The organism is Hoeflea sp. AS60 (assembly GCF_038900115.1).
Lineage (GTDB): Bacteria > Pseudomonadota > Alphaproteobacteria > Rhizobiales > Rhizobiaceae > Hoeflea.
Genome location: NZ_JBBMQP010000007.1, coordinates 57298 through 112947, shown reverse-complemented (window position 1 = coordinate 112947; position 55650 = coordinate 57298). Strand labels below are relative to the sequence as shown.

Below are 55650 nucleotides of genomic sequence, written 5' to 3'. Positions count from 1 at the left end.
AATTTGTTCGTCGTCTTGCTTGTCATAGACCCTACTTCTCACAAGTTGGGGTCTCCGGCAAACCCGGGGCGGTTCAGACATAATTCCTCTAGCTTGCGCTCTTTCAGGTTGAATGCAGTTCGCCCTTCGTTGACGTGCTGATCGAGGTATGGTCCCGACACACATCCATGAAATGCAAGATCGTCATCACCGTTTCGGCTAACTCTAAGTACGCCGAGGAGTTTGTCGATTTTTCTGGGCTCAACTGTTCTGTCATGCGCCAGCAAATGCAGTTGATGTGTGCCATCTAAACCTGTGCTAGCCTCCGCCTTGCAGGTATATCCAATGATTTTCAGGACACCGAATTCTTTATGTTCTTCCGTCGATCCGTTGAACGCATCACCAACCACCAATTCAGACACAGCCTTGGGATATTGTGTTAAGTCGCCATCCAAATCGACCAACACTTCAGGCCCGTTCCCAACTAGGAAATCCGAAATAAAGTGCGCACTGAAGTAACGCAGGAATGTGTCTCTTCGCTTAGGAAATTGCCGTCGGTAGCTATCGTCGCGCAATCCCTTAAACATGACAACCGTTCCCAGACCATTGGGAGAGACACTTACTTCCGAGGGAGTGATTTTTTGAACCTGCTCACTATTTTTGAGTTCAAAATTGAAGGCCCTTGTCTTTAGCTCAGACCCATCCTTGTAGCGACTAACGACGACAGCGGACGAAAAGGCGTCAAGCCAATATAGGCGCCCAACGCCCTTACCACCCTTCTCGCTCTTGAAGTCCGTGTCGACCTCACAGAATGCTTCAAAGCGACTTTCATCAAGGCCAATACCGTTGTCTTTGACCGTGATCTGAACGTTGTCCACGTCAGACAAGCCATTCACCGTTACTTCGACTTTCCCGCGAATTTGCCCTTCGACTTCAGCTCTATCGTCGATTGCAAAAAGGGCATTGCTTACCGCCTCAAATAGGGGGAGTAATCCTTGAGCGGCCGTCGACGGCTTAGGTAGTTTGCGAACGCGGTTCTCAATATTGGGGGATAGTGTTGCCAAAATGAACTCCAGTATTTCTCTTAATTTTGTTTGGCCAGCGAGACCTAGCTCAACACCTCGCGTAAACATAACTGCTTGTGCTTGAACTCCAAGAAATGCACTCAGATATTTGGTTAATTCAGCCAGAATCTGGGATCAATGACAATTCATTTCGCCCCAGGCCATCGCATTTAAGCTCACGCACTTGTCACCCAAAATGCCCCCCGGCGCTCCACGCACCAACATGCTCACTGAGCATAGACCTAACCATCTGCAATTATTATGTTTTTATGCATTTTGGAGGCACCATTTTTTGTTCTGCAACACCTACCAACGCGTCTCGGATAGCCTCCGAAGAAATTGCAATTAAGCACGCACTCGCCATCAGTCTTTATTGCCGCATCCGCTGATAGATAGCTTTATCAATAAGCCCTCGAACTAGCTTGTCTACGTTCTTAATATCAACGCGTCGGCCAAATTCCAGCGGGCCCAGCTCAACAAATAGCTTTCCAAACACTTCATCAGCATAGCTACTCGAAACGAGCATGACGCCATCAAGATCAACGATGACTTTCCCAGCGTCAGCGAAATTCAAAATATTGAGCAGCTTTCTCCTTACGGGATCACCGGCAGCTCGCGAACCGAAACCCTCTGACTCTTCAGCAAGATCGAATATTATCGAACCATCTTCCTCCATTTGAAAGTGTGTGTCGATGTAATCTACTGGCGTATGTTTTTTTCCTGAAAAAACAAGCGCTTCTTCTAAGTCAACATCGTTCGCATATCCAATTCGACATGCAATCAAAGTACCCACGAAAGGGATATCTCGTCGTTTTATTTGAAGCCCATCTCGTTCAGTTGACTCAAGCGCAGCATACCCGGAAAGCAGTCGAAAAGAGCCAAGGCTTTTCTTTGATATTTGCCACGTTCCATAAAGACCGTTGCCTTGGCCGATAGCTTTGTCGCGCGTCACCCCCTCGCGAATGGCTGCATCCAGGGCTTCTTGATCGGATCTTATTTCAGGGCGGCTGGGGCGAAGCGAACCCGGCACCCCAATGCCTGCGTCGCCCACTACGAACTCAATTTCGGATCGTTGGCGATGATTGGTCACCTGCACCAATCCACCGACCGTAGATTGGGAGTGATTTATCACATTATCTGTAATCTCATTTATGGCCCACTCCATCACCCTGAGACCTTCTCTTCGAAAATGGCGCAATGCTGCAAGTAGGATTTCAAGTATCTTGTTTACTGCCTCATATTGTTCCTTGCCCGTGGCAAATCGTAAAGTCGGAGCGTGGGTGTATCCACGAAAGCGGCTTGGTTCAAATTGCCTGATATCGATAAGATGTGCCCAATTGGCATTCTGAAATAGACGGGACATTTTCGGATCCGTTGGGAGTTTTAAGCTCACGTCCACTCCGTCTTTCCAATACTTTTGGCACCTCACACACACAGCCACCATCTCAGCGGAAAATGCTTTGGTGCAGGCCGAAAAATCAAGCTCCAAATCTCGATAGCCCTTTGCGGTAACTTCATTATGCATCGCGGCCAAAACACGAGCACAGTCTGCCGCCACGAGATCCCCCTGGATCGATATTTTATTTCCTTCACTAGATACAGCCATCTCAATTTCCCCAAATATCAACCTTCCAGCAGAATAATCCTCAAAGCGAAACACGGCGAGCCCGGACCAAACCGCACCCCTTTTCATCATCCAATGAACGAAAAGGAGGCCGACACCAAAATCAACTCATGTGCTGACACCTGCAACCCCAGCTAGCAAGGACAATTTGCTTTATGACTCTTTGTATCATCGGCTGGATTTGTGTTTGTGCACATCAATCGTTTGACTGTGGACATTTTAGCGTCGTGTTGATCCGCGTGTGAAACACATTCGCAGCTCAAATCGGCCTCGTTAACTGACGTCTACTAGGCCTAATAATCAAGCCTTATAGGAAAGCCTAACCAAGAAGGGATAACCACAGCGATCCACCCCACGCCATCGCATTCAAGCGCACGCGTTTGTCACCCAGAATGACACCCAGGGCGCTCCACGCGCCAGTCGGCCCGCGATGTGCGAGACCTAACCACCTGTAATATCTGGAAAATTTTGGTAGCGGGAGAGGGACTCGAACCCCCGACACGCGGATTATGATTCCGCTGCTCTAACCAGCTGAGCTACCCCGCCGCCAGCCGCCGAATTTCTTCGGGCCGGACGGGCGGCATATAAGGTGCGGGCTGCTTCGGTGTCAAGCATGGTTTGGGCTTTTATTGCCGGTTGCTGCAATTGCTGTTTGCCGCTCGCCGGACAGGAGTTCACTCGCTGCGGCCTGCCGCCTGAAAAGATTGAACGAGCAGCCAAGACGCCATGCCGCACCCCTGCCAGGCGACCAGCCGCGTCGCTTGCCTTGCCTTGGCCTGCCATCGGGTCTAATCCCGTCATTCAAAGATCAGGACAATAAGAACACAGGACAAGCACCTGCCATGGAAAGTGCCCTCCCCCCCAGGATCGCCCCCAGAATCGTTGTCGTCGGATGTGGCTACTGGGGATCAAACCACGCCCGCACCTTTGCCGAGCTCGGCGCCCTTTATGCCGTATCCGACCGCAATCCGGAACGGGCCGTAGCGCTTGCGCAGATACACGGCGTGAAGGCCATGGCATTCGAAGAGGCACTGGCAGATCCTGCGGTCGATGGTGTGGTTCTGGCCCTACCGCCGCAATATCACGCCGATCAGGCGATCTCAGCGCTTGAGGCCGGCAAGCATGTGCTGGTCGAAAAACCGATCGCCCTGTCAGTGGCCGATGCGCGGCGCGTCGTGGACGCTGCGGAAAAATCCGGCCTTGTCGCCATGACCGGACATGTGCTGCGCTTCCATCCGGCCTTCGAGGCGCTTGAAGCCCTGATCGCAGCAGGTGATCTTGGCGCGGTCCGCTACATCCATTCCCACCGCGTTGGGCTGGGCAAGTTCCACGCCGAGAACGATGCCCTGTGGGATATCGCGCCGCATGACCTGTCGCTGATTCTGGCGCTCACCGGCGAAAAGCCGATCAGTGTGCGCGGCGTCGGCTCTGCCATGCTCAATCGCCTGTCGGATTTCGCCCATCTCCACCTGCAGTTTGCAAGCGGTGTGCGCAGCCATGTGTTTGCGTCGCGGCTCAATCCCTACCGCGAGCGCCGGCTCACCGTGATCGGCTCGAAGACCATGGCGGTGTTTGACGATGTCGCGCCCTGGAACCAGAAGCTCGCCGTCTTTCATCACAAGGTGTGGGAGGATGAAAATGGCTGGCAGTCCGAGATGGTCGATCCCGACTATGTCGCACTCCCCGATGGCATGCCATTGACGCGCGAATGCGCCCACTTTCTCGAGTGCATCCGCACCGGCACGCGGACCCGCACGCCGGTGTCCGATGGTCTTGCAGTGATCGAGATCCTGTCCGAAGGCACCGTCCGGCACGACTGACGCGCCGGACATTCTTCACACAGGTAGCATCAAACCCTGCAAGCGCGCCTCGCTGAGGGCCTGCTGCGGGCCTCAGGCGGCCGGCTGCAGCAGGTTGGACAGCATCGCCTCGGCAGCGGGCGAGCGCTCGGACCTGTCGATGAAGCCGCCACCGAATACGCGTGCTTCGTCACCCGGTGCTGAATAGAGCACACAGGCCTGCCCCGGCGCCACGCCGGCTTCGCCCTCGACAAGCTCTACCGAGATTTCGCCATCATCATCGACGCGCAGGATCGCCGGCCGCGGCGGCCGTGTCGAACGCACCTTGGCGAAACACGCGAGCCCTTCGGCACCAATGTCATTGAGCGGCAGGTCGCCCAGCCAGTTCATGTCGCGCAGAATCAGACGCCGCGTGTCGAGCGCCTCGCGCGGGCCGACGACCACGCGCCGCGAGCGCGCGTCCAGATGCACCACGTAAAGCGGATCACCCGTCGCCACACCAAGGCCCTTACGCTGACCGATGGTGTAATGAACGATCCCGGGATGTTCGCCCAGCACGGTGCCATCAATATGAACAATGTCTCCCGCCAGCGCCGCATTGGGCTTCAGCTTGGTGATCACATTGGCGTATTTGCCCTGCGGCACGAAACAGATGTCCTGGCTGTCAGCCTTGTCGGCGACGCTCAGTCCCATTTCCTCGGCCAGCTCGCGGGTCCTTATCTTTGGCAGTTCGCCAAGCGGAAAACGCACATAGTCAAGCTGGTCCTGCGTCGTGGCAAACAGGAAGTAACTCTGGTCGCGGTCTGAATCGATCGGCCGGTAGAGCGCCCGTCGCCCCGGATTGTCAGGCGTTGGGTTGGCACGCGAGCGGATATAGTGCCCCGTCGCCAGCGCATCCGCGCCCAAATCGCGCGCAGTGGCCAGCAGATCTGCAAACTTGACGGTCTGGTTGCAGGCAACGCAAGGGATCGGCGTTTCGCCGGCGACATAGCTTTCCGCGAACGGATTGATCACCGCCTCGCGAAAACGCTTCTCGTAGTCGAGAACATAATGCGGGATCCCGAGCGTTTCACAAACGCGCCTTGCATCATCAATGTCCTGCCCCGCGCAGCAGGAGCCGGCGCGGTGCACGGCGGCACCATGATCATAAAGCTGCAGCGTTACGCCCAGCACATCATAGCCCTCACGCGCGAGAAGACCCGCAACGACCGAGCTGTCAACGCCGCCGGACATGGCGACCACCACCCGCGTATCGCGCGGGTCCTTATCAAAATCGAGACTGTTCACTGGCTTCCCCGGCATTCAACAGCGTTCAAGGCGCTGATCAAGCGGTTGCAAAAATGTCCGCATGGACTGTGTCTTTATAGGATGTCCGGGGCCAGGCAACAAGATGCCCGATCCCCGCAGGCCAATTGGCCGCAAGCCGGCAAAGCACCCTGTGCCAAAACTTACCAAAACCTTGCCGGGCCCTTAGCCAATTTTTAAACCCCAGCCTGTAGTCTCTGCTCGATAGGTCTTGAGTATGTAAGAGAGTCCAATGACCGAAATGGTACGACCCCGCGTCAAATATGTCATCGGCCCCGATGGGAGTCCGTTGACAATTGCCGATCTGCCTCCTGCCAACACCCGACGTTGGGTGATAAGGCGCAAAGCTGAAGTGGTGGCCGCAGTTCGCGGCGGCCTTCTCAGCCTAGAGGAGGCTTGTGATCGCTATACACTGACAGTTGAGGAATTCCTCTCCTGGCAGTCCTCTATCAGCGACCATGGCCTTGCCGGCCTGCGCACGACGCGCATTCAGCAGTACCGGCATTGATCCTGGCCCCATGATCCCCTCACGGGGTTCATGACAAGGGCAACCCGCTTGATCAGATATAAAACAGCACCAGCGTGGCGGAAACCCCGTCGCACTGGTGCTGTGCCTATATTGACGTGAACCGGTGTTGATAACCGGTCTCGCGTTTCAGCACGATTCCGCGCTGGAATAACCATCATTGTCCCCTGCCAAACGGCGGGATCAGACGGATGTCGTCGGCCCGATGCGGCTGACAAGTCCGTGCGCGATCGCCGCCATCAGCGCCGAACCTGCATAAAACCAGAGGCCGGGCTGGGAAAATGCCTGCGCAATACCGCCTGTCTTTGCCGCGACAATCACCAGAGCCACCAGAACGACATCCATCAATGACCAGCGGCTCAGATGCGGCAGCGCCCGCATGACAAATCCGGACCCCGGCGAAAGCCCGACTGCTTCGGCTGAAATCGCCACCAGCTTGACCACCGGAAACACCACAGAAACCAGCCCAACCACCACGGCCAGCACCGGATCATCGCCGGTCCAGAGGGTACCGATCACGCCCAGAAGTGACGGCGCCTGGTCAAAAAAATACAATGTTTCAAATCGCATCAGCGGCAACACGATGCCCAATGCGAAAAACAGTGGTGCAAACACCAGCGACAAGGCAAGCATCAGACGCATCAACCCACTCCCTGGTTCAAGTTCTGGCCCCTTTGGTCCAATGTCCCACAAGCCAAAACGGTCGATATTCCCTGAAGCTTCAAATCCCGTTCCGCTTCAAACGTCCATGCGCTAGTTTCATGCGACGGCACGGATCTCCATATCTGAGTGCGGACGGGATTGGCAAACAGGAGCGACAATGCAGATCACCGAGGAAAACACTTCATCCGGCGGGCGCTACATAGCGAGCCTTGACGGAGTAGAGGCCGAAATGACTTTTTCGCGCGCTTCGCCGCAGATGATCATCATCGATCACACCGGCGTCCCCGACAGTCTTCGCGGCAAAGGCGTCGGACAGGCATTGGCGCTTCACGCAGTTGAGGCGGCTCGTGCCGGAGGATGGAAAATCATCCCGCTGTGTCCCTTTTTCAAGGCACAGGCGCAACGGCATCAGGAATGGCGCGACGTGGTTTCGTGATCGGCATTTAAACTGGAATTTCAGATCATTACAAGCCTGGGCAGGCGCCGCAGCCAGGACGGTGGCGCGCTAGAGCCAGGCAGCAGGTCACACGAAAAAACACTGAAAGCGCGGGCAACCACCCACGCCTGACCCGAAGGTCATTTTCAATGTATTCCCAGTCCGGGCGTTAGCTCAGACTGCGCGGCTTGACCGATGTCCAGCATCGCGCACTTCCAGTGCGGCTGCCTTGTCGAACTCGGCTTGCGCTTCTTCCAGTGCCAGCTCTGCCGCATCAAGCTGCACCTTCAATTCACGAATTGAAGTCTGCAGATTGTCGGATCGCTGACGCGCAGCCTTGGCGAAGGTAGGATAGGCAAAATGGGAAGGGTCGGTGTTTCCGGCCTTTTTTTCCTCGGCAGTGATCTGGTACTCCAGTTCAGCTGCCATCTTTTCCATTTCTGCCATCATCAGTTGGATCTGCCCAAGCTGACGGGTTTTCTCATTGACCTGAAATTGCTTCAGGCGAACATGGCTCTCACGCGACTTCATACGCAATACTCCCGTGATGCGAGATCCCGGTTAATGAAACTCGTTACACTGGCAAACTCGCCAGTCCCGATTCCCGAAAAATGACCACGACGTTAACTTTTTGCCCGCCGTGGTAACCATTCGTTTACGGGCATCGTTAATACTAACGCTCATGGTTTAAGGCGGGGTAAACGGAAAACATGATTTTTTTCGCCCGTCATTCCGGAGTCCTTTGAATCACTTGGCGATGTTTCTTGATGTTAAGCGTCAAGAAAATCCAAGAGTTTTTTTGGAATGAAATCAGGAGTCTGCCAGTGAAAATTAACATTCGATAATGGTTGCACAACCTGAATAGAATTTGTTAACCATTCCATGGCAGCCTCCAAATCAGGCAACGACTGGATCCGTATCGCGTAAGTGGATCACAAAAACCTTACGGCGGCGGAAAAGGGGATTAATATGCGGGTTCTACTGATCGAGGATGACAGCGCGACAGCTCAGAGCATCGAATTGATGCTGAAGTCTGAAAGCTTCAACGTGTACACCACGGATCTGGGTGAAGAGGGCGTCGATCTCGGAAAACTATACGACTATGACATCATTCTGCTCGACCTCAATCTGCCGGACATGTCCGGCTATGAAGTCCTGCGCACTCTGAGGCTTTCCAAAGTCAAGACACCAATCCTGATCTTGTCCGGCATGGCCGGCATTGAAGACAAGGTTCGCGGTCTTGGATTTGGCGCTGATGACTATATGACCAAGCCGTTCCACAAGGACGAATTGGTGGCGCGCATTCACGCTATCGTGCGGCGCTCCAAGGGCCATGCCCAATCGGTCATCACCACCGGCGACCTGGTTGTCAATCTTGATGCGAAAACCGTCGAAGTTGGATCACAGCGGGTTCACCTCACCGGCAAGGAATACCAGATGCTGGAGCTGCTTTCGCTCCGCAAGGGTACGACCTTGACCAAGGAAATGTTCCTCAACCATCTCTATGGCGGGATGGACGAGCCGGAACTGAAGATTATCGACGTCTTCATCTGCAAGCTTCGCAAGAAACTCGCAACCTCGGCAGGCGGCAAGAACTACATCGAGACAGTCTGGGGCCGCGGTTATGTTCTGCGCGAGCCGGACGAAAACGAAATCCTCGAAAGCGCCTGAGTCCCCCTTTTTCGGGCTGGAACATGAAACAAAAAAACCCGCCGATCCGGCGGGTTTTTTGCGCTGTCCAAAACACTGAGCGTGGCACTCACATGTCTGCGTCTATACGCAGCAAGCGGTGGTCGAATTGTGAAGATCAGGCCGCGACGGCGTAAGGCGCAAAGGCTTCAGTCAGGCTACGACGATCAAACGGCTTGAGCAGGAAGTCATCTGCACCGGCACGCTTGCCGGCCATCATCTGTTTGAATTCTTTTTCGATCATAAGATAGTAGATGCGAACCTCTTTGCCGCCCTCCATCTGACGCACGGAAGAAATCAGATCCAGCGCCCCTGTCATGCCCGCATCAACGCACAAAACATCAGGCAATTGCGCATCACACATGATCATCGCCTCACCGGCATTGGAAGCCTCGATGACAAGATAATCCAGTCCGGTCAGGATGCGCTTGGCAACCTTGCAGATAACGGCGGAATCATCGGCGATCATAAAGCGGCGCATGGCGCTTCTCCCTTGGCTTCTTCCTGGCGCACCCGTATGCGGATGCGCCGTCATTGGAAGCAAGACTAGCTCAAGGGAGCGAACATTTCGTAATCAGACAGGCTTAACGGAGCGTTGCCGACCAAATGAGCTGATGTCTCAGACCGCAGCCTTGGGTTCTGCTGTAAATACCACTTCATCAGCATTTGCCGTGCAGGAAAGGGTAAGCCCGGCTTCATCAGCCAGAAGCACCGTATAATAGGGCTGAATGGAGTGGGCATCGATCGCCTCTTCCACATTGCCCGAATATATCTCCAGGAATTTCGGCGGCACCCGCACCATCCGGCCCGTGCAGACCAGACGGAACCGCGGATTAGTTTCCGGTGTTTCAATCGTCACGACGATCTCGCCGCCACGCGGAATTGCGCCGTAAGCGACAAGAAACAGATTGAGCAGCAGCTTGACCTGGTTCTTGGGAATGATTGCGCGCGGTCCGGTCCATTTCACTTCGGTCTTCTTGTCAGCCGAAACAAAATCGATAACCGCCTTTTCAGCTTCACCGGTGTCGATGGATGCACCGACCGATCCCGACGCGCCAAAGGCGAGCCGTGCAAACTTGAGCCGGACGGACGCATTGAGCGCACTGGTGCGGATCAGGTCCATGGCGTCGGCATCAGCACCGCCTTCATCCAGCAGCTCAAGGCCGTTGTTTATCGCGCCAACCGGCGAAATGATGTCATGGCAGACGCGGCTGCACAAAAGTGCAGCAAGATCCGGACCCGCCAGGGTCAGGTTGTGGTTTTTCGACATCAAGAATCTCCTCTTTGTGCCCCGCACGTCGAATCGGCTGGGCAGCAAAATCGCACCGGGTGCCTTTAATCGCAAGCGCCGTCCGCCAGAAGCTGGAATATTAGCCAACTGTCGACAACCCTTGAAAGATCTCGCCCTAAAGACACCACATTTGGTAAACTGCTTATTAAGATCGTCACGCCACAATGTGATCAATCTTTCCTGCGGTATTTACCGACCCATCAACGGAGTGGACCCTATGATCGCGTCCCGCCTTTGCCTTCGCGCATTCGCCACCTTATGCCTTTCAGTGCTGTTCATTTCTGGAACAGTGCCGGGAGCAAACGCGCAGGCGGCGAATTCGTCGCAATACAACATGCAGGAGATCATCGACGCCGGGCATGGTTTTTTCGGATCCACATCCGGCGGCCTGGCCAAACTCGTCGAGAAGGTATTTCAGTCCTACGGTCTGCCAAACGGCTACATCCTGGGTCAGGAAGCTTCAGGTGCCCTGATCGGTGGCCTCACCTACGGCGAAGGCCAGCTTTATACCAAGAATGCCGGGCAGCATGATTTGTTCTGGCAGGGACCGTCGATTGGATGGGATTATGGCGGCGATGGCAACCGAACCATGATGCTGGTCTATAATCTCCCAAGCGTCGAAGGTGTCTATGGCCGGTTTGGCGGTGTTTCAGGCTCGGCCTACGTGCTTGCGGGCTTTGGTATGACTGTGCTCAAGCGCGACGGAATTCTGATGATCCCCATTCGCACCGGCGTCGGCGCACGTCTGGGCATCAATATCGGTTATCTGAAAATGACCCCGACCCCCACCTGGAATCCGTTCTAGGCTCTTTCTAGCAAATTGATTTGGATTAAAGCGGCCGTAATCGGCCGCTTTTTCGTGAAAACAACACCTCAGGTTTTTACTTTCAAACGTCACTTCTACCTCTTGTCGCTTGCCGATTTGGTCCGGTCATGCTTAATGCACTCGCAAGTTCAGCTGGGCACATCTTGAGCCCCGTACGTAACAATGTGGATACGGTGTGATCGAGTTCGTCCTGTTATTTGCGCTGGGTTTTCTGGCCGCCGCCCTCGTAGCGTTGATCGTAGCCCCGATCATTCAACGCCGCGTGGTGAGCTTGACCGAGCGCAGAATCCGCGCCAGCGTTCCCTTGTCTGCAGCCGAAATCCGCGCTGAGAAGGACATGGCAAGAGCGGCTTTTGCGGCAGAAAACGCTCGTCTCTCGGTCGACCTCAAGCACAATCGGGACCAACTCACCGAAAGTGTTGCGCGGGGAACACGACTGAGCAACGAGCTGATCGCGATCCGCGCCCAGAAGCTCAACAACGAAAAATTGCTGGAAGAGCGCGATGCCAGCATTCGCAATCTGAGCTCTCAGGTGCATGACCAAGACGCCAGGATCACCACGCTGACAGGAAACTTCAGCGACGCAGCGCGACTGGCAGAAGCCCGCAAGCACGAAATCGCCATGCGCGACGACCAGATCAACCGACTGGGCTCCGAGATCGAGGAACTTCGCATCGATCTCGTGACGCTCGATACCGAAGCTGAAAATTTCAAATCCCAGATCCGCGAACTGCGCACCGAACGCAATGCGCTGCGCGAGTCGCTGAAAGACACCGAGTCCACCAATCGCGATCTGGAAAACCGGCTGAAAAGCCACGACGACAAGCTGTCCCAGAACGAGGAAAAGCTCTCCAAGACAATAACCGCACTCACTGACCGGGAGAATGCGCTCGAACGCAGAATTGCGGAAGTCGATCGCTTCAAGAAGAAGAACCGGGAATTGTCGGACGAACTGCGCGCAGCCAAGATCGCAGTCAAGGAAGCCAACAGCCTGGCCAGGAAAGCCGCCGCCGGCAGCCGGAATGGCGCGACAAGGCCAGAGACGCCAATAACCGAGCCTGAGCAGGCCGAGAGCGACGCCGACGATACTGCAGCTGTTGCAGTCGACGAAGAGGCGATCGATCTGCAAACGATTGAAGCCGCTCCACAGCCGGTTGCTGAGGTTCGTCAGGACCAACCTGCTCCAAAGCAAGCGGTAGCTGCTCAAAACCCACCCAGGCCACAGGCTGCGCCGGCCAAGGCGCCCGTCGCCGAAGACATGTCCGAAGACGAAAAGATTGACCGCCTGCGCGCCCGTCAGGCGGCACTCATCGAGAGATTGCTGAAAGCCGACAAGAGCGGCAATGACGCTGCCCTGCGCCGCGAAATCGCGATGGTTGCCGCGTTGATGGTGGAGCTGACAGCCAGCAGGGATGGCAAATCCTCACCGATCCACAACATCCTCAAAGGCAGCGAAGACCCGACCCTACCCGGCAGCACCGATCCAAGCCTGGCAGCGCGTGCGCGCGAAATGCTCACCAGCAGCAATTGAAAGCTGTCTAAGCCCCTGCCCGTCCCATGCGGGTAGCGGCATGCCAGAGCGCGATGCCGCTCGCGGTCGCGACATTGAGACTGTCCATCCCCGGCGCCTGCTCTATCCTGAGCGTCTTTATCCGCGCGATGATAGCCTCGGGCAGCCCCTCGCCTTCGGTGCCTGCAAGCAGCGCCAGACGACGGCCTGGAACATAGGCGCTCAGTGCCTCGGCGCCGCGCGGCGACAACCCGGCCACCTCAAAGCCATGCTCTGACAGCGTCGTCACCAGATCGCCGATCGAGCCTGCCCGGCAGAACGGAACCCGGAGCGCAGCTCCAACCGAAACCCGGATCGCCTTGCGGTAGAGCGGATCACAGCAGGAGCTATCAAGCACCACGCCATCGGCGCCAAACACGCCGGCATTGCGGAAGATGCCGCCGATATTGTCATGATTGGAAATGCCGCAGGCGGCGACAAGCAGCGCCTGCTCCGGCAAGTGGGACAGAAAATCCGAAAACGACACAGCCGGCACATGCCGGCCCACGGCCAGGATGCCGCGATGCATGGCGAAGCCCACTGCAGCGTCGAGCACCTCGCGCCCGGCCACGTAGATTGGACAGCCAGGGTCGATACGTTCGAGAAGATCGGTTAGCCCGTCAATCCGGTTTTCGAGCATCAGCGCCTTCTCGATGACAAAACGCCTCGCCCCGGTATCGGTCCCAACATCTGCATCCAGAAGCGCCTGCAGCACGACCCGGCCTTCAGCGATGAACAGATCACCGCGGCCGGCGAGATCCTTGTCGCGCATCTGGGTGAACTCGGCGATGCGCGGATCGGACGGATCCTCCACCCTGATGAGCCGCGCCCGGCCTTGCCATTCCATGATCAGCGATTGATCACGACAATGTCGCTGATGATGCGGCCGACCGAAATATCATGAATGATCAGCCGTCGTGATCCGTCGGCGGCACGGCCGAAAAAGCCGATCCGCGGGCCATCGAGCGAGACATTCTCGACCACGAAACCGGCAGGAAGCGAAGCCACGCCTTCAATCGGCGCATCGGAAGGCACATTGAGCGAAGAGCCTGCGACAAGCGGGCCGTTGGCTGCAGTGTCGTCGGATCGCGTGAATTTATAGACAAGCGCGCCCAGCACGGTCATAAGACCGATGAACATGATGCCGATCGACACGGCCAGCAGCCGTACCATCTTACGCCGGACTTTTTCCATCTCGGGATCGAGCGGCTTTTCCTCGAGATCGTCCTCGTTGATTTTCGACATTCCAATTCCTTGCCGGGCGGACCCTGATAGTGAAGAACGCGACACCGTTTACCGAAGCTGAGACAGATAGGGAAGCCCAAGACGTGCCGGGCAGCCAGCAAGGCAGCCAAACGCTGGTCGCGGGCGACGATGACGAAGGCCGGCTCGATGCCTGGCTGGCGGCGGAACTGGAGCCCGACCTGTCGCGCAGCCGCATCAAGGCGCTGATCGAGGCTGGTGCGGTTACCGTCAATGGCGTGGCGGCGAAACAGGCCAAGCACAAGATCCACCCCGGCGACCGGGTTGAGCTGGAAGTGCCGGACCCCGAGGATCCCGAGCCCATCGGCGAGGATATTCCGCTCGAAATTCTCTATGAGGATGACGACCTCATCGTCATCAACAAGCAGGCAGGCTTGGTGGTGCATCCGGGTGCGGGCAACTGGACCGGAACACTGGTCAATGCGCTGATCCATCATTGCGGCGACAGCCTGTCGGGCATTGGCGGCGTACGCCGGCCCGGCATCGTGCACCGGCTTGATCGCGATACCACCGGCGTCATGGTCGTGGCCAAGAACGATCTGGCGCACCGTCACCTGGCCGAACAATTTGCCGACCACGGCCTGACCGGTCCGCTTGAACGGGCCTATCAGGCGATCGTCTGGGGCAAGCCGCAGGGCCTCAAGGGCACCATCAATGCGAGCCTCGGCCGCGCCAAGGATCGCATCCGCCGCGCCGTGCGCACCGATCATGGCGACGATGTCCGCCATGCCGTGACCCATTACCTGGTCTGCGAACGCTATGCCGAAAAACCCGATGGCACCGCCGCAGCCACGCTGGTGGAATGCCGGCTCGAGACAGGACGCACCCATCAGATCCGGGTGCACATGGCCCATATCGGCCATCCGCTGATCGGCGATCTCGATTATGGCGGCGCCTTCAGGACCAAGGCCAACCGCCTGCCCGACGATATCCGCGAAATCGTCAACGCCTTTCCGCGTCAGGCGCTGCATGCATTTTTGCTGGTGTTTGAGCACCCCGCAAGCGGCGAAACCCTGCGGTTCGAGGCAGCCATGCCGGCCGATATGGAAAATTTGCGTGCGGCCCTGGCGCGGCTCTAACACCGGTCAGTACCCGCGTTCACGCGACCGTGATATGGCTTGCATCTTGATACCGGCTTTTGCCACAATTAAATGCCACTTCAGGAAAGCTCGGATGCGATGTCCGGTCCGAGCCATCAGGCCTGCCGCAAGGAGGCCGATATTCGGGATAAGGGGGTGCTGTCATGGCCCAAGTCAAATTGCCGTCGATTTCGGCGGGCGAGAACGGTCTCAACCGCTACCTCGCTGAAATTCGCAAGTTCCCAATGCTGGAGCCGCAGGAAGAATACATGCTGGCCAAGCGTTTCCTCGAGCATGAGGACACCAAGGCCGCACACAGGCTCGTCACCAGCCATTTGCGCCTGGTCGCCAAGATTGCCATGGGCTATCGCGGCTACGGCCTGCCGATCGGCGAAGTCATATCCGAAGGCAATGTCGGCCTGATGCAGGCGGTCAAGAAATTTGACCCCGAGCGCGGCTTCCGGCTTGCCACCTACGCCATGTGGTGGATCAAGGCCTCGATCCAGGAATACATCCTGCGCTCGTGGAGCCTCGTCAAGATGGGCACCACCGCCAACCAGAAGCGGCTGTTCTTCAACCTGCGCAAGGTGAAGAGCCGGATTCAGGCTGTCGAGGATGGCGATCTGCGCCCCGATCAGGTGGCCGAAATCGCCACCAAACTCAATGTGTCCGAGGCAGAAGTGATCTCGATGAACCGTCGCCTTGCAGGCGATGCGTCGCTGAACGCGCCGATCCGCGCCAGCGAAGGCGAATCCGGCCAGTGGCAGGATTGGCTGGTCGATGATTCCGAAAACCAGGAAGACATGCTGGTCGAACAGGATCAGCTCGAAACCCGCCGCGCCATGCTCAACAGCGCGCTCGGCGTGCTCAACGAGCGCGAAAAGCGGATTTTCCAGGCCCGTCGTCTGCGCGATGACCCGATCACGCTGGAAGATCTGTCGACCGAGTTCGACATCAGCCGCGAGCGCGTGCGCCAGATCGAGGTTCGCGCCTTTGAAAAGGTACAGGACGCGGTGCAGAAAGCCGCCGCCGCCCGCGACAAGGCACTGGTAACGGTCGACGACTGACCGCTCTCACCTGACCGAGTTTGAAACACCCCGGAAGCGCCCCCGCTTTCGGGGTTTTTTGTGGTCTGGGGTTTGCGGGTGGGACGGCCTCGGCGCCCCAATTCCTTCGTCATCCTCGGTGCCCTCCCGTCATGAACCTCGGCACCTCCCTTCGTCATCCTCGGGCTTGACCCGAGGATCCAGGCACAAACCGCCTGATCTTTTGGCTTGGCTTTGGGTCCTCGGGTCAAGCCGAGGATGACGACGGGGGGATGTCGCCGTCGGTGAGATCGCGCTCGCCCCTCACTTCGGAATATGCGGCGTATCCTTCCCTTCCCTGCCCCCATCACCACGCACACCAAAAACCCGCGCGCGAAAAACTCGCCGGCGGCCTGGGGCATCTGCATGTCCGAAACGGGTCCGGACTCGTGGGGCGCGGGCGAGAGGCCCGTGGTGGAATGGAGATGTGGCTTGGCGCAGTCACCCGCGCCCCACCGGTGAGGGACACCTGCACCTTCCGGGCGCAAGTGGGCCTCCTTCGCGAAGATGGATCAACGCAGTCCCGGGCGGTTCGTTCTGTTCGGCTGAACCGCCAGCCGAACCCGCCCTTGCCTGCCCGCTCCCGGTCTCGATACCGTCCAGCGTGACAGGCCTTGTCAGGACCGGCGTCCTTAAACGACGCCGCCGGTGCTGGCGCGGACCAGCAGTCTCCGGTTCCGGCAAAAATGCCGGGGTGTTCCCATCGCCGAGCTTCTGGCCTGCGGATACGGTGCCCGCACGCCAAAACTCACCGCCTCCCGTCGGCCAAGGCTCCGTCAGCCCCGGCCATCCGTGTGTGACGGAAGGTGAGGTCAGTGTGGCACGGCGGGAAAGGGTGGGGAAAAAGTTGGCGGATTTTTGGGTGGGACGAGTGGGAACTTTGGGCGGCAAGCGGACGTTAGGTGCGATGCCCACCACGGGCGGCCCAGCGGACAACGCTGCGCTTAAGTCATGCTGCGGTGAACTCTGCTCCAGCTCCTACGTCGCGCTCTCAGTCCGACGGACCGGCTAACCACAACACCAAAACTTCGCAGTGCAGTTTTTTCTAGACAGTCCCGGCCTGAGCTACCACACTGTGTCTGCCAATCGGAATTCAATAAAGCACAATGAACGCTGCGAGGATCATCTTTGTACTGGTATGTATGGTGACGACAACTCTGTTGGCGTTTGCTTCAGGTGTACTCACGCTTGGGGATATGGTGCTGTCTTTGGCGATAAGTTTGCCTACTCTTTTGGTCGTTTACTCGTTTGTGGAGGCCCCCGCGCAATTTATGGATGCACTTTGGGGGTGGCTTCGATTTTCATGGCAAGCAATTGCTGGATTGTTCATGATATTAACCTCCATTTTCGTAACGATTGTGTCAGTGCTGTTTCGAATGGGTCTCAAGCTTCTGATTGGCATTGTTTATCTTGTTTTCCCAGTTGATTTGATTCCTGACTTTATTATTGGACTTGGGCAGTTGGACGACTTGATGGTCTTCATTATTCTCTTCATCTGGGCGCTATCTAGTGGGATTAGAGCGGAGGGAATCAGCATGATCCGCTTTAGTTTTCCAGATGTGCCGTTTCCTAGAGGCTTGACGCTGTGGCGCGACTTATTCGGTTTCTAGGCGTAGTTTTCGGTGGTGTTGTTGCATCGGTGGTTGCGGCACCGATTATTGCGAGACTCTTTGGGAACGAGATAATTGTCCAGCCGACCGTCTATGTTCCCAGCCAAGGATCATATGATTTAGTCACTGGGATCGGAGGATTTGCACTCGGTGGCTTTATTGTTGTTGGAATAGGATTTGTAATTTACGTTATAGCTAAGCTACTGGATGGCACGTTCTTCTGAAATATTGTCTTGCTTTGGCGGAGCATGTAGGGAGCGGGGGACATAAGCTCTCTCCCAAAATCTGCTTGCCAAAACCGTTCCTTTTTGGCCTCAGCCGCGCACCCGCAAAAGTTGCTGAGAATTACCGCGCCATAAACCCTTGGCGAAATCCTGTTTGATATTGACACTTTTTGACCGTGCCTCAGAGAGCGGCTACTGGTTCGATGCGCATCGTCGAGGTCGATAAAGGCTCCTTGCTGCCTTTCGCTGCGATCGACACGAACGTCTCCGTTAGGCCGACTTAGGCACCACAGCACTCTCATCACACAGGCCGGCATGCGGTTCTTTCGATAACCCAATTACTCCGTTAGAACGGGTCTTAGAGTTCAATATGGAATGCCTTTATATGAGCCGCCCCCAAAAACCTCTGTCCAAGGCGATAGATATAGCCGCTTCGTCAAAAGCTCTGGTGCGGCACGTGCAAGGAATGGAACCTTTCGATACGAAGGCTCCATTGGAAGAGTTTTGCGGATCGAGCTTGTTCAAAGCTCAAAACAGCATCTCGCCTATGCTCCTTGCATTGTCGATGGAGTTGGCTATGAAAGCATGGGTTGTCTATGATGGAACGAAGAACGATGTTCCAAGGGAACATGATCTCTCAAAATTATTCTCATATACTTCTTTGGCGACACAAGAATGTCTCAAGGCAAGATACGATAGGGAGATTGCCCCTCGTCACCCAAGTTTCATTTACCTAGACGATGGGTTGGAACGCACTCTGGAAAACGCGCGCAATGCGTTTGTTCAATGGCGTTATGTTCACGAATTGGAAAGGGCACACTTCGACGTGAGTGTCTTCATAGAAACAATCGAAATGATCTTGTCCGAATTTGAAAGTAGAATCGTTGTCGTGAAGCACGCGCCGCCGCTCTCTCGCTATTGAAGTTGGGTTTGGGTAGCGGCTGCGGGATCCGAAGGACTAGCAAAACCAATGGTTCAACGTCTGTCGGAGTAGCCATCACAGACAGGTAAGGCAGAACTTACGGAATACGGTGCCATACCGCCCTCTGTCGGCTATGCCGACATTTTTCCCGCAAGGGGGGAGATTGGCGTGCCGCGGCCGCTCGTTCATGCTTCCGCTGCTGAGAGGCGTTGCCTCAACCGCCGGCGCGGGCCCAGGCGTCGAGTGCCTGGTTGAACACTTCGGTGCCGCTGGCGCCCTTTTCCAGCGTAATCAGCGCCTGGCGGCCGTTGGCATAGACCACCGGGATGTCGATCCAGTTGCGCTCGCGCAGGAGCTTGGTGTTGGCTTCGCGCGCTTCCGCCAGATCATTGAGCGCCACCATGTAGAAGTCCTCGGTGATCTTGGCCGGCACCGCTATCAGCGGCGTGCCCTGATCAGCTTCGGTCTGCTTGAGCGCAATGCGCTGCAGCTGGTCGATCGAGCCGCCGTCAAAATCGGCAGGCAGGGCGAAGACAATCTCGACAATGTGGCTGGCAGGCAGCGAAGCATCGGTGTTGCGCTTGATGGTGAGCAGCGCGGAGAGCCCCTTCTCGGGATTATTGATTTCACCGCGAATGACCTGCTCGTCAGGCCCGTCGCCGGACGGCTCGCTGACCAGCGTCCAGACAACCGTACCCGGCTTGACCTCAAGCGACTGCTGGCCGAGGCGCTCCTCATAGAGGATCATCTTTTGCTGAACGCCAAGCGCCTGTGAGGCCGGGGCTGCGGCTTCCTCGGGCGAAACCGCTGCATCGGCAGTGGCAGCTTCGGCGACACTTTCATCCGCCGGGCCCGCATCGGTCAGTTCTGCAACCGAGCGGCCTTCGACAGTGCCTTCAACATCCGGCCCCGCAGCCGGACCGGCATCGGTTTCGGTTCCATCCTGGTTCAGGCGCTGGGTAAACTTGCCGTCGTCAGCAGGCGCCACCTCTTCGGTCATGGCTGTCTCGACCGGCGCCGGCTCATCGGGCGTGGCAGCGGCAGTTTCCGCTGCCGGCGTTTCTTCGGAAGGTGTTTCTGAGGAAGGCGTTTCTGCAGAAGGTTGGGCGCCTTCAGTTGCCATCACCGGGTCGGACGACGAGCCGCCAAACATCGCGGTGATGGTGTCCTTGTAGGTCCAGCCGGCAACAGCCACCAGAACCACAAATCCGGCAATCAGCAAAAGCGCCAGCAGGCCGCCCTTGCCACCCTTGGCAGCAGTCTTGCGCTGACGCGTCTCAAATTGGCGCTCGGGCGCATGATCAAGACCAAAGGCCTCGTCATGGGCCTGCCCGACCAGATCTTCCCGAGCGGACTCGGTATCAGCTTCAGGGTACGGCTCCTCAACTCTTTGACGAGGCGGATGTGCTGACGGAAAAGCGGAGGAAGCCTCAACCGGATCAGGGTCCGCTTCAGGATACATGTAGGGATCAGGCTCAACCGGCGTGAAGGACTGGGGCTCAAGCACTGGTGGCGGCGCGACCGGAATGGGCGCGGGCTCGGGCCTGATTTCAGCTTTGGGTTCAGGCTTCGGTTCTGGTCTTGGCTCAGGTTCTGGCCTGGGCTCGGGTTTTGGCTCTGGCCTGGGCTCAGGTTTTGGCGCAGGCTCAGGTTTGGGCTCGGCAATCACCGGGCTCTTTTCCACCATCGATTCGAGCTCGGCCATCAGCGCATCGGTCTCGTCGAGATCGGCGGGCAGAGCCTCGGCGTTTTCGCTTTCGACTTCGTCGATTGCCTGGCCGAGCTTGTCGAGCTGGCGCGCGATCACCTCATCCGAGGGTGGCGGATTGATTGCCTCCAGCTGGCGGCGGATGGCAGCCCGCGCCTTGTCATAGACCTTTGTCCGGTTCTCCGGAGTATTGTCAGGCAGGCTGTCGACCGCCTTCCGGATGACTGCTACAAAATCGGCCATGAGTTACCCTGGTTTGATCCCATAAAGCGCTTCAAATCACGCAATTGCGCTAACCTACTGCATAAGTTCCCAAATCGGAACGATTTTAGCCAAAAATTATGCAGCCGTTTTTGGAGCTAAAGAGTGCTTTGTGCGTTGGACAAACGCACCGCGCTTTAGTCTTCAAACGGGTCAGTCACAAGTATCGTGTCATCCCGCTCGGGACTTGTTGACAATAGCGCAACCGGCGCGCCGATCAGCTCTTCGATTCGTCTGACATATTTGATCGCCTGCGCCGGCAGATCGGCCCAGCTGCGCGCACCCACGGTGGTGCCCTTCCAGCCTTCGATGGTCTCGTAGATCGGGGTCACACGTGCCTGCGCCCCCTGGCTTGCAGGCAGGTGATCGATGCGGGTTCCGTCGAGATCATAGCCGACGCAGATCTTGAGCTCTTCAAGACCGTCGAGCACATCGAGCTTGGTCAGCGCTATGCCGGTAATGCCGTTGACGGCAACCGACTGGCGCACCAGTGCGGCATCAAACCAGCCACAACGCCGCTTGCGGCCGGTCACCGTGCCGAATTCATGCCCGCGCTCGCCCAGAAACTGGCCGGTCTCATCATGCAGCTCGGTCGGGAACGGCCCCTCGCCCACCCGCGTGGTATAGGCCTTGGTGATGCCGAGCACGTAGCTCAGCGATCCCGGACCCATGCCTGAACCTGCGGCCGCCTGGCCGGAAACGGTGTTGGACGAAGTGACGAACGGATAGGTGCCGTGGTCGACATCGAGCAAGGTGCCCTGCGCCCCTTCGAACAGGATGCGCGCGCCGGCACGGCGCTTCTTGTCGAGCAGCAACCACACCGTCTCGCGGAACGGCAGGATGCGCTCGGCAACGGAGGTGAGTTCTTCCAGAATTGTCTCGACCGAGAATTCCGGCTGGCCAAGTCCGCGGCGAAGCGCATTGTGGTGGGTGAGCAGGCGGTCGACCTTGGCAGGCAGGCTTTCCAGATTGGCAAGGTCCATCACCCGGATCGCCCGGCGTCCGACCTTGTCCTCGTAGGCCGGGCCGATGCCGCGGCGGGTGGTGCCGATCTTGGTGCCGGAATTCGACGCTGCGTCTTCGCGCAAAGCATCAAGCTCGCGGTGCAGCGACAGGATCAGCGTCGCATTGTCGGCTATCCTGAGGTTCTCGGCATTGACGACGACGCCTTGCGTGGCAAGCCGGTCGATTTCACTGACCAGCGCATGCGGATCGATGACGACGCCATTGCCGATGATGGCAAGCTTGCCCGGACGCACCACACCAGAGGGCAGCAGCGAAAGCTTGTAGCTGACACCATCGATGACCAGCGTATGGCCGGCATTGTGGCCGCCCTGAAAACGCACGACAACATCGGCCCGCTCGGAAAGCCAGTCGACGATCTTGCCTTTTCCCTCGTCACCCCATTGCGAACCGACGACAACTACGTTGGCCATGAAAACCCCTTGGATAAGGGCCTCTCGCTTGAGGCCCGGAAAACAAAAACCCGCGCATGCATACAGACTCAGGCCACCAAAATCGACCCTCAGTCAGACAGAACAGCCTTTTTTACGTGACAATTTCTCCTGTTCTGGACAAACAGGAAGCGCGGTATCGTCAATGAGTTGATTATACCGTGCAAATTGCCGCGGGCCAGCCGTTTGCCTGCCTCTGAAACCCCTGACACCGCCAGAAAGTTCCGTCTTGATCCTGCGCGCCTACCTGTTTCTGATCATCACATCCCTGTCGTGGGGCGCCAATGCGGTGGCCGGCAAGATGGCTGTCGGCCATATCTCGCCGATGCTTCTGACATCGATTCGCTGGGGCCTGGCACTCGCAATCCTCATGACATTTGCCTTGCCGCAGGTCCGCCGCGACATCAGGACGATCAGAGCCAACCTGCCTTTGCTGATCGCCTACGGCATGTGCGGCTTCACCTTCTTCAACATCCTGCTCTACTCGGCGCTCGAATACACCACCGCGATCAACGTCGCCATTGAGCAGGCCGGCATGCCGATGGTGATCTTTCTCGCCAACTTCATCCTGTTTCGCATCAGGGTCACGCCCGCCCAGATCATAGGCTTCGTGCTGACACTGACCGGCGTGGCCATCACCGCCTCGAGCGGCAGCCTTGCCCGCCTGATCGGACTGGAACTCAACCGCGGTGACGCCCTGATGCTTCTGGCCGTGCTGTTTTACGGCGGCTACACCGTGGCGCTGCGCTACAAGCCGGTGCTGCACTGGCAGAGCATGATAACGGTCATGGCGGCGTCAGCCTTCCTCACGTCACTGCCATTCGCAGCCTTCGAGATGGCGCGCGAGACGGTGATCTGGCCCGATACCACCGGATGGCTTGTCGGAGCTTTCACCGCGGTGTTCCCGTCGCTGGTGGCCCAGGTGATGTTCATCAAGGGCAATGAAATCATCGGCTCGAACCGCGCCGGCATCTTTATCAACCTGGTGCCTATTTTCGGCACCCTGCTGTCGGTGATGATCCTGAGCGAAACCATGCATCTTTATCACGTGGCAGCACTTGTGCTGGTCCTTGGCGGCATCTGGCTGTCGGAACGCGGAAAGCAGCAGGGCGCTCCCGTCACGAGCTCAACGGGGGACACTGTCGAATAGCCGCGAGCCCAGACACGATGTTTTCGACGACATCGAGATATTCCACACCGCCCGTCGAGTTCGAACGGCGGCGGACAACAAAGACCGAGGGTGTCTGAAAAACTCGAGGGCTTATTCATGCACTGGTTCCAGCCATTGACGCATCGGCGCTGCCGGGCGGACCCCTCGTCAGGCTGAGCCTTGTGTCTCTACATCAATGCGCTGCGCAAAATCGGCCAATGCCATCGGCTTGCCATAGAGATACCCCTGAAACTGTATGCTGCCGAACTGGGCCAGCAAATCGTGCTGCTCCATCGTTTCCACCCCTTCGGCCAGAACGTTGTGACCCAGATCGCGGCTCATACGGACAACACTCTTGACCAGTGAGGCGCTGCTTGGGCTGTTGACTGCATCCTGCACGAAACTGCGGTCGATCTTTATCTGCTGGATCGGCAACCTACGCAGATACGATAGTGAAGAGTAACCGGTACCGAAATCATCAAGGGCTATGGTGATGCCCATTTCGCGCAGCGCATTGAGTTTGGCGATCACCAGCTCAATCTCAGTGACTAGGACGCTTTCGGTCAATTCCAGGATCAAGTGCTGCGGGTTTGCGCCGGTTTCGGCCAACGTGTCGCGCACAAATGCCTCGAAGTCTTGGTGCATGATTTGGCTCGCGCTGACATTGATCGACAGAGACAAGTGCCGAAAATCGGGGTTTGTGCCCCATTCAGCCAATGTGCGACAGCCTCTTTCCAGGACCCAGCCGCCAATGGCAATCATGAGACCAAGCCTTTCCGCCTGCGCAATGAACTCGACCGGGGATACGGAGCCACGTTGCGGACTGTTCCAGCGCAGGAGCGCTTCAGCGCCAATTGTCCTTTGGGAAACGTCGACCTGCGGCTGATAGACGAGTTGAAATTCGTCGTTCCACAACGCGGCCATGAGATCGCGGCTGTACTTGTCCTTGCGGGTGAACTCGGTCTGCATCGCATGGATGCAAGCCGCAAGCAGTGCAGTGGCCATAAAGGCATTGGCCCATGTGCCGATGGTTCTGGCCACCTCAGGCATCACGACATAGGGGGATGTCAGCCGCGCGCTGCCGAGTATGACGAATGCCAGCAGGCACAAGCCGATCAATATCAACTGGGTATAAGACTTTTCCCGCTGATAATTGAGATACCCCAAAGCAGCCACGACCAGCAGGTAAACATGACTGATCCGAGGCGCTTCGGCCGTGGGAACATCGAGAAGCAACCCCATAATGATTATGATCGCCATCAATGCGGCCTGGCCTGCCAAAACCCCCAAAGTGAGGTGGCCGCGCCGGATCAACAGATAGATTGTGAGCCCTGCAACAAAAGCAGCGAGCTCCATTGCCACAACCAACCACAAACCGATCATGGCAAACAACACTGCCTGAATGAGGCCGATGCCAGCAATTGCCAGAGACCCATATCGAAAGACAACGACCATCCGCTTTGAATAGTGGTTGGCAGGTTCCGACGGGAGCTGTGGCTTTGGGATTGCCATCCATGTTCCTAACTTGGCATCATATGAGCTCTAACGCATAAATATGAATTGACCGATAAAGACCAAATACGTCCTTGCTTCTGCAACGAACGAAACCTGCTCCCGTGAGATGACCTTGAAAGTGGCGCGACACAACAGGATGGCGTGTCGCAGCCTTCACGGCTGCATTCCAGTCACCGGTGGCCCAGATCCTGTTCATCGAGGGCGGTCTCGGGAGATCTCGGTGCGATTCAGTCTTCGTGCATAAGCTGGCTCGGGCTGACATTAATGGACAGAGACAAGTGTCGAAAACGAGCGTTTGTGGCGCCGCAATACGGAGCTGGTTGCCACTCTCAGGGTGCCTGATTTCATCTTCTTAACGATGACTGAACGAATTTCTGTGGGAGGTTCATTCGCGCTGATGGACCACACGTTCTCATTTACCTAAAGAGGCCGCGCACATGTCGTGCAATACTCAAAGGAATGAAAAACAATGAAACTTTCGACACTTACCTTTATCGCGGCAATGACATTTTCCTCTGCCGCTCTTGCTGACGACGCCTGCACGGCTGAATCACTGCAATCGAAGGTAACCGAAGCAACTATGGCCATGCAGACGATCGCAGCAAAGGATCCAGCCCGTATGCAGGAACTGGCACTCGAGATGCAGGCAAAAACGACAGAAATGCAATCAGGTGGCGACTTGACGGCTGTTTGCGCTTTCTATGATAAAGTTATTGCAGAAGCAGCAAACTAAGCGACACACCGAAAGGGCAGGCAAGACCTGCCTTTTCGGAACCGCCTGTCACCGCGCTTGCACTCCCAATCAGCGCAAATGTTAGTTTCTGTGAAGATGTCGCTACAAGCGAGGGTTTGCGCCCGCTGGGCCAAACAGGGTGGAAGTTCCGGCACGGTGCAATCCGAAGACGGGGATTACTTCACGATTTTCTGCAAACAAACTTAAGGCTGAAGAGAACGTGGGCGCTCGGTCATATCGATGTGCGTAGCCTTCTGATCTTCGAAGAAGATTCCGATTTGTGATGCCTCAAACAACCCTTTTGTTGAAGGCAGCGGTTTATTTTCGCCGTTCGCAACAGGCCCAAAGTGTAAATCTTGATTGACAGTTTCTCCGCTCTAGATTTTCATAATCGAGAAACAAGCGGGCCGAATAATTGTATTATTGCGGGAAACTGGAATGACTGATGCAACTCATCGTGCTGAGTGGTTCGCGCAAAGCGTGTACGAACAGACCAATATCGGCATTCGCACTCTCAAAGCCAATCTTGCAGAGGACGAAGTTCGCTCGCTTGCCAAAGAGGTTTTAAGACGAGTTGCCCAACGAGCTCCAGAACACCCAGCCTTAGCTCAACGGACGTCGCATGCCGATATCGAGCGATTGTGTATGGCTTTGACGTCAAAAGACGATGAGGCTGCCACGCGTCTTATTATGCAAATTGGAGCAGATGGCGCCTCGCCAGACACGATTTACCTCACATTTCTAGCCGGTGCTGCTCGGCTGCTGGGCGAATGGTGGGATGATAGCCGTCTGTCCTTTTTTGATGTTACAATCGCGACAAGTCGCATTTATTCTATTATGCGAGGGATGAGCCATCTCTTTGTGCCAACTGAACCGGCCCGAATTAGAGTGGCGTCTTTTGCGTCAGTGCCAGGCGAAACTCACACTCTCGGCGTAAGCATGGCTGCGGACCTTTTTCGGAAAGAAGGTTGGGATATCGAACTCCTTGTGGGCCTAGGGCACCACGATCTGATTGCCGAGATAGCCCAGTCCAGACCACGACTGATTGGTCTATCTTGCAGCGGTCGCCATTCTTCGGTTTCCCTTGCAAAACTAATTATTGGATTAAGACTGAGCAATCCTGGTGCGTTCATAATGGTCAGCGGGCAGGTTCTTGATGAAGCTGAGGATCTTGTGTTGGCCATGGATGTGGATGGAACGGCATCTGCTTTTCGTGGTGCCAAAGCAACAATGGATTCCCTATGGGACAGATCGATCAATCAGAGTTCAAATCCGCGAAATAAATAGCTGATCCTGCAATTCTTCTGCAGCCATTTGGGTCATTTCAAAAACATCCAAGGCCGCAAATAACCGGACCAAAGGAACCTGACCGGCTGCCTATATAAGTCTGGTTCAACAAAACTGCCCCCCGAAACTCCGAGTTTCGGGGGGCAGAACATTCAGACATGCTCTTCCATCATCTCAGTCGACGTTGAACACCAGCGCTTTAGCCTGCTTGATCGCCTGGTGGGCGGTCAGCTTGTCGAGAACGTCGCGGCTGACGACGTCATCGACATAGAGAAGCGCGATTGCGTCGCCGCTTTCCTTTTCGCGGCCCAACTGGAAGTTGGCGATGTTGACGCCGGCGTCGCCCAGCGTCGAGCCCATGAAGCCGATCATGCCGGGCACGTCGGTATTGGCGATGTAGATCATGTGAGCGCCGACTTCGGCGTCCATGTTGATGCCCTTGATCTGGATGAAGCGAGGCTTGCCATCCGAGAACACGGTGCCCGCGACCGAGCGGGTCTGACGCTCTGTGGTGACGGTGAGCTTGATGTAGCCATCATAGACGCCGGTCTTGTCGCGCTTGACCTCGGACAGGACGATGCCCTTTTCCTTGATCATGATCGGCGCTGAAACCATGTTGACGTCGGCCACCTGATTGCGGATCAGGCCTGCGAGCAGTGCGCTAGTTAGCGCCTTGGTGTTCATGCCCGCGGTCACGCCGTCATACAGGATCTCGATTTCCTTGATCGGGCTTTCCGTCACCTGGCCGGCAAAGGAGCCGAGAACGTCCGCCAGCCGGATGAACGGCTTCAGGATCGGTGCTTCTTCAGCTGTGATCGACGGCATATTGATGGCGTTGGAGACCGCACCGCGGACCAGATAGTCCGACATCTGCTCGGCCACCTGAAGTGCGACATTTTCCTGCGCTTCGGTGGTCGACGCGCCAAGGTGCGGTGTGCAGACGACGTTCGGCAGGCCGAACAGCGGGCTTTCCGTTGCAGGCTCGACCTCGAACACGTCGAAGCCTGCGCCTGCGACATGGCCCGACTTGAGGGCTTCGGCCAATGCTGCCTCGTCCACCAGGCCGCCACGGGCGCAATTGATGATGCGAACGCCCTGCTTGGTCTTGGCGAGCGCTTCGGCGTTGAGAATGCCGCGAGTCTTGTCGGTCATCGGCACATGAAGGGTAATGAAGTCGGCCTTGGCCAGCAGCTCGTCTAGCTCGACCTTGGTGACGCCCATCTCCTCGGCGCGCTCCTTGGACAGGAATGGATCATAGGCCACGACATGCATTTTCAGGCCGATGGCGCGCGAGCAGACGATCGAGCCGATATTGCCGGCGCCGATGACGCCGAGCGTCTTGCCGGTGATCTCGACACCCATGAACTTGGATTTCTCCCACTTGCCGGCCTGGGTCGAGGCATCGGCGGAGGGAAGCTGGCGGGCGACGGCGAACATCAGCGCGATGGCATGCTCGGCGGTGGTGATCGAGTTGCCGAAAGGCGTGTTCATGACGATGATACCGCGACGCGACGCGGCAGGTATATCGACATTGTCGACGCCGATACCGGCGCGGCCGATGACCTTGAGATTGGTGGCAGCGGCAATCAGCTTTTCAGTGGCCTTGGTGGCCGAGCGGATCGCCAGACCGTCATAATCACCGATGATTTCGAGCAGCTTTTCCTTGTCCTTGCCGAGCTTCGGCATGAAGTCGACATCTACGCCGCGATCACGAAAGATCTGGACGGCAGTTTCCGACAATTCATCGGATACGAGTACGCGAGGTGCCATGATGGCCTCCATTGAGAGTGTCTGAAGAATGGGAATTGGGCAGCCGGACTGCGCCGGAATTATCCGGCGCAGTCACGAGCCAAGATCAGGCAGCCTGCTTGAGAGCGGCTTTTTCCTGGGCGAAGGCCCATGACAGCCAGGGCGTCAAGGCTTCGAGATCGGATGTCTCGACCGTGGCACCGCACCAGATCCGCAGACCAGCTGGGGCATCGCGGTAGGCGCCGATATCGAGCGCCACGCCTTCCTTGTCGAGACGGCTGACCATCGCCTTGGCGAAGGCGGCTTGCGCGTCGGGCGCAAGTGCTGCGACCTCAGGGTCGGCGATGACAAGGCAGACGGACGTGTTGGAGCGGGTGTCGTCAACCTTGGCAAGGTTGGCGATCCAGGAGTTGTCAGCAACGAAGCGATGCAGAACATCGGCATTGGCATCGGCACGCGCGATCAGCCCCTTGAGGCCGCCGACACGCTCGGCCCAGTTAAGCGCATCGAGATAGTCCTCGACGCAGAGCATAGACGGCGTGTTGATGGTCTCGCCGGTGAAGATGCCCTCGATGAGCTTGCCGCCCTTGGTCATGCGGAAGATCTTCGGCAGAGGCCAGGCTGGAACATAGCTTTCGAGCCGTTCGACGGCGCGGGGGCTCAGGATCAGAACGCCGTGAGCGCCCTCCCCGCCAAGCACCTTCTGCCAGGAGAATGTCACGACATCGAGCTTGGCGAAGTCGAGGTCCTGCGCGAAAGCCGCGGACGTAGCGTCGCAGATGGTCAGACCTTCGCGATCAGCAGGAATGAAATCGGCATTGGGTACACGCACGCCGGAGGTGGTGCCGTTCCAGGTAAAGACCACATCGCGATCAAAATCGATCTGCGCAAGGTCAGGCAGCTCGCCATAGGGGGCGGTGATCTTGCGAACATCATCAAGCTTCAACTGCTTGACCACATCGGTGATCCAGCCTTCGCCGAAGCTTTCCCAGGCCACCATGTCGACGCCGCGTGCGCCGAGCATCGACCACATGGCCATCTCGACAGCACCGGTGTCGGAAGCTGCAACGATACCGATACGGTAATCGTCCGGCACGCCGAGCACTGTGCGCGTCTGGTCAATGGCCTGCTTGAGTTTGGATTTGCCGATCTTGGCCCGGTGCGAGCGGCCAAGAGCCGCGTCATTGAGCGCTTCGGGCGTCCAACCGGGACGCTTCGCGCAGGGACCAGAAGAAAAACGGGGATTTTCCGGACGCACGTCCGGCTTCAGTTCAGTCGTCATAATGCTATCCTTCCAGATAGTGGCCCCTCGTTGGGGAGGGGTGGCCCACTGGCGGGATTAGACCTCGGCGAATTGACTGTCAAGCAGGATTATATGCCGTACCAAACGAAAAAGGGCGGAGATGATCCGCCCTTCCTGCATCTTGTCGTTCGCTTCATCTACCAGAGCGAATAGCGCAAACCGACCCGCACTTCATGCTTGGCAAAGCCATTGTCCGAGACCTGGGAACCAGACGCGCCAGCTGCAATCGTTGTGGCATCGAAGCCAGCCTGCTTACCGGCTTTAATCTTCGAGTACTTGTAGCCAACGTCCAGCTTGAGGTTCTTGGACAGGTCATAGGAAACGCCGCCCATCAGGGCATAGGTGAACCGCCAGGCTTCTGTTCCAGAACGGGTTCTGTCCGCAGCGGTTCCAACGCAGGCGCCGCCGACACAGGTCTGGTCATTGGTGTAGGTGTTCCAGGTCACTCGCGTCAGTCCGGCACCAGCGCCGAGATAGGGTGTGAAGCCGACAAAGGTGCCGAGATCAACATAGGCATTGGCCATGAGGCCATACTGTTCGAAAGTCTGCGTATCCGCACTCGAGCACTGACCCAACGTCGATCCGGCGCAAGGGGTCGTCGAGCTTGTGGTTCCGTTGAATCGGCCTCTGCTGTAATCAAAGCTCAGCTCACCGCGGAGATAGTCAGTGAAGCTATAGCCGGCACCCAGAGACCCGGACCAGTCACCGCTGAGCGAGGAACTGTCATAGGGCGTAGAAGTGTATGTTGCCGGCGGGCCGGCGCTGAAGACCGAGTAATTGGTTGCGGCGCCTCGTGTCTTGGTCGAGTAACCAAGATCACCGCGCAAATACCAGCCCGATCCAATCTCGACCGATTGTGTGACCGGCAACTCCTTGGCGTAGATGATCTCATCAAGATCTGCCGCCTGGGCTGGAGCTGCAATTCCCATCAAAGCTGCAATGCTAGACGCCGCAGCAAGTCGCATGAACATGACCAAATTCCCTTCAATTGATCCGGCCCCGCTCGAACGCGCCCCGAATACGTATGAAAGCCACTATGGCCACGACTGGTTAAGTCACAGTTAAGCATGTTTATTAACCGTGATTTCCACGGCAATTGTTTGGAAGAATATTCATCGGGAACAACGCTCAAACGAAAACCGCCCGGCGTGAAAGCCGGGCGGTTCGAAGCGACAACAGTCTGATGCGATATAGTCTGGGTTCTATTTGTAGACCGCAGGCATGATCGGAGCAGGCTCGATATAAACCTCTTCCTGGGCGCAACCATTGAAGCCGTAGCGCAGACCGCCGCGAACTTCATGCGAGGAGATGCCCTTGTGATAGCCCTGATAACCAGCGCTGGTCAGGCTCTTGAACATCGCACCACCCGCAATGTGACGGTAGCGGTAGCCGACATCGGCTTTCAGGTTACAGGTCACGTCAACCGAGGCACCGGCCATCAGTGCATAGGTGAAGCGCCATCCGGCGGCACCGCCGTGATTGAAAGACGGGTCGCAGTTCGCAGAATTGCCGGTTTGGCATGAGGTATTGTTCAGATCATCCCATTTGACCCGGGTACCACCGACACCACCACCTGCATAGAAGGTGAAGCGTCCCTTCTTGTAGAGATCGACATAGGCGTTTGCCAGCAGACCATAACCGGTAATGGAGGTCAGGTCGGTCGAGGTGCAGGCCGTAGCCACGCCACAGCTACCTGTGGTCGATCCTCTGAACTTAGCCTTGCCAAAATAGTCGAACGTCACGTCTGTGCGCAGACGATGATTGATCTGGTAGCCGACACCAACGCCAACGCTGTAGGACGAGCGCAGCGAAGTGGTGGTGAATGGCGCATAAGTACCCAGGCCACCCTGAAAGAATTCGGCGCCCTTCATCTTGTTCCAGGAGTAGCCGACGTCCCCGCGAAGATACCAGCCACCAGCCGAAGCAACAGGCTGCGATACAGGCGGCTCATACATCGGCGGATCAACATACGGGACTGAAATGTCCGCAGCGCCGGCTACGCTTACACCGGCAATCAGCATGGCCGCACCAGCCAGGAAAAGCTTTCTCATGATAGACTCCATCGTCGAGACTTGCGCTGCCGCCGGTTCTGGAGACAACACGATTGTTGGTTCGCGATGGATAATGGATGACAAAAGTTAAAGCCCGCTTAACCACGTCTCTTTACCAAGAATCGCAGAAGAAAAGGGCTTATCACCGCTCAAGACAGGGATAAAGAGCGCCTCTATTTAGAACACGCTCAACAACGAAAGATAAGAAGCTTCACCGTTCATGAAGCACACTGAACATCATCATCTTGCGGTACAAAACCGATGAAATTTGCTTGAAAATCTTCGTTGGACGAAGAAACGACAACACGCCGCGTCCGCACATTCATGCCAAAGCCCGGTCGTTCCCAACATAGTGCCAGCAAGGTGGCGCCATTAATCCTCAGGCACCCGTCAAGCGGCGTTGCGCGCACCTGAAATAACAGTGATGAGCTGATCCACGACCGTCTCGATCTTCTCGCGGTCGTCACCTTCGGCCATCACCCGGATCAGGGGCTCGGTTCCGGAAGGGCGAATGACCAACCGTGCAGAATTGCCCAGGGTTGCCTCTGCATCGGCAATCGCTGCCTTCACGTGGGCATCGTCGAGTGGATGACCGCCCGAATGCCGGACGTTCTTGAGCACCTGTGGCACGGGTTCAAACCTGCGGCAGACTTCCGACACGGGACGCCCCATCCGCTGCACACAAGCCATCACCTGCAAGGCCGCGACAAGACCATCGCCGGTGGTGGCAAAATCCGAGAGCACAATGTGTCCCGACTGCTCGCCGCCAACATTGAAATCATGCTTGCGCATGTGTTCCACGACATAGCGGTCGCCTACCTTGGTGCGGGCCAGAGTGAGGTCAATACCATCAAGGAAGCGTTCAAGGCCGAGATTGGACATCACGGTCGCAACGATCCCGTTGCCGCGCAGCATATTGTCCGCCTTCCAGGATTCGGCGATCAGCGCCATCAACTGGTCGCCGTCGATAACCGCACCTGTCTCGTCAACAATCAGCACACGGTCTGCATCACCATCGAGCGCGATGCCGATATCGGCGCGCACTTCGTGGACCTTGCGCGACAGCGCCACAGGATGGGTCGAGCCACAATTGAGATTGATGTTGGTGCCGTTCGGCTCCTCGCCAATGGCAATCACATCCGCACCCAGTTCCCACAGCGCTGCAGGAGCAACCTTGTAGCCGGCTCCATTGGCGCAATCGATCACCACCCGCATGCCCGACAAGGTAATGTCCTTGGGAAGGGTCCGCTTGGCGAACTCGATGTAGCGGTCATGCACACCATCGACGCGCTTGGCGCGGCCGATTGAATCCGGACGCGCCAGCTGCAGATGGATGTCCTCATCCATCAGTTCCTCGATGCGGTGCTCCAGATCGTCCGACAGCTTGAAGCCATCGGGGCCGAAAAGCTTGATGCCGTTGTCCTGATAGGGATTGTGAGAGGCCGATATCATCACGCCAATATCTGCACGCAGCGAACGGGTCAGCATCGCCACGGCGGGTGTCGGGATAGGTCCGAGCAGGAAAACATCAAGGCCTGCAGCCGTAAAGCCGGCCACCAGTGCGTTCTCGATCATGTAGCCGGAGAGACGGGTGTCCTTGCCGATGACAACCCTGTGCCGATGATCACCGCGCCGAAACAGGTTTCCAACCGCAATACCCACTCGCATTGCCAGATCTGGCGTCATCGGCGCCTTGTTTGCCTGGCCACGAATTCCGTCCGTGCCAAAATATCGCCTGCTCATGGAAGCCCCCGGTACGATCCCGATAAATTATTCTTGTACCTAGGTTGATCCAACACATCGACGCAAGAATACAATCAGATTTTGTTACAAACCGTTGCAATACACAAAAAACAGCCGCCCGAGGGCGGCTGTCAATAAATCTTGGTCGGTATGGTTTACGCAGGCAGCGCCTTATTGTGGCTGCGGCTCCAGCCCTGTATCAGGCTCATCGCCCTTCTTTCCGGCGCCGCCCTTCTTGGCTCCGGCCGTCGGAACCGCGGTTCCCCGGCTCGGTGGCGTATCATCACCAATGTCGCGCGAAGGCTTCTCTCCGCGGATCAAGGCCTTGATCTCTTCGCCAGTCAGCGTTTCGTACTCGAGCAGGCCTTCGGCGATGGCGATAAAGCCCTTCTTCTTCTTGGTCAGGATCTCGCGGGCTTCGCTATAGGCCTGATCAATCAGACGGCGAATTTCGCTGTCGATCTTCTGGGACGTCGCTTCCGACACGTTTTTCGACTGCGCCACAGAATGTCCAAGGAACACTTCCTGCTGGTTCTCACCATAGGCGACCTGTCCGAGTTCGTCGGAGAAGCCCCATTCGGTGACCATGGCACGGGCAAGCTTGGTCGCCTGCACGATGTCCGACGACGCACCCGACGTGATGTTCTCCTTGCCGAAGGTCAGTTCTTCGGCAACGCGGCCACCCATCATGATTGCCAGCCGCGACACCATCCACTTGTAGCTCATGGAATACCGGTCAGCCTCGGGCAACTGCATCACCATGCCAAGAGCACGTCCACGCGGAATGATCGTCGCCTTGTGCACCGGATCGGCCACTGCGACATTCATGGCGACGATGGCATGACCTGCTTCATGATAGGCTGTGAGCTTCTTTTCTTCCTGGGTCATGGCAGTCGAGCGACGCTCGGCACCCATCATGACCTTGTCCTTGGCGTCTTCAAACTCGGCCATTGTGACAAGCCGCTTGTTGCGGCGGGCTGCCAGCAATGCGCCTTCGTTGATAAGGTTCATCAGGTCGGCACCCGAAAAACCGGGTGTGCCACGGGCGAGAACCTTGAGATCGACATTCGGCGCCATCGGCACGTTGCGCACATGCACCTTGAGGATCTTCTCGCGACCATTGACGTCAGGCAGCGGCACAACGACCTGACGGTCAAACCGGCCCGGACGCATCAAGGCAGGATCGAGAACGTCGGGACGGTTGGTCGCTGCAATCAGGATGACGCCTTCATTGGCTTCAAAGCCATCCATCTCGACCAGCAGCTGGTTGAGCGTCTGTTCGCGCTCGTCATTGCCGCCGCCGAGACCTGCGCCACGATGACGACCGACAGCGTCGATTTCATCGATGAAGATGATGCATGGTGAATTCTTCTTGGCCTGTTCGAACATGTCGCGAACCCGGCTTGCGCCAACGCCGACGAACATTTCAACGAAGTCCGAACCGGAAATGGTGAAGAACGGAACATTGGCTTCACCAGCGACGGCACGCGCTGTCAGCGTCTTGCCGGTACCGGGAGGGCCCACGAGCAGAACGCCGCGCGGGATCTTGCCGCCGAGCCGCTGGAACTTTTGCGGGTCACGAAGGAATTCAACGATTTCCTCAAGGTCCTGCTTGGCCTCGTCAACGCCGGCAACGTCTGCGAAAGTGACGCGGCCATGCGCTTCTGTCAGCAGCTTTGCCTTCGACTTGCCAAAGCCCATGGCGCCACGTGAGCCGCCCTGCATCTGACGCATGAAGAAGATCCAGACGCCAAGGATGAGGAGGATCGGCAACCAAGAGATCAGATAGCCGACAAGCGTATTGGAGCTGTCGACTTCCGGCTTGGCCGTGATGGAGACGTTCTTCGAGTTCAAGCGCTGGATCAGACCTGAATCACCAGGCGAATAGGTCTGGAAGCCGGTGGCTGTATCGGTGTAGTTGCCCGAGATTCGCTCTCCGACAATGGTCACGTCACGGACACGACCCGTATCAACGTCCTTCAGGAACTGCGAATAGGCGATATCGCGGCCCGTGGTCCGTTCACTCGGACTTTGAAACATGTTGAACAGTGCGATCAACAGGAGCGCTATGATTGCCCATAGGGCAAAATTGCGGAAGTTGGGGTTCATGCTCTTCCTCGGGGATCAAGGCCTGCAGCCACCGGCGCATAACCGAATTTCGAAAACTCAACCTACAACATAGGAGCCTGAAGGGGTCTTGCCAAGGCTGGCGGCGGTGTTTGTCATTGGACTTTCATCGCAAGGCTAATGGAACATCCATCAAACCGGGCCATGGGCACGTCGGGAACGACTTCAGCTTTGCCAATCGAGCCAACACCTGCGCCAACGGCAACTGGTGAAACGGCAGGATATATGAGTTGCGACCGACCAGTGGCTGGCAGAAGAATCCACCTGCCACTCCCTCATCTTCCGACCATTCGCCCCTATCACGGCTGAAACAAGGCAAAACGCCACCGTTTCCTCCACCTGAGACAGTCAGGGCGGAACCGTTTGCAAGATTGTGGACCCGAAAGCGCCGGTCCCACTGCCCCCAGGCGCCCGGCTCAAGCACAAGTCTGGCAATATCCCTGCGTTCACGCCTTACGGTCAGAAAGTCCCCTCGCCGGCGAACCAGTGTCCGTCCCAGGCTGATGACAGATCGATCTCTGCCTTCGGCGCAGGAGGTCATGAAGTCCTCAAGCGTCGCTTTGCCGCGCCTGTCGAGCGGACGCGAAGCCCCGCCCCGCCAATCAATCAGAGCTTCGAGCGCGACCTTCGTCTCAAGCGAAGCCTCACCTGCGCTGTATCGCATCCAGAGCAGATCATCCGCATCGACATGGCAATTGGTTTCGATGAACCCCGCCACCTTGCGGGCGAGCTCAAGCCGGGCCACCGCGATGTGCGCGCCATCCGGACCGGCAGAAGGCGCCGGTTCATTCCTAAGCCTGGCGCGAACGCGCACCCTTTCAAACCGGGGATCGGTGTTCGATGGATCCTCGACCCAGTCAGAAACACCTCTGTGTTGAAGAAACCCACGGATCTCGGCGCGACCCAGTGCCAAAAGAGGGCGCAGCACCCACATCCGCGCTTCGAACAGGGTTGCCGGCGGAATGCCCGCCAGTCCCGGTGCATCATCGGATGAGCTGCGCGCGCGGCGCATGGCCAGGGTCTCGTTCTGGTCATCACGCGTATGTGCGGTCAGCACAGCCGAGAGGCCCAGCCGCGTGGATGCCTCCACCAGCAACCGGTAACGCGCCGCTCTGGCGGCCGCCTGCAGACCTGTTCCCGGCTGGGCGCTTTCCCACCTGAGCGTCTCATGACGAATGCCGAGCCGCCGGCACCGGGATTTGACCCAGCGCGCTTCATTGGCTGATCCGGCACGCAAGCCATGATCCACGGTCAATGCCACCAGCTTGCCCGGCGAGACCACCTCGGCAAGGCCATAGAGCAGACCAAGGGAATCCGATCCACCTGAAACTGCCACGCCAAGCGGGCGGTGGTCAGTCAGGCCGGCGTGAAATTCAGAAAGACGTTTAAGAAATTGCTGTGGCGCTTGCAGGGAGCGGCCCGAAACATCAGGCATTATCGGGGCCTGCGAAAATTCAGCAGCTCGCCCGCTGCTGCTCTTCGCTCACCTTGGCGCGAACCGCTGCGGACGCGCCTGGATAGCGGATCAGAACTTCACGCAATGTCGCACAAGCGGTGTCGCGATTGTCGAGCTTGGCAAGCGACATGCCGAGCTTCAGAAGCGTGTCAGCGCCCTTGTCGGCCTTGGGATACCGCTTGTGAGCATCAAGAAAGGTCTTGGCTGACTCCTGATAACTGCCCTGGGAGTACTGGGCTTCACCCAGCCAGAACATTGCGTCCGACGCCCGCGGGTCATCCGGATTGTTGGCGACGTAATCCTGGAACACCTGCTCGGCCAGCGCATAGTCGCCTGCAAGCATGTGATTGTAACCCGCCTGGTACATGTCATCCGGCGAAGACAGCGACGCGGTTTCGCTTCCTGCTCCGTCCATAGGCTGGATGATGCCGCCGATGAGGTCACCCTTGTCATCAAACCGGATCGACCCGAGATCGGTTTCAGGGGCACCTGTCCCCTGCGTGTCCTGACTGGTTGATGCTGTGGTTGATTGCTCGATTCCCGGCTGGGTGACAGCCGGTCCGGCATCACCGCGCTGATTGCCGGTTTTCTCAAGTTCCTGGAACCGGAACTCGTTGTCTTGCTGCATCTGGCGCATCTGCTCCTGCATCTGCAAAAGCTGGAACCCGAGTTCCTCAATGCGACCATTGAGCCCGCGGATCTGTTCCTCGAGCTGCCCGATCCGGTAAACCGGATCGCCGGCCTGCGCCAGGATCACCGGTGCACGATTGGTTTGAGCGCTTGCAACGGGAGCCGGCGGAAACAGCGGACCTTGCGAAAATCCGGACAAAAGCGGCGCCGCGCTCACTGGAAACGCGATCGCGCTGATCGCAGCCGCGGCTAGTAGTTTGGAAATAAGTTTCATCGGCCTGACCTCTTTACGCGGGCAATCGCCCAGACATCTGGAATATCGCATGGCGGGAGATCAAATCAACGCACAAACCGGCCAAACTATGGTGAAACGGATCTACCCTAAAAAAGATGGCGGCCCGAAGACCGCCATCAAACATTAAAACACCGCTGTTGCAATCAGCTGCCGGCGCCGCCAAGCACGGTAACCGCGCGACGGTTCTGCGACCAGCAGGAAATGTCGTCGCAGACTGCAACCGGACGCTCCTTGCCGAACGAGATTGTCCGGATGCGGTTGGCCTGAATGCCGCGATTGGCGAGATACTGACGCGTTGCTGCGGCACGACGTGCGCCCAGTGCAAGGTTGTATTCGCGCGTGCCGCGTTCGTCGGCATGGCCTTCAACAGTGATCTGGTAGTTCGGGTACTGGTTGAGCCACTGCGCCTGACGATCAAGTGTCGCAGCCGCATCGGCACGAACCACAGACGAATCCGTATCGAAGAAAATCCGGTCGCCAACATTGACCGTGAAGTCCTGCTGGGTTCCCGGGGCCGCGTTGCCGGCAAGACCGAGGTCCGCAGCATTGTTGGGCAGATTATTTTTCTTCGAGGCGCAGCCTGTAAGCATGAGCGCTGCGAAAAGCGCGATCATTGCCGGGTTGCGGGCAAGTTCTTGCATGCGGCGCATGGCCGGACTCCTTGGAATTGTTTGGTTGACCATTTGTAACCGGGAGCGGTTAATCGGCGTTGAAGAAACAGGGTTAATATTGTCTGTTTTTATGCGTTCCAAGCCGCGTTTGGACGCACAATGCGGCGCAAAGACGGCAAAACCCTGCCTTTTTCTTGATTTGATGCTATTCCAGCAAAGGCGACCATGCAGGGTCCGAAGCATAGGTCGGGGTCGTGACCAACTGCTCATTGTACCCTGTCAGATCGATCGAATAGATCTGCGGACCACCCGCACCGGCTGGCTGGCGGAAGAACATCAGCACCCGGCCATTTGGTGCCCAGGTTGGGCCCTCGTTGTGAAACCCGGTGGTCAGAATCCGTTCGCCCGATCCGTCGGTCCGCATCACACCGATCGAGAATTTCCCTCCCGATTGCTTGGTGAAGGCGATCAGATCGCCGCGCGGCGACCAGACCGGCGTCGAATAGGAACCGTCCCCGAACGAGACACGACGCTGGTTCGAGCCGTCCGCACCCATGATATAGAGCTGCTGGCGTCCTCCCCGGTCGCTTTCGAAGATGATCTGGCTGCCATCGGGCGAATAGGATGGCGACGTGTCAATCGCAGCCGTGTTGGTCAGACGCGTGGTTGAACGCGACCTGAGGTCCATCGTGTAGATGTTTGCGTTGCCGTCCTGCTGAAGGCTCATGATCACCTTCTGGCCATCTGGCGAAAACCGCGGAGAGAACGTCATCCCCGGAAAATTGCCGACCAGTTCGCGCTGGCCAGTTTCCAGTTGAAGGAGATAGACCCGTGGCTGACCACCCTCGAACGACATGTAGGTGATTTCCTGACGGCTGGGCGAAAACCGCGGCGTCAGCACGATGTCATTGGCATTGGTCAGCATCCTGAGATTGGCGCCATCCTGGTCCATGATGGCCAGTTGCTTCTGACGTGCGGTCTTGGGGCCGCTTTCAGACACGAACACCACGCGGCTGTCGAAGTAGCCCTTCTCGCCCGTCAGGCGTTCATAAATCGCATCGGCGATGATGTGAGCGACACGGCGCCAGTTTTCCGGACGGGTGAAAAACTGCTCGCCCGACAGCTGCTGATTGGCAAACGTGTCCCAAAGCCGGAATTCCGCGCGCAAGCGGCCATCCGCTTCCCGCACCACCTTGCCGGTGACCAGCGCCTGCGCATTGATCACCCGCCAGTCTTCAAACCGGGGAGCGACATCGGGATTTGAAATCTTCTCGATGAACGCGGCCTTGCTGATCGGCGCGAACAGGCCAGACCGCTTGAGGTCAGCGGCAACAACCTCGGCGATCTGTGCACCGACCCCGTCGCTCGAGATGAAATCGGTGATCGCGATCGGCAAGGGTTCGACGTTGGCGCGATTGATATCGATCTCGACAACGGCGCGTGCCGGGCTCGCCGTAAACAGAACGAGTGCGGCAACCATTGCCAATGGAACGAAAAGAATTTGGTTGATCATTTTCATAATGCAGCCTTTCAGCGCTTAGAACATCTGGCTGGGATCGAAATTGACGATCACATCCGACCATGAATCATATTTCTCTTTAGGCAACTGGAAAGGCTGGGCCTGAAGGACAGCTCGGCGGGCGCTGCCAGAAAGTGTACTGCGCGTACCCGCAGATCCACCTGTCGCCGTCACATCCGGTTGTCCAACTATGTTGCCAGCCAAGTCTAATCTCATCTTTACCGTGACCCGAACATCGCCGCCATCGGCCATGCCCGGAATGATGTTCCAGTACTTCTGGATCTGGCCACGCAGTGCGTCCATTTCGCTCTGGCTGAGCGTGTTTCCGCGTGTTGTCCGTTCGCCACCAAGCGATGCGGTTTCGGTTGTCCGCTTGGCGCCACCGCCGGCCGCATCCTGCTTGTTGAGAAGCGCCGCGACCTGGTCGGCATTGAAATCGCTCTCTTTCGTCGAGGCGGTCTCCTGCGCTTCCGGCTTTGCGGCGGCTTTCGGCGGTTCCGGCCGGGTCTGAGGCACCGGCCCGGCGCTGGGCAAGGCCGTGAACTGCGGCTCGGCCGGCGCTGACTCAGTGATCGCCTCTGCCACAGGGTCGGGCGTCGATTCGGCCGGAAGGGCCGCAACATCAACGGGAGCTGGTGCGGCCTCAGCGGGCTTCTCTGCTGGCGGAGTGGGCGCAGGTTCAGGTGCGGGTTTCGGTTCCGCCACCTTCACCGGTTCCGGAGTTGGCGTCTTGGGAGCGGGCTCGGGCTTGGGCGCGGGTTTCTCCGCAGGCTTCGGCGGCGCTTCCGAAACCACTTCCTTGGGGCTGGGTTTGGCAGCCTTGCTGGTTTTCAGATCGACAGAATTATCGCCGGCGTTTTCCGCATCAGGCACCCGATCGGGGCGCGCCGTCGGAGTGGGCGCGGCCTTTTCAGCGACCGGCGCTGTTTTCTCGCCTTGCTGGATCTGGGTAATTTCATCAATCGGCACGATGCTGACCGGAAAGGATTCGACATCCGCAACTTCAAGCGTCCGCGGCGCTGTGAAGGAGGACAGAGCGACCCCCAGCACAACCACATGCAAAACCGTTGATGTCGCCAGACTTCCCTTCATCAGCGCGCCGTCAACTGCCCTGTTCCTGAAGCGTAACCAGGCCGAGGTTCTTGAACCCGGCAGCGGAAATGCGCGCCATCACCTTCATGACGGTGCCGTAATCAGCATTGGTATCGCCGCGCACGTAAATGCGCTCACTGTAGCCTGTGGTGGCGATCGCCTCGAGCTTGGCGACCACTTCATCGATGGCGATTTCGGTTTCCTGCAGAAACACCTGCCCTGTCGAATTGACCGAAACGGTAATCGGCTGGGTTTCGGAATTCAGCGCCTTGGCTTCTGTTTCCGGCAGGTCGATAGGCACCCCCACTGTAAGTAGCGGTGCGGCCACCATGAAGATGATCAACAGCACAAGCATCACGTCGACAAACGGCGTGACGTTGATTTCGCTCAGCAGCTGCTTGCGGCCTCCGCGCCTTCCGCGGCGCGAACCGCCGCCTCTGCTACCCTGTGCTGACATGCCCATGACTGCCCCCTATTCCGCAGCCTGACGAGCGTTGGAACGCTCGTCGATCTGGCGTGAAAGGATGCCGGAGAACTCGTCCGCGAAGCCTTCCATCCGGGCAGACAGCTTGCCTGCGTCGGAGGAGAACTTGTTGTAGGCGATAACAGCCGGGATAGCCGCCAGCAGGCCGATCGCGGTAGCAAGCAGCGCTTCAGCAATACCAGGCGCCACGACGGCGAGGTTGGTGGATTTCGATCCGGCGATCGCCTGGAACGACGTCATGATGCCGACCACGGTGCCAAACAGGCCGATGAACGGAGCCGCCGATCCGATGGTAGCCAATGAACCAAGCTTGGATTCAAGTGCATCAGCCTCACGCGCCAGGGTCACGTCCATCGCCTTGTCGATCCGCATCTGCAGCCCGATTGGCGATTTGGCGCCGCGTTCGTAAGACTTCTTCCACTCGCGCATGGCCGAGACAAAGATCGCGCTCATGCCGGATGATTTTCGGTCTGCCAGTGTCCGGTACAATTCCTCAAGCGATTGACCGGACCAGAACACCTGCTCGAACTGATCGAGCTGGCGCCGGAACTTGCCGAACGAGATGATCTTGTCCGCGACAATTGCCCAGGTCCAGATCGATGCGCCAATCAGGCCAAGCATCACAAGCTTGACCACAAAACCAGCCTGCATGAAAAGCGACCAGAGCGTCACGTCGCTGGTTGCTGCAAGTCCAACCTGTTCCATTCAAATAACCCTCGAATCCAAACGCCCGGCTTTATTACCGGGCGGCCAAAACGTCACTTTTGCCGGGAGACCAGAAGTGAGCGATTGCCGCCTAACCACTTTCCAAGTCTTCTCGCGGCTAAATTTGGTCAAAGGATGGCGCACGCGATCAACGCAATCCTCATGATTTCGGTAATAAATTATTATGGTTAAGGCTTGGTTAGGATTCAACCGGGATATCGCAACCGAATACAGCTTTGGCTTTTAGCCCGGCAGGGTCAGGATGACCGGGCCGTTTCGGCCAGCGACAATTGTGTGCTCGAACTGGACCGTCAGCGCACGCGGGTAGCCATATAGCGTCCAGTCCTCGTCATCCTCACTTTCTGCGAAAGTCGCACCAAGTGATAGAAAAGGCTCGATGGTAAAAACCTGCCCCTCTTTCATGAGACGCTTCTCGTGACTATCAGGCCACGTCGCAATCTCCGAAGGATCTTCGTGCAAGGATTGGCCAACCCCGTGACTGGCCAGGTTTCGAATGAGCGTGTAGCCATTCTTCTTGGCAAACTTGCCGATCACGTCACCAATGGCTGCGTAACGCGCACCGGTCTTGACCTGACCAAGCCCCTTTGAGAGCGCCCGTTTGCCATCACGCAAGAGCCTCTCGGTTCTGGCTGCCACCGGGGCGACACCAAATGAAGCACCGGTATCGCCGAAATAGCCGTCCTTGAGTGCCGAAACATCAATATTCACGAGATCGCCGGCTGCAATGACGCGGTCTCCGGGAATGCCATGGGCAACTTCCTCGTTGACCGAGATGCAGGTTGCTCCTGGAAACTGGTAGCAGAATTCCGGCGCAGACTGGGCACCCTGGGCCTCAAGATACCGCCGCCCGATCAGATCAAGCTCGCGGGTGGTCATGCCCGGCTCCATGGATCCCGCCATGGTCTGGATCGTGTTGGCACAGATCCGCCCGATATGCCGAAGCTTCTCGAGTTCCTCGTCCGAAGAAACAACCACTGCCTTTTACTCCTTTGCTTGAGCCTCACCGCGACCGCCGCCAAGAAAACGCTCCATGAGCGCATCAGGCAGCCGTCGCGCCCGGCCAAATCCGTTGATGACCGCGACTGTCACCTCGGCAGCAGCCAAAACCTGGTCATCGCGCTTGATCGTCTGACTGAGCAGCATCCGCGCGCCACGCACCTCGGCCGGTGTCGTCACAATCGTCAGCACGTCATCCATGCGCGCCGGAGACTTGAAATCGATCTCCATGCGCCGAACGACAAAGGCCACAACGTCGGCCGGATCTGTCTGGGCATGCAGCGCGCCTTGCGAAACACCCAGAAGGCGAATGTAGTCGGTGCGGCCACGCTCGAAGAAATGCAGATAACGGGCGTGATAGACGAAGCCGGAAAAATCGGTGTCCTCGTAATAGACCCGTTGGGTCAGGTGATGCCCGCCGTCCAGCAATTGTCCCGATAGCGATGCATTCATGATACGCGGCCTGTCTCGTTTGATGTCTGCTCTGGTGTCTGGTTTATCCACAACCCCACGATGGAATTGAGACAATCGTGTTTCTGTCATAAAACCGATCTATCAGGATTAAAACCATGCAGGCACAGGAGAATCATCAATGAAGATCGCAATCATGGGCGGCGACGGGTTTGTCGGTTGGCCAACTTCGCTGCACCTCTCCAATGCAGGCCACGAGATTCACATCATCGACAATCTGTCACGCCGCTGGATCGACACCGAACTCGGCGTCCAGTCGCTGACACCGATGGATTCGATCCAGGAGCGCACCCGGATCTGGCATGCCGAGACGGGTCGCAAAATCCATTTTCACCTGATCGACATGGCCAAGGACTATGAGCTGCTCAAGAACTGGCTCGCCAAGGAGCGCCCTGACGCCATCGTGCATTTCGCCGAACAGCGGGCTGCCCCCTATTCGATGAAGAGTGACCGCCACAAGAATTACACGGTCAACAACAACGTCAACGCCACCCACAATCTGCTCAACGCCATGGTGGAGTTGGGTCTCGATGCACATCTGGTGCACCTGGGCACCATGGGCGTTTACGGCTATTCGACTGTGGGTGCCGCGATCCCGGAAGGTTATCTGCCGGTCGGCATCGAGACCATGTCAGGCGAAACGGTGAAGCAGGATATCCTGTACCCGGCCAATCCTGGCTCGATCTATCACATGACCAAATGCCTCGATCAGCTGATTTTCCAGTTCTACGCCAAGAACGACAATCTGCGCATCACCGACCTGCACCAGGGCATCGTCTGGGGCACCCACACCGACCAGACCCGGCGGCATGAACAGTTGGTCAACCGGTTCGATTATGATGGCGACTACGGCACGGTGCTCAACCGCTTCCTCATTCAGGCCGCGATCGGCTATCCCCTGACCGTGCACGGCACCGGCGGCCAGACCCGCGCCTTCATCCACATTCAGGACTCGGTGCGCTGTATAGAGATCGCGCTCGGCAATCCGCCGGCGCGCGGCTCCAAGGTCGAGATCTTCAACCAGATGACCGAGACCCACCGGGTCCGCGATCTGGCCAAGATGATCGCCGGAATGACCGGCGCCGAGATCGCCTGGCTACCTAATCCGCGCAAGGAAGCGGCAGAAAACGACCTCGTCGTCCACAATGAAAAGTTCCTCAGGCTGGGACTTGAGCCAACCACGCTGAAGGAAGGGTTGCTCGAAGAAGTCGTCGACGTCGCCAAGAAATACGCTTATCGCGTCGACCGCACCCGCGTGCCTGCAGTCTCTGCCTGGACCAAGGACATCGCCAATTCGATCAATCGCGATCCGGAAGGCAAGGCGCTCAAATCCGTTTCATGAGCTCGCCCGCACCCCTCCCCTCAGGCCTGGCTGCGAACAAACCCGCAGCCAGCCATCGCGCCTATGTCACGCTGGTGACCAACGCGGACTACGCCATGGGTGCGCTGGCGCTTGCCAGATCGATTGAGCTGAGCGGAACCAAGGCCGACATCGTTGTGCTCCACACCGGTAGCGTGACGGACGAGGCCCTGGCGCCTCTCGCAGACCTCGGCTGCCGCCTTATCCGGACCGAGCTGCTCGACACATCCGACGCCTTCAACGAGCGCCATGCGCGCGGCAAACTGCACGCCAACGCGCCCTTTACCAAGGGGCGCAAGCCGGCCTTTCATTCGCCGCTCGACAATTTCTGCAAGCTCTGGCTCTGGCAGCTGACCGAGTATCAGTCCTGCGTCTTCATCGACGCTGATGCGCTTGTCTTGCGCAACATCGACAAGCTGTTCGACTATCCCGAGTTCTCGGCAGCCCCCAATGTCTATGAGACACTAAAGGACTTCCACCGTCTCAATTCCGGCGTCTTCGTTGCCCGTCCATCGACAGAAACGTTCGCCGCCATGCTTGAGATGCTGGATCGGCCGGATACGTTCTGGCGGCGCACCGACCAGACATTTCTGGAGACCTTCTTTCCGGATTGGCACGGCCTGCCCGTCACCATGAACATGCTGCAATATGTCTGGTTCAACCTGCCAGACCTGTGGGACTGGAAGCAGATCGGCGTGCTGCATTACCAATATGAAAAGCCCTGGGAGGCCAATCATCCCAAGGCGGACCAGCTGCGCCCGCTGATCGATCTCTGGCACGCTTACCTCGAAGGGAAAGCGATCCCGGATATTGGCTCGCTGGCCAATCCCTTGCGATCGAACGACAAATGATAGCGCTGGTCACCGGCGGTACGGGTCTGGTCGGGCGCTATATCGTCGAGGCGTTGCTCGATGCCGGCTATGATGTTGTCACAGCCGGACGGACGCCACCCGCCGAGAACCTGTTCCCCAAAACCGTTGAATTTCGTCCCATCCGCCTTGATCCGAACGAAAATCACAGCGACCTCTTTGCAGGAATCGATGTCTTCATCCACGCCGCCTTTCAGCATCTGCCTGGACGCTACCGCGGCGGTGAAGGCGATGACCCGAACCACTTCCGGCGCTCCAATCTCGATGGCAGCATCAGGCTCTTCGAAACCGCAAGGGATCAGGGTGTCCAGCGTGTCGTTTTTCTCTCGAGCCGCGCCGTCTACGATGGGGTTGCTCCCGACACACCGCTGACAGAAAATCTCGACTTGCAACCGACATCTCTTTACGGCGAAATCAAACTTCTGGGAGAGCACGCGCTCGCGTCGCTGAACTCGCCAGTTTTCACCACATCAAGTCTGCGCCTGACTGGGGTCTATGGCGAATTGCGCCCGAACAAGTGGGACAGTCTATTTGCCGATTTCCTTGCCGGCCGCGAGATACCGGTTCGCGCCGGTTCCGAAGTTCATGGCCGAGACGTCGGCTTGGCCGTGAGGCTAATGCTGGAAACCGAGCCGGACAAGATCGGTGGCCAGGCATTCAACGTCTCTGATCTCGTCGCCGACACAAATGAGATACTGGCGCCGCTTCATCATCACATGTCGGATGCGCCCGCCCTTCCCCCTTCCGCTGACAAGGCAGAACTGGCCGAAATGGAGACCGGCAAGATCAGGGCGCTTGGCTGGCAGCCGGGTGGACGAAAGCTGTTCGAGCAAACTCTGGAGCGCCTCGTGCTGGAGACCTGACCGGTCAAACCGCCAGGGCGTTTCGCGGTCCCGACCCCACCATCACAATTGCCCGTCATCCCAGATGATGTGCTCCGTGGTTTCAGGCAAGGCCTCGATCCAGTCTGCCAGAAACACCGGTGGCAACGGCAACGCCTCAAGGCTTTCACGCGTTGCCTGGACCCATTTGAACTCAAGCCTGTTCTTGCCGTCGGCAACCTCGTGAACGAACCTGCCATCAGGGAAAAACGAAAAGTCGCCTGGCAACTCCATCAGGTAATACCAGCCGATCTCATGCCAGGCACGGCCTTCGAAATCGAAGAAATTCTCCACCAGAAACACAAGCCGCCCGACGCTGACCTTGACGCCTAGCTCTTCATGCATTTCGCGGATAAGCGTTGCCCGGCTGTCTTCGCCCAGTTCAGCAGTTCCTCCGGGAATGGTCCAGAACGGCTCGTGCACGGCGCGGTGGATCAACAGATGGCCGCGATACAGGGCCAGCCCGGCCACCCTCGCATTGAAGCGCCGGCGCTGGTCATTGAAACGGATCGTGCGCCGCGAAGGGCCGCTCATTCGTCCTCGAACAGGCTGGCCTGGGTGGCCGCCAGATCCTTGGGCGGATTGAGGCCCATATGGCTCCAGGCGCGCGCCGTCAGCACTCGCCCGCGCGGCGTGCGCTGCAGGAAGCCCTGCTGGATCAGGTAGGGTTCGATGATGTCCTCGATGGCATCACGCGGCTCCGACAGGCCCGCTGCGATGGTCTCAATGCCCACCGGTCCGCCGCCGAAATTGCGCACGATCATGTCGAGGTAGCGGCGGTCGAGCTGGTCCAGTCCGATGCTGTCCACCGACAGCCGGGTCAGCGCTTCATCGGCAATTTTTTGGGTCACGGCTTCGGCTTTGGCGACTTCCGCGAAATCTCTCACCCGCCGGAGCAGGCGTCCGGCAATACGCGGGGTGCCACGCGCCCGGCGAGCAATCTCCAGCGCGCCGTCATCGGTCATTCCGAGCCCCATGATCCGCGCCCCGCGTCGTACGATCAGCTCCAACTCTTCGACAGTGTAAAACTGCAGCCGCACAGGAATGCCGAAGCGGTCCCTGAGCGGCGTGGTCAGCAGGCCGAGCCGCGTTGTGGCCGCAACAAGCGTGAACCGCGACAGGTCGATCTTGACCGACCGGGCAGCTGGCCCCTCGCCGATGATCAGATCGAGCTGGAAATCCTCCATCGCCGGATAGAGGATTTCCTCTACCGCCGGGCTGAGCCGGTGGATCTCGTCAATGAACAGCACGTCCCGGTCTTCGAGATTGGTGAGCAAGGCCGCCAGATCGCCGGCCTTCGCAATCACCGGGCCGGAAGTGGAGCGGAAATTGACGCCGAGCTCCTTGGCCATGATCTGCGCCAGCGTGGTCTTGCCCAGTCCCGGAGGACCGACAAACAGCACATGGTCAAGCGCCTCGGCCCGGCCCTTGGCCGCCTCGATGAACACTTTCAGGTTGGCGCGCGCTTCGGCCTGCCCGGTAAAATCGTCCAGCGTTTGCGGACGCAATGTCGTATCGACATCTTCGCCACGCTTGTCGGGGGAAATGAGACGATCAGCGTCACTCATGCCAGTAGCTCCATGCCCGGAACAGAGTTGGCAGCCTTGCGGTCGAAGGTCATGGTTTTTTCACACCCGTTCATGCGGTTGAGGTCGGCAATCATAACATCGGAAAAATCAGCGTGTGGCGATGCGAGCCACTGACCCCAGTTTTCCATGCTCAAGGTTTCAGGCACCCTGATTTCGACTGTGTCCAACAGACCCGCAATTTGCGTTCGCGCCACCATTCGATCCACCTTGTAAGCCCGCTCAAGCACCCAGATGGTTTCTGCGATGACCATCGGATTGACGAACAGCGGCGCCTCGGCGCTGCTGGCCCTGACCAGCGATACCGCCGCATCAAACTGCCCCGGATCGTCGCGCGTCAAAAGGCGAACAATGATGTTGGTATCAATCCCGATCACGCGACCGCTCAAACCGTTCAGCCAAACCTTCATCGAGCGCCTCGTTCATGGCCTCGATGGACACAGGATCACGATCAGGCACATGTAGCGCCCCGGCAAAGTCCAGAGCGCTACGGTTCTTTGCCACGAGGACGACTTTCCCGTCGACAAACTCATATCCGATGCGGTCACCTGCGCTGATCTTGAGATATTCGCGTACTTCCGCCGGAATTGTCGTCTGACCTTTTGTCGTCACTTTTGACTCGATGCCCATTTCCTTACTCGCGATCAATTTCCTTACTTTTTATCATAGTAAGGAGGCACTTCCCGTGCAAGGAATTCCCTACCGCGCCAGTTCCTTCAACCCGAACCGGATCAGCTTGGCAGAGTCCGCATCATCCCCGGCCACCTTCAAAGCCGCGGCAACCGCATTGGCTGCCTGATCGCGGGAATAGCCGAGGTTCGACAGTGCCGATACCGCATCGGCGACAGGTGCCGAGGCAACCCCCTCGCCCAGTTCCTGCTTCAGCCCCATCGCACCGCCGGCATCTCCGCCAAAAGCCGGCGCCTTGTTCTTGAGCTCGGCCACGATGCGCTGGGCCACCTTCGGTCCGATTCCGGGCGCGCGCGAAACAGTCGCCTTGTCCTGAAGCGCAATCGCATTGGCGAGTTCGGAAGGTGTCAGCGTCGACAACACCGCCAGCGCCACCTTGGCGCCGACGCCCTGAACGCTTTGCAGAAGCCGGAACCACTCCCGCTCAAGCGCTGTCTCGAAGCCGAACAGCCTGAACTGGTCTTCGCGCACATAGGTCTCGATGAACAAAACTGCCGCCTCTCCGGCAGAACCGAGCCGCGAAAGCGTTCGTGATGAACAAGAGGCCACGTAGCAGACCCCGTGCACATCGATCAGCACATGATCCTCGGCAATTTCCTCGATCGTGCCCTTGAGCTTGCCAATCATTGGAGCGTCCTCATTCCGCAGCCATGCGCCATTCAGGTGATGTTCTGTGATGGGCGTGACAGATCGCGATCGCCAGCGCATCCGCGGCGTGATCGCTGTCAAAGGTGGATTTCGGCATCAGCACCTTGACCATCATCAGGATCTGCTTCTTGTCGCCATGTCCGACGCCGATCACGGCCTTCTTGACCGCGTTCGGCGCATATTCCGCAACCCGCAGGCCAGCCCGCGCTGGCGCCAGCATGGCTATGCCACGTGCCTGCCCGAGCTTCAGCGTCGCCGTGGCGTCCTTGTTGACGAAAGTGTTTTCAACCGCTGCTTCGAACGGCTGGAATTCATGCAGCACTGTCTCGAGCCCCGCATAAAGCTGGTTCAGCCGTGAGGCGAGATCGAGCTTGTTGTCGGACTTGACCGTTCCTGACGCGACAAAGCGCAACGAGTTGCCAAGACTGTCGATCACACCCCAGCCGGTGTTCCTCAGCCCGGGATCAATCCCGATTATCCGAATCGCTTCTTTCATGAAAAAACCCTAGCTCCAAGCGCCGGACCATTCCATCAAAATGTGAACAAAACAAAAACATACGCACAGCATGAGAAACAGTCTTTGGCTTTCAGCCAGCGGCTCCCTACATGTGAGAAAACCAATTTCAGCACTGAAAGTATGCTCATGACCGCCTTTTCCATTCTCGATCTCTGCCCCATCGTTGAGGGTGGCACCGCTAGTGATGCTCTCTCCAGCACAAGGCTGATGGCCAAGCAGGCGGAAGATGCCGGCTTCAGCCGGTTCTGGCTGGCCGAGCACCACGGCATGAAAGGCATCGCCAGTGCCGCCACCGCGCTGGTCATCGCCGAGGCAGGCCATGCGACCAGCACCATCCGCATCGGATCTGGCGGCATCATGCTGCCCAACCACTCGCCGCTGGTGATTGCCGAACAGTTCGGAACACTTGAAGCACTGTTTCCCGGACGCGTCGACCTCGGCCTCGGTCGCGCTCCGGGAACCGACATGAACACTGCAAGGGCGCTGAGGCGCAACCTAGAGACCGGCGCCAACAGCTTCCCCGATGACATCATCGAGCTGCAATATTACTTGGGCGAACCAGACGAACGGATGCTGCTCGCCGTTCCAGGCGCAGGCTCCCATGTGCCTCTCTGGATTCTCGGCTCCAGCATCTACAGCGCCCACCTGGCGGCGGCCCTTGGGCTGCCTTACGCCTTTGCATCGCATTTTGCCCCGGACATGCTTCTTGAAGCGCTCGATATCTACCGCGCCAAGTTCACCCCGTCAGCCCAGCTGGACGCACCCTATGTCATGGCTGCAACGATGGGCGTGATGGCCGATACCGATGCAGAGGCCAATTACCTGTTCACCACACTACAGCAGACATTCGTCAACATGCGCCGCAATGCCCGCGGCAAGATGCCGAGGCCAATCGACAACATGGACGGTTTCTGGAGCGAGATGGAACAGATCGCCGTCGAACACACGCTGCGCTATGCGGTGGTCGGCAGCCCGGAGACCGCGGCACAAAAAATGCAGGACTTCCTGGCGGCCACAAAGGCTGATGAAATCATGATCTCCATGCCGATCCATTCCATCGATGCCCGGCTGAAATCCGTGGACCTGTTTGGCGCCGTGCGCGCGGCACTCTAGAACAACAAAAAACCGCCGGTCACGAGACCGGCGGTTTTGTCGTTTTCAATACTCAGGACATTCAGGCGGAAAGTTTCGCCATGACCTCGTCGGAAACTTCGAAATTGGCGTAGACGTTCTGCACGTCATCGTCATCGTCGAGCGTTGCAATCAGCTTGAGCACGGACAACGCCTTGTCTTCATCGACCGGAGCCGCCGTCTGCGGCTTCCACACAGCCTTCACCGATTGCGCCTCCCCGAGCGCTTCTTCAAGCGCGGTGGAAACTTCACCGATGTCTTCGAATGCGCAGATGATCGCGTGCTCTTCTTCGCTGCTGGTCACATCCTCGGCGCCTGCCATGATGGCGGCTTCCATGATCGTGTCCGCGTCGCCCGCCTCACCAGGGTAGGTGATTTCGCCGACGCGGGAGAACATGAACCCGACCGATCCGGTTTCACCCAGCGCTCCGCCAGATTTGGTGAAGGCCGCGCGTACGCTTGATGCCGTCCGGTTGCGGTTGTCTGTCAGCGCCTCGACGATTACGGCGACGCCGCCCGGGCCATAGCCCTCGTAGCGCACTTCCTCGTAGTTCTCGCTGTCAGCACCCGTCGCCTTGTTGATGGCGCGCTGGATGTTGTCCTTGGGCATCGACTGCGCCTTGGCATTCTGAACCGCCAGCCTGAGACGCGCGTTCATCGCCGGGTCGGGCGCACCCATCTTGGCCGCAACGGTGATTTCACGCGCAAGCTTCGAGAACATCTTGGAACGAACGGCATCTTGCCGCCCCTTGCGGTGCATGATGTTTTTAAATTGTGAGTGGCCGGCCATAACGCCCCTGATCTTTGCTCTGGATTCTGGTTTGGCGCGTTATAAGGTCCTAACAGCGTTTCGTCCAGAAGGTTCAGACCATGCAAAAGACCAGTGTTCCATCCTTGCCCTTGACCGGTGGATGCCAATGCGGCCGTGTCCGCTACAGGTTGCTGGCCCAACCGCTGGTATTCTACCTCTGCCACTGCACGGAATGCCAGCGGCACACCTCATCAGCCTTCGGCGAGAGTCTTCGGTTCATGCGCGAGGCTCTTGATGTGGATCCGGGTCTGTCTTGTGTGACCCGCATGAGCGAATCCGGCAAGAAACGGCAGGGGTGGTTCTGCCCCGATTGCGGCGTTCGCATATGGCACAGCACCAGCGGTTCGGCCGAAATCAACATCAAGGCAGGCACGCTGGATGACACCTCATGGCTGGTTCCGGCAGGACACATATGGTGCAGCTCGAAACAGCCATTCATGAAAATATCTGAAGACGAACTCAGCTACGAGGGTCAGCCAACCGACAGCTATGAAGCGCTGAAGCTGCGTTGGCGGGACATGACTGTCACAACATGACCCAAGATCGGTAAAGCAGAATAGACCACAGCCCCTTTACCTGACGCCGCCGCGCTCTACACTTCATGAAACCAGAGACTGTTTCACGGAGCCGCCAGCATGCACCGTTTGAACACCTTTATCCTTGTGAGTGTCTTGTTTGCTTTCGCATCACCCGCGAAAGCCCAGGAAAGCCAACGGCCCTTCAGCCAATGCATGGCTGTGGCGCAGGCGCTGCCCGGCGCCAGCTACGCAAATCTGACCCCGGACGACCTTGACCTCAGGGCGGATACGGTCGCAGCAGGATCGGGCGAGGTCGAGATCGCGTTCGCCGGACATTCGACCTATGTCATCACCACGCCCGGCGGCGTGACCATAGCGACTGATTTCAACGGATGGGCAGGCCGTGTGGCCGCCCCGGATGTTGTCACCATGAACAAGGCGCATTCCTCGCATTTCACGCTGTCGCCAGACGAGCGCATAGACCATGTGCTGCGCGGCTGGAATTTTGACGGAACCCCTGCCGATCATGATGTGGTGGTCGAGGATGTCTATGTCCGCAACGTCACCACCGACATCCGCAATTTCGGCGCGATGGAGCCAGACGGCAATTCCATCTTCATTTTCGAGGTGGCGGATCTGTGCATCGGTCACCTCGGCCATCTGCACCACCCGCTGGAAGACAGGCATTTCGCCCAAATTGGCAGGCTCGACATTGTCATGGTTCCTGTCGATGGTGGTCTGACGCTGAGCCATACCGCGATGACCGGAATTGCTCAGCGCCTGCAATCGTCGATCCTGTTGCCAATGCACCGGCGCGGTGCGCCCCTGTCGAGCTTCATCGAGATGATGGGCGACAAGTTTGCGACCGATTTTGTCAATGAAGACAGCTTCACAGTGTCGGCCCGCACATTGCCGCGCCGACCGACAATTCTCGTGCTGAAGGGGATATGACCGTGGATCGCAGGACTTTTCTGTTTCAGGCAACAGCTCTCGCCTGCGTCATGGCCACGCCATCATCGTTGCATGCCGAGACCACGAGTGAACGAGCCAGGCTGTTTGAAGCACTGAAGACTGCAAAGACGGAGCGTGAGGGCCGGCTTGCCGAAAACGCCATCTGGAACTGGTGGCTAGACCAGGCGCCGACGCCCGAGGTACGAAGGGCGATCGATTACGGCATGAAACGGCGCGAAAGCTATGATTTCGAGGCCGCCGAAGCAGCGTTTGATGAAGCCATTGAAAAAGCCCCGGACTATGCGGAAGGCTGGAACCAGCGCGCCTTTGCCCGGTTCCTGCGTGACAATATCGACGGCTCGCTATCGGATCTCGAGAAAGCTGTGGAACTCGATCCCGATCATTTCGCCGCCTGGTCGGGAATGTACCATGTGCTGGTGCGGATGGGCCGGCCTGAAGTAGCGATTGCGGCACTGAGCCGAGCCGTGACCATTCACCCCTGGCTCAAGGAGCGTGGAATGCTGCCACCCGACCCGGATGCAAAGCGACCGCTGATCAAGGGCAAACAGCAAGATCTTTGAGGTCGTGCGCGAGCTTTAAAGGGAGGAGAACATCATGCGCTGGATCGTCCTGTCCGTAACCCATGGCATCGTGCTGACTGTCGGCTTTGCCCTCGGGGTTTACCTCCTGCCTATCATCACCGCACCCGCCGGGCCAGACAAGGCAGCGCTTGAACAAACCGCTCAAGCAGCGCTCTACAAGACCGACTTCCAGCGCGATCTCAAGGGCAGCGATTTTCTGCACTGGGGCGAAGGCACGGTCAGCGTCTCAAAAACAAAGATCGCTCACGAAGGACGGCTGGCACCAGGCCCGGATTACAAGCTCTACCTGGTCCCCGAATTCATAGAGGATGAGCAACAGTTCCTGGCTGTCAGAGACACCGCGCAGATCATCGGCGACATCAAGACCTTTGACGGCTTCCTGCTCGATGTGCCGCCTGCGGTCGATATCGAATCCTACACAACCGTGCTCATCTGGTGCGAGACATTCAGCGAATTCATCAGCGCCGCCAAGTACCGCTGACGCGTTGTTGCAACGTCAAAGGCACGGCCCAGCAGATTGGGAAACCGGCCTTATCTCCAGAATTCAGGAAAAGTTTCACTGAGCCGAGGCCCGATCCTGAGCGGCGCGATCTTTTCGGCAAGGCCCGTACGATCGGAGATCTCGACGGCGACACCGCAGATGGTTGCAGGCCCGGAGGCCGCTTCAAATCGCCCTTTGGGTATCTTTGACACGAAGCGGTTGACCGGCTCTTCCTTGTCCATACCGATCGATGAATCATAGTCGCCGCACATGCCGGCATCAGTCAGATAGGCGGTTCCGCCATTCAGGA

General features: G+C 57.8%; 55 protein-coding genes, 1 tRNA gene and 1 pseudogene (1 of these 57 only partly in view). 21 read left to right on the top strand and 36 right to left on the bottom strand.

What is annotated here, in order from left to right; translation table 11 throughout:
- Window positions 1–749: 749 nt before the first annotated feature.
- The 3 genes and pseudogenes from WNZ14_RS23080 to WNZ14_RS23070 all read right to left on the bottom strand — a co-directional run.
- A pseudogene (locus WNZ14_RS23080) lies at window positions 750–1112 on the bottom strand (ATP-binding protein); the annotation flags it as partial.
- A 301-nt stretch (window positions 1113–1413) separates the two neighbouring features.
- A complete protein-coding gene (locus tag WNZ14_RS23075; RefSeq protein ID WP_342871031.1) occupies window positions 1414–2649 on the bottom strand; it encodes an STAS-like domain-containing protein in 1236 nt (411 codons plus the stop codon).
- Window positions 2650–3136: 487 nt separating this feature from the next.
- A tRNA-Met gene (locus WNZ14_RS23070) sits at window positions 3137–3213 on the bottom strand.
- A 320-nt stretch (window positions 3214–3533) separates the two neighbouring features.
- Between WNZ14_RS23070 and WNZ14_RS23065 the strand changes: the two genes are divergently transcribed.
- Window positions 3534–4487, top strand: coding sequence for a Gfo/Idh/MocA family oxidoreductase (locus tag WNZ14_RS23065; RefSeq protein WP_342871037.1), 954 nt, complete (start codon window positions 3534–3536; stop codon window positions 4485–4487).
- Between the two features lie 72 nt (window positions 4488–4559).
- Here WNZ14_RS23065 and mnmA read toward each other — a convergent pair whose 3' ends face one another.
- Window positions 4560–5768 carry a tRNA 2-thiouridine(34) synthase MnmA gene (gene mnmA, locus WNZ14_RS23060; RefSeq protein WP_342871030.1) on the bottom strand — a complete coding sequence of 403 codons (1209 nt, stop codon included), beginning with the start codon at window positions 5766–5768 and terminating at the stop codon, window positions 4560–4562.
- 235 nt (window positions 5769–6003) lie between these two features.
- On the opposite strand from mnmA, the gene WNZ14_RS23055 reads away from it, so the two are divergent.
- Window positions 6004–6279 (top strand): DUF1153 domain-containing protein, encoded by a 276-nt coding sequence (locus tag WNZ14_RS23055; protein ID WP_269389244.1) that lies wholly within the window; start codon window positions 6004–6006, stop codon window positions 6277–6279.
- A 201-nt stretch (window positions 6280–6480) separates the two neighbouring features.
- On the opposite strand, the gene WNZ14_RS23050 is transcribed toward WNZ14_RS23055, so the two are convergent.
- Entirely contained in the window at window positions 6481–6939 is a 459-nt protein-coding gene (locus tag WNZ14_RS23050; RefSeq protein WP_342871029.1) for a paraquat-inducible protein A, read from the bottom strand.
- Between the two features lie 178 nt (window positions 6940–7117).
- Between WNZ14_RS23050 and WNZ14_RS23045 the strand changes: the two genes are divergently transcribed.
- A complete protein-coding gene (locus WNZ14_RS23045; protein ID WP_342871028.1) occupies window positions 7118–7396 on the top strand; it encodes a GNAT family N-acetyltransferase in 279 nt (92 codons plus the stop codon).
- Between the two features lie 174 nt (window positions 7397–7570).
- On the opposite strand, the gene WNZ14_RS23040 is transcribed toward WNZ14_RS23045, so the two are convergent.
- On the bottom strand, window positions 7571–7927 hold the full coding sequence (locus WNZ14_RS23040) for a flagellar export protein FliJ (RefSeq protein WP_342871027.1): 357 nt from the start codon (window positions 7925–7927) through the stop codon (window positions 7571–7573).
- A 438-nt stretch (window positions 7928–8365) separates the two neighbouring features.
- Here WNZ14_RS23040 and ctrA point away from each other — a divergent pair, with 438 nt between their 5' ends.
- A complete protein-coding gene (gene ctrA / locus WNZ14_RS23035; RefSeq protein WP_097105788.1) occupies window positions 8366–9067 on the top strand; it encodes a cell cycle two-component system response regulator CtrA in 702 nt (233 codons plus the stop codon).
- Between the two features lie 136 nt (window positions 9068–9203).
- On the opposite strand, the gene WNZ14_RS23030 is transcribed toward ctrA, so the two are convergent.
- Together WNZ14_RS23030 and WNZ14_RS23025 are read right to left on the bottom strand one after the other, a co-directional pair.
- On the bottom strand, window positions 9204–9566 hold the full coding sequence (locus WNZ14_RS23030) for a response regulator (RefSeq protein ID WP_342871026.1): 363 nt from the start codon (window positions 9564–9566) through the stop codon (window positions 9204–9206).
- 138 nt (window positions 9567–9704) lie between these two features.
- Window positions 9705–10355: a histidine phosphotransferase family protein gene (locus WNZ14_RS23025; protein ID WP_342871025.1), complete on the bottom strand. Its 651-nt coding sequence runs from the start codon at window positions 10353–10355 to the stop codon at window positions 9705–9707.
- A 238-nt stretch (window positions 10356–10593) separates the two neighbouring features.
- Between WNZ14_RS23025 and WNZ14_RS23020 the strand changes: the two genes are divergently transcribed.
- Together WNZ14_RS23020 and WNZ14_RS23015 are read left to right on the top strand one after the other, a co-directional pair.
- The gene (locus tag WNZ14_RS23020) at window positions 10594–11181 is read left to right on the top strand and encodes an EipA family protein (RefSeq protein WP_342871024.1); all 588 of its coding nucleotides are present in this window, start codon (window positions 10594–10596) and stop codon (window positions 11179–11181) included.
- 196 nt (window positions 11182–11377) lie between these two features.
- Complete coding sequence (locus tag WNZ14_RS23015) at window positions 11378–12733, top strand: hypothetical protein (RefSeq protein WP_342871023.1); 1356 nt, start codon at window positions 11378–11380, stop codon at window positions 12731–12733.
- Window positions 12734–12740: 7 nt separating this feature from the next.
- On the opposite strand, the gene WNZ14_RS23010 is transcribed toward WNZ14_RS23015, so the two are convergent.
- Both WNZ14_RS23010 and WNZ14_RS23005 read right to left on the bottom strand, forming a co-directional pair.
- A complete protein-coding gene (locus WNZ14_RS23010) occupies window positions 12741–13598 on the bottom strand; it encodes an RNA methyltransferase (RefSeq protein WP_342871022.1) in 858 nt (285 codons plus the stop codon).
- A gap of 2 nt (window positions 13599–13600) precedes the next feature.
- Window positions 13601–13996, bottom strand: a complete 396-nt coding sequence (locus WNZ14_RS23005; RefSeq protein ID WP_342871021.1) for a hypothetical protein — start codon at window positions 13994–13996, stop codon at window positions 13601–13603.
- A gap of 83 nt (window positions 13997–14079) precedes the next feature.
- Here WNZ14_RS23005 and WNZ14_RS23000 point away from each other — a divergent pair, with 83 nt between their 5' ends.
- The 4 genes from WNZ14_RS23000 (at window position 14080) to WNZ14_RS22985 (ending at window position 18934) form a co-directional block, all read left to right on the top strand.
- Window positions 14080–15093 carry an RluA family pseudouridine synthase gene (locus tag WNZ14_RS23000; RefSeq protein WP_342871036.1) on the top strand — a complete coding sequence of 338 codons (1014 nt, stop codon included), beginning with the start codon at window positions 14080–14082 and terminating at the stop codon, window positions 15091–15093.
- 164 nt (window positions 15094–15257) lie between these two features.
- Entirely contained in the window at window positions 15258–16160 is a 903-nt protein-coding gene (rpoH, locus tag WNZ14_RS22995) for an RNA polymerase sigma factor RpoH (RefSeq protein ID WP_342871020.1), read from the top strand.
- A gap of 1163 nt (window positions 16161–17323) precedes the next feature.
- A complete protein-coding gene (locus WNZ14_RS22990) occupies window positions 17324–17788 on the top strand; it encodes a DUF1232 domain-containing protein (RefSeq protein WP_342871019.1) in 465 nt (154 codons plus the stop codon).
- A 609-nt stretch (window positions 17789–18397) separates the two neighbouring features.
- The gene (locus WNZ14_RS22985) at window positions 18398–18934 is read left to right on the top strand and encodes a hypothetical protein (protein ID WP_342871018.1); all 537 of its coding nucleotides are present in this window, start codon (window positions 18398–18400) and stop codon (window positions 18932–18934) included.
- Window positions 18935–19148: 214 nt separating this feature from the next.
- Here WNZ14_RS22985 and WNZ14_RS22980 read toward each other — a convergent pair whose 3' ends face one another.
- Window positions 19149–20885 (bottom strand): hypothetical protein, encoded by a 1737-nt coding sequence (locus WNZ14_RS22980; protein WP_342871017.1) that lies wholly within the window; start codon window positions 20883–20885, stop codon window positions 19149–19151.
- Between the two features lie 155 nt (window positions 20886–21040).
- Complete coding sequence (locus WNZ14_RS22975) at window positions 21041–22339, bottom strand: adenylosuccinate synthase (protein WP_342871016.1); 1299 nt, start codon at window positions 22337–22339, stop codon at window positions 21041–21043.
- A gap of 247 nt (window positions 22340–22586) precedes the next feature.
- Between WNZ14_RS22975 and WNZ14_RS22970 the strand changes: the two genes are divergently transcribed.
- Window positions 22587–23507 carry a DMT family transporter gene (locus tag WNZ14_RS22970; protein ID WP_342871015.1) on the top strand — a complete coding sequence of 307 codons (921 nt, stop codon included), beginning with the start codon at window positions 22587–22589 and terminating at the stop codon, window positions 23505–23507.
- A gap of 168 nt (window positions 23508–23675) precedes the next feature.
- Here WNZ14_RS22970 and WNZ14_RS22965 read toward each other — a convergent pair whose 3' ends face one another.
- On the bottom strand, window positions 23676–24890 hold the full coding sequence (locus WNZ14_RS22965; protein ID WP_342871035.1) for an EAL domain-containing protein: 1215 nt from the start codon (window positions 24888–24890) through the stop codon (window positions 23676–23678).
- A gap of 601 nt (window positions 24891–25491) precedes the next feature.
- Between WNZ14_RS22965 and WNZ14_RS22960 the strand changes: the two genes are divergently transcribed.
- Both WNZ14_RS22960 and WNZ14_RS22955 read left to right on the top strand, forming a co-directional pair.
- Window positions 25492–25755: a hypothetical protein gene (locus tag WNZ14_RS22960; protein WP_342871014.1), complete on the top strand. Its 264-nt coding sequence runs from the start codon at window positions 25492–25494 to the stop codon at window positions 25753–25755.
- Window positions 25756–26193: 438 nt separating this feature from the next.
- Complete coding sequence (locus tag WNZ14_RS22955) at window positions 26194–27042, top strand: cobalamin-dependent protein (RefSeq protein ID WP_342871013.1); 849 nt, start codon at window positions 26194–26196, stop codon at window positions 27040–27042.
- A gap of 174 nt (window positions 27043–27216) precedes the next feature.
- On the opposite strand, the gene serA is transcribed toward WNZ14_RS22955, so the two are convergent.
- The 15 genes from serA to ybgC all read right to left on the bottom strand — a co-directional run bounded on the left by serA (window position 27217) and on the right by ybgC (window position 44280).
- Window positions 27217–28812 carry a phosphoglycerate dehydrogenase gene (serA, locus tag WNZ14_RS22950; protein WP_342871012.1) on the bottom strand — a complete coding sequence of 532 codons (1596 nt, stop codon included), beginning with the start codon at window positions 28810–28812 and terminating at the stop codon, window positions 27217–27219.
- 85 nt (window positions 28813–28897) lie between these two features.
- Window positions 28898–30073 carry a phosphoserine transaminase gene (locus tag WNZ14_RS22945; RefSeq protein WP_342871011.1) on the bottom strand — a complete coding sequence of 392 codons (1176 nt, stop codon included), beginning with the start codon at window positions 30071–30073 and terminating at the stop codon, window positions 28898–28900.
- Between the two features lie 158 nt (window positions 30074–30231).
- A complete protein-coding gene (locus tag WNZ14_RS22940) occupies window positions 30232–31065 on the bottom strand; it encodes an outer membrane beta-barrel protein (protein ID WP_342871010.1) in 834 nt (277 codons plus the stop codon).
- Between the two features lie 231 nt (window positions 31066–31296).
- Complete coding sequence (locus WNZ14_RS22935) at window positions 31297–32145, bottom strand: outer membrane protein (protein WP_342871009.1); 849 nt, start codon at window positions 32143–32145, stop codon at window positions 31297–31299.
- Between the two features lie 390 nt (window positions 32146–32535).
- Complete coding sequence (gene glmM / locus WNZ14_RS22930; protein ID WP_342871008.1) at window positions 32536–33888, bottom strand: phosphoglucosamine mutase; 1353 nt, start codon at window positions 33886–33888, stop codon at window positions 32536–32538.
- Between the two features lie 171 nt (window positions 33889–34059).
- Window positions 34060–35997 (bottom strand): ATP-dependent zinc metalloprotease FtsH, encoded by a 1938-nt coding sequence (gene ftsH / locus WNZ14_RS22925; RefSeq protein ID WP_342871007.1) that lies wholly within the window; start codon window positions 35995–35997, stop codon window positions 34060–34062.
- 124 nt (window positions 35998–36121) lie between these two features.
- A complete protein-coding gene (gene tilS, locus WNZ14_RS22920) occupies window positions 36122–37450 on the bottom strand; it encodes a tRNA lysidine(34) synthetase TilS (protein ID WP_342871006.1) in 1329 nt (442 codons plus the stop codon).
- Window positions 37451–37469: 19 nt separating this feature from the next.
- Complete coding sequence (gene ybgF, locus WNZ14_RS22915; RefSeq protein ID WP_342871005.1) at window positions 37470–38375, bottom strand: tol-pal system protein YbgF; 906 nt, start codon at window positions 38373–38375, stop codon at window positions 37470–37472.
- Window positions 38376–38539: 164 nt separating this feature from the next.
- Complete coding sequence (gene pal, locus WNZ14_RS22910) at window positions 38540–39079, bottom strand: peptidoglycan-associated lipoprotein Pal (protein WP_342871004.1); 540 nt, start codon at window positions 39077–39079, stop codon at window positions 38540–38542.
- Between the two features lie 133 nt (window positions 39080–39212).
- Window positions 39213–40526 (bottom strand): Tol-Pal system beta propeller repeat protein TolB, encoded by a 1314-nt coding sequence (tolB, locus tag WNZ14_RS22905; RefSeq protein ID WP_342871003.1) that lies wholly within the window; start codon window positions 40524–40526, stop codon window positions 39213–39215.
- Between the two features lie 18 nt (window positions 40527–40544).
- On the bottom strand, window positions 40545–41618 hold the full coding sequence (locus tag WNZ14_RS22900; protein WP_342871002.1) for a hypothetical protein: 1074 nt from the start codon (window positions 41616–41618) through the stop codon (window positions 40545–40547).
- A gap of 10 nt (window positions 41619–41628) precedes the next feature.
- On the bottom strand, window positions 41629–42081 hold the full coding sequence (gene tolR / locus WNZ14_RS22895; protein WP_342871001.1) for a protein TolR: 453 nt from the start codon (window positions 42079–42081) through the stop codon (window positions 41629–41631).
- A 9-nt stretch (window positions 42082–42090) separates the two neighbouring features.
- A complete protein-coding gene (gene tolQ, locus WNZ14_RS22890) occupies window positions 42091–42807 on the bottom strand; it encodes a protein TolQ (RefSeq protein ID WP_342871000.1) in 717 nt (238 codons plus the stop codon).
- A 243-nt stretch (window positions 42808–43050) separates the two neighbouring features.
- A complete protein-coding gene (gene map / locus WNZ14_RS22885) occupies window positions 43051–43803 on the bottom strand; it encodes a type I methionyl aminopeptidase (protein ID WP_342870999.1) in 753 nt (250 codons plus the stop codon).
- A gap of 6 nt (window positions 43804–43809) precedes the next feature.
- Complete coding sequence (gene ybgC / locus WNZ14_RS22880) at window positions 43810–44280, bottom strand: tol-pal system-associated acyl-CoA thioesterase (protein ID WP_342871034.1); 471 nt, start codon at window positions 44278–44280, stop codon at window positions 43810–43812.
- A gap of 136 nt (window positions 44281–44416) precedes the next feature.
- Here ybgC and WNZ14_RS22875 point away from each other — a divergent pair, with 136 nt between their 5' ends.
- From WNZ14_RS22875 to WNZ14_RS22865, 3 genes are read left to right on the top strand one after another with little or no spacing between them, the layout of a single operon-like run.
- A complete protein-coding gene (locus tag WNZ14_RS22875; RefSeq protein WP_342870998.1) occupies window positions 44417–45637 on the top strand; it encodes an NAD-dependent epimerase/dehydratase family protein in 1221 nt (406 codons plus the stop codon).
- Complete coding sequence (locus WNZ14_RS22870) at window positions 45634–46506, top strand: glycosyltransferase (RefSeq protein WP_342870997.1); 873 nt, start codon at window positions 45634–45636, stop codon at window positions 46504–46506. The genes WNZ14_RS22875 and WNZ14_RS22870 overlap by 4 nt, the downstream gene beginning before the upstream one ends.
- Window positions 46503–47387, top strand: coding sequence for an NAD(P)-dependent oxidoreductase (locus WNZ14_RS22865; protein WP_342870996.1), 885 nt, complete (start codon window positions 46503–46505; stop codon window positions 47385–47387). Before WNZ14_RS22870 ends, WNZ14_RS22865 begins: the two co-directional genes overlap by 4 nt.
- Window positions 47388–47429: 42 nt before the next feature.
- Here WNZ14_RS22865 and WNZ14_RS22860 read toward each other — a convergent pair whose 3' ends face one another.
- The 6 genes from WNZ14_RS22860 to ruvC all read right to left on the bottom strand — a co-directional run bounded on the left by WNZ14_RS22860 (window position 47430) and on the right by ruvC (window position 50825).
- Window positions 47430–47939: an NUDIX hydrolase gene (locus WNZ14_RS22860; protein WP_342870995.1), complete on the bottom strand. Its 510-nt coding sequence runs from the start codon at window positions 47937–47939 to the stop codon at window positions 47430–47432.
- On the bottom strand, window positions 47936–48973 hold the full coding sequence (ruvB, locus tag WNZ14_RS22855; RefSeq protein ID WP_342870994.1) for a Holliday junction branch migration DNA helicase RuvB: 1038 nt from the start codon (window positions 48971–48973) through the stop codon (window positions 47936–47938). Before ruvB ends, WNZ14_RS22860 begins: the two co-directional genes overlap by 4 nt.
- The gene (locus WNZ14_RS22850) at window positions 48970–49368 is read right to left on the bottom strand and encodes a type II toxin-antitoxin system VapC family toxin (protein ID WP_342870993.1); all 399 of its coding nucleotides are present in this window, start codon (window positions 49366–49368) and stop codon (window positions 48970–48972) included. The genes ruvB and WNZ14_RS22850 overlap by 4 nt, the downstream gene beginning before the upstream one ends.
- Window positions 49355–49603: a type II toxin-antitoxin system PrlF family antitoxin gene (locus tag WNZ14_RS22845; protein ID WP_342870992.1), complete on the bottom strand. Its 249-nt coding sequence runs from the start codon at window positions 49601–49603 to the stop codon at window positions 49355–49357. Before WNZ14_RS22845 ends, WNZ14_RS22850 begins: the two co-directional genes overlap by 14 nt.
- Before the next feature lie 87 nt (window positions 49604–49690).
- Window positions 49691–50308 (bottom strand): Holliday junction branch migration protein RuvA, encoded by a 618-nt coding sequence (ruvA, locus tag WNZ14_RS22840; RefSeq protein WP_342870991.1) that lies wholly within the window; start codon window positions 50306–50308, stop codon window positions 49691–49693.
- A 10-nt stretch (window positions 50309–50318) separates the two neighbouring features.
- Window positions 50319–50825 (bottom strand): crossover junction endodeoxyribonuclease RuvC, encoded by a 507-nt coding sequence (gene ruvC / locus WNZ14_RS22835; RefSeq protein WP_342870990.1) that lies wholly within the window; start codon window positions 50823–50825, stop codon window positions 50319–50321.
- 147 nt (window positions 50826–50972) lie between these two features.
- Between ruvC and WNZ14_RS22830 the strand changes: the two genes are divergently transcribed.
- Window positions 50973–51959, top strand: coding sequence for an LLM class flavin-dependent oxidoreductase (locus WNZ14_RS22830; protein WP_342870989.1), 987 nt, complete (start codon window positions 50973–50975; stop codon window positions 51957–51959).
- A 61-nt stretch (window positions 51960–52020) separates the two neighbouring features.
- On the opposite strand, the gene WNZ14_RS22825 is transcribed toward WNZ14_RS22830, so the two are convergent.
- Complete coding sequence (locus WNZ14_RS22825) at window positions 52021–52767, bottom strand: YebC/PmpR family DNA-binding transcriptional regulator (protein WP_342870988.1); 747 nt, start codon at window positions 52765–52767, stop codon at window positions 52021–52023.
- A gap of 80 nt (window positions 52768–52847) precedes the next feature.
- Here WNZ14_RS22825 and WNZ14_RS22820 point away from each other — a divergent pair, with 80 nt between their 5' ends.
- The 4 genes from WNZ14_RS22820 (at window position 52848) to WNZ14_RS22805 (ending at window position 55340) form a co-directional block, all read left to right on the top strand.
- A complete protein-coding gene (locus WNZ14_RS22820; protein WP_342870987.1) occupies window positions 52848–53324 on the top strand; it encodes a GFA family protein in 477 nt (158 codons plus the stop codon).
- A 99-nt stretch (window positions 53325–53423) separates the two neighbouring features.
- Complete coding sequence (locus WNZ14_RS22815) at window positions 53424–54257, top strand: MBL fold metallo-hydrolase (RefSeq protein WP_342870986.1); 834 nt, start codon at window positions 53424–53426, stop codon at window positions 54255–54257.
- Window positions 54258–54259: 2 nt separating this feature from the next.
- The gene (locus WNZ14_RS22810) at window positions 54260–54838 is read left to right on the top strand and encodes a tetratricopeptide repeat protein (protein WP_342870985.1); all 579 of its coding nucleotides are present in this window, start codon (window positions 54260–54262) and stop codon (window positions 54836–54838) included.
- A gap of 34 nt (window positions 54839–54872) precedes the next feature.
- Entirely contained in the window at window positions 54873–55340 is a 468-nt protein-coding gene (locus tag WNZ14_RS22805) for a DM13 domain-containing protein (RefSeq protein WP_342870984.1), read from the top strand.
- Window positions 55341–55390: 50 nt separating this feature from the next.
- On the opposite strand, the gene WNZ14_RS22800 is transcribed toward WNZ14_RS22805, so the two are convergent.
- Window positions 55391–55650 carry the final stretch of a YmdB family metallophosphoesterase gene (locus tag WNZ14_RS22800; RefSeq protein ID WP_342870983.1) on the bottom strand. It continues 565 nt past the right edge of the window, so 260 of the gene's 825 nt are visible here — the last part of the coding sequence; its start codon lies beyond the right edge, outside the window; the stop codon is at window positions 55391–55393.

What these genes read in the sequence shown, in the direction of transcription:
- WNZ14_RS23075 (WP_342871031.1), bottom strand. Translation starts at nt 2,649, where the DNA reads ATGGCTGTATCTAGTGAAGGAAATAAAATATCGATCCAGGGGGATCTC.
- mnmA (WP_342871030.1), bottom strand. Translation starts at nt 5,768, where the DNA reads ATGCCGGGGAAGCCAGTGAACAGTCTCGATTTTGATAAGGACCCGCGC.
- WNZ14_RS23055 (WP_269389244.1), top strand. Translation starts at nt 6,004, where the DNA reads ATGACCGAAATGGTACGACCCCGCGTCAAATATGTCATCGGCCCCGAT.
- WNZ14_RS23050 (WP_342871029.1), bottom strand. Translation starts at nt 6,939, where the DNA reads ATGCGTCTGATGCTTGCCTTGTCGCTGGTGTTTGCACCACTGTTTTTC.
- WNZ14_RS23045 (WP_342871028.1), top strand. Translation starts at nt 7,118, where the DNA reads ATGCAGATCACCGAGGAAAACACTTCATCCGGCGGGCGCTACATAGCG.
- WNZ14_RS23040 (WP_342871027.1), bottom strand. Translation starts at nt 7,927, where the DNA reads ATGAAGTCGCGTGAGAGCCATGTTCGCCTGAAGCAATTTCAGGTCAAT.
- ctrA (WP_097105788.1), top strand. Translation starts at nt 8,366, where the DNA reads ATGCGGGTTCTACTGATCGAGGATGACAGCGCGACAGCTCAGAGCATC.
- WNZ14_RS23030 (WP_342871026.1), bottom strand. Translation starts at nt 9,566, where the DNA reads ATGCGCCGCTTTATGATCGCCGATGATTCCGCCGTTATCTGCAAGGTT.
- WNZ14_RS23025 (WP_342871025.1), bottom strand. Translation starts at nt 10,355, where the DNA reads ATGTCGAAAAACCACAACCTGACCCTGGCGGGTCCGGATCTTGCTGCA.
- WNZ14_RS23020 (WP_342871024.1), top strand. Translation starts at nt 10,594, where the DNA reads ATGATCGCGTCCCGCCTTTGCCTTCGCGCATTCGCCACCTTATGCCTT.
- WNZ14_RS23010 (WP_342871022.1), bottom strand. Translation starts at nt 13,598, where the DNA reads ATGGAATGGCAAGGCCGGGCGCGGCTCATCAGGGTGGAGGATCCGTCC.
- WNZ14_RS23005 (WP_342871021.1), bottom strand. Translation starts at nt 13,996, where the DNA reads ATGTCGAAAATCAACGAGGACGATCTCGAGGAAAAGCCGCTCGATCCC.
- rpoH (WP_342871020.1), top strand. Translation starts at nt 15,258, where the DNA reads ATGGCCCAAGTCAAATTGCCGTCGATTTCGGCGGGCGAGAACGGTCTC.
- WNZ14_RS22985 (WP_342871018.1), top strand. Translation starts at nt 18,398, where the DNA reads ATGAGCCGCCCCCAAAAACCTCTGTCCAAGGCGATAGATATAGCCGCT.
- WNZ14_RS22980 (WP_342871017.1), bottom strand. Translation starts at nt 20,885, where the DNA reads ATGGCCGATTTTGTAGCAGTCATCCGGAAGGCGGTCGACAGCCTGCCT.
- WNZ14_RS22975 (WP_342871016.1), bottom strand. Translation starts at nt 22,339, where the DNA reads ATGGCCAACGTAGTTGTCGTCGGTTCGCAATGGGGTGACGAGGGAAAA.
- WNZ14_RS22965 (WP_342871035.1), bottom strand. Translation starts at nt 24,890, where the DNA reads ATGATCGGTTTGTGGTTGGTTGTGGCAATGGAGCTCGCTGCTTTTGTT.
- WNZ14_RS22960 (WP_342871014.1), top strand. Translation starts at nt 25,492, where the DNA reads ATGAAACTTTCGACACTTACCTTTATCGCGGCAATGACATTTTCCTCT.
- WNZ14_RS22955 (WP_342871013.1), top strand. Translation starts at nt 26,194, where the DNA reads ATGACTGATGCAACTCATCGTGCTGAGTGGTTCGCGCAAAGCGTGTAC.
- serA (WP_342871012.1), bottom strand. Translation starts at nt 28,812, where the DNA reads ATGGCACCTCGCGTACTCGTATCCGATGAATTGTCGGAAACTGCCGTC.
- WNZ14_RS22945 (WP_342871011.1), bottom strand. Translation starts at nt 30,073, where the DNA reads ATGACGACTGAACTGAAGCCGGACGTGCGTCCGGAAAATCCCCGTTTT.
- WNZ14_RS22940 (WP_342871010.1), bottom strand. Translation starts at nt 31,065, where the DNA reads ATGTTCATGCGACTTGCTGCGGCGTCTAGCATTGCAGCTTTGATGGGA.
- WNZ14_RS22935 (WP_342871009.1), bottom strand. Translation starts at nt 32,145, where the DNA reads ATGAGAAAGCTTTTCCTGGCTGGTGCGGCCATGCTGATTGCCGGTGTA.
- glmM (WP_342871008.1), bottom strand. Translation starts at nt 33,888, where the DNA reads ATGAGCAGGCGATATTTTGGCACGGACGGAATTCGTGGCCAGGCAAAC.
- ftsH (WP_342871007.1), bottom strand. Translation starts at nt 35,997, where the DNA reads ATGAACCCCAACTTCCGCAATTTTGCCCTATGGGCAATCATAGCGCTC.
- tilS (WP_342871006.1), bottom strand. Translation starts at nt 37,450, where the DNA reads ATGCCTGATGTTTCGGGCCGCTCCCTGCAAGCGCCACAGCAATTTCTT.
- ybgF (WP_342871005.1), bottom strand. Translation starts at nt 38,375, where the DNA reads ATGAAACTTATTTCCAAACTACTAGCCGCGGCTGCGATCAGCGCGATC.
- pal (WP_342871004.1), bottom strand. Translation starts at nt 39,079, where the DNA reads ATGGTCAACCAAACAATTCCAAGGAGTCCGGCCATGCGCCGCATGCAA.
- tolB (WP_342871003.1), bottom strand. Translation starts at nt 40,526, where the DNA reads ATGAAAATGATCAACCAAATTCTTTTCGTTCCATTGGCAATGGTTGCC.
- WNZ14_RS22900 (WP_342871002.1), bottom strand. Translation starts at nt 41,618, where the DNA reads ATGAAGGGAAGTCTGGCGACATCAACGGTTTTGCATGTGGTTGTGCTG.
- tolR (WP_342871001.1), bottom strand. Translation starts at nt 42,081, where the DNA reads ATGGGCATGTCAGCACAGGGTAGCAGAGGCGGCGGTTCGCGCCGCGGA.
- tolQ (WP_342871000.1), bottom strand. Translation starts at nt 42,807, where the DNA reads ATGGAACAGGTTGGACTTGCAGCAACCAGCGACGTGACGCTCTGGTCG.
- WNZ14_RS22875 (WP_342870998.1), top strand. Translation starts at nt 44,417, where the DNA reads ATGAAGATCGCAATCATGGGCGGCGACGGGTTTGTCGGTTGGCCAACT.
- WNZ14_RS22870 (WP_342870997.1), top strand. Translation starts at nt 45,634, where the DNA reads ATGAGCTCGCCCGCACCCCTCCCCTCAGGCCTGGCTGCGAACAAACCC.
- WNZ14_RS22865 (WP_342870996.1), top strand. Translation starts at nt 46,503, where the DNA reads ATGATAGCGCTGGTCACCGGCGGTACGGGTCTGGTCGGGCGCTATATC.
- WNZ14_RS22860 (WP_342870995.1), bottom strand. Translation starts at nt 47,939, where the DNA reads ATGAGCGGCCCTTCGCGGCGCACGATCCGTTTCAATGACCAGCGCCGG.
- ruvB (WP_342870994.1), bottom strand. Translation starts at nt 48,973, where the DNA reads ATGAGTGACGCTGATCGTCTCATTTCCCCCGACAAGCGTGGCGAAGAT.
- ruvA (WP_342870991.1), bottom strand. Translation starts at nt 50,308, where the DNA reads ATGATTGGCAAGCTCAAGGGCACGATCGAGGAAATTGCCGAGGATCAT.
- ruvC (WP_342870990.1), bottom strand. Translation starts at nt 50,825, where the DNA reads ATGAAAGAAGCGATTCGGATAATCGGGATTGATCCCGGGCTGAGGAAC.
- WNZ14_RS22830 (WP_342870989.1), top strand. Translation starts at nt 50,973, where the DNA reads ATGACCGCCTTTTCCATTCTCGATCTCTGCCCCATCGTTGAGGGTGGC.
- WNZ14_RS22825 (WP_342870988.1), bottom strand. Translation starts at nt 52,767, where the DNA reads ATGGCCGGCCACTCACAATTTAAAAACATCATGCACCGCAAGGGGCGG.
- WNZ14_RS22820 (WP_342870987.1), top strand. Translation starts at nt 52,848, where the DNA reads ATGCAAAAGACCAGTGTTCCATCCTTGCCCTTGACCGGTGGATGCCAA.
- WNZ14_RS22815 (WP_342870986.1), top strand. Translation starts at nt 53,424, where the DNA reads ATGCACCGTTTGAACACCTTTATCCTTGTGAGTGTCTTGTTTGCTTTC.
- WNZ14_RS22805 (WP_342870984.1), top strand. Translation starts at nt 54,873, where the DNA reads ATGCGCTGGATCGTCCTGTCCGTAACCCATGGCATCGTGCTGACTGTC.